At 70.2% G+C, this 57,671-nt stretch carries 37 protein-coding genes (2 of these 37 running past the window's edge); 11 read left to right on the top strand and 26 right to left on the bottom strand.

The features are described 5' to 3' along the window. Window positions 1–234, bottom strand: partial view of a uroporphyrinogen decarboxylase gene (hemE, locus tag ACH4SP_RS06045; RefSeq protein WP_398410007.1) — the start only. It extends 834 nt beyond the left edge of the window; the window shows 234 of its 1,068 coding nt (coding positions 1–234); the start codon lies at window positions 232–234; its stop codon lies off the left edge, out of view. Between the two features lie 91 nt (window positions 235–325). On the opposite strand from hemE, the gene ACH4SP_RS06040 reads away from it, so the two are divergent. The 3 genes from ACH4SP_RS06040 (at window position 326) to ACH4SP_RS06030 (ending at window position 3,512) form a co-directional block, all read left to right on the top strand. Next, window positions 326–1,021: a DUF3000 domain-containing protein gene (locus tag ACH4SP_RS06040; RefSeq protein ID WP_398410003.1), complete on the top strand. Its 696-nt coding sequence runs from the start codon at window positions 326–328 to the stop codon at window positions 1,019–1,021. Window positions 1,022–1,320: 299 nt separating this feature from the next. Then, window positions 1,321–1,986: a response regulator transcription factor gene (locus tag ACH4SP_RS06035; RefSeq protein ID WP_362413655.1), complete on the top strand. Its 666-nt coding sequence runs from the start codon at window positions 1,321–1,323 to the stop codon at window positions 1,984–1,986. Between the two features lie 242 nt (window positions 1,987–2,228). Next, window positions 2,229–3,512: an HRDC domain-containing protein gene (locus tag ACH4SP_RS06030; protein WP_398409997.1), complete on the top strand. Its 1,284-nt coding sequence runs from the start codon at window positions 2,229–2,231 to the stop codon at window positions 3,510–3,512. Between the two features lie 94 nt (window positions 3,513–3,606). On the opposite strand, the gene ACH4SP_RS06025 is transcribed toward ACH4SP_RS06030, so the two are convergent. From ACH4SP_RS06025 to ACH4SP_RS06000, 6 genes are all read right to left on the bottom strand, one after another. Further along, window positions 3,607–4,515, bottom strand: coding sequence for an ABC transporter permease (locus tag ACH4SP_RS06025; protein WP_398409988.1), 909 nt, complete (start codon window positions 4,513–4,515; stop codon window positions 3,607–3,609). Continuing rightward, on the bottom strand, window positions 4,512–5,333 hold the full coding sequence (locus ACH4SP_RS06020; protein WP_398409984.1) for an ABC transporter ATP-binding protein: 822 nt from the start codon (window positions 5,331–5,333) through the stop codon (window positions 4,512–4,514). The genes ACH4SP_RS06025 and ACH4SP_RS06020 overlap by 4 nt, the downstream gene beginning before the upstream one ends. After that, window positions 5,327–6,082: a PIG-L deacetylase family protein gene (locus ACH4SP_RS06015; RefSeq protein WP_398409979.1), complete on the bottom strand. Its 756-nt coding sequence runs from the start codon at window positions 6,080–6,082 to the stop codon at window positions 5,327–5,329. The genes ACH4SP_RS06020 and ACH4SP_RS06015 overlap by 7 nt, the downstream gene beginning before the upstream one ends. Before the next feature lie 110 nt (window positions 6,083–6,192). Then, on the bottom strand, window positions 6,193–6,861 hold the full coding sequence (locus ACH4SP_RS06010; protein ID WP_398409975.1) for a papain-like cysteine peptidase: 669 nt from the start codon (window positions 6,859–6,861) through the stop codon (window positions 6,193–6,195). An 80-nt stretch (window positions 6,862–6,941) separates the two neighbouring features. Further along, complete coding sequence (locus tag ACH4SP_RS06005) at window positions 6,942–8,450, bottom strand: glycoside hydrolase family 3 protein (protein WP_398409972.1); 1,509 nt, start codon at window positions 8,448–8,450, stop codon at window positions 6,942–6,944. 1,343 nt (window positions 8,451–9,793) lie between these two features. After that, on the bottom strand, window positions 9,794–10,957 hold the full coding sequence (locus ACH4SP_RS06000; RefSeq protein WP_398409968.1) for a hypothetical protein: 1,164 nt from the start codon (window positions 10,955–10,957) through the stop codon (window positions 9,794–9,796). 449 nt (window positions 10,958–11,406) lie between these two features. Between ACH4SP_RS06000 and ACH4SP_RS05995 the strand changes: the two genes are divergently transcribed. Next, window positions 11,407–12,630, top strand: a complete 1,224-nt coding sequence (locus ACH4SP_RS05995; RefSeq protein ID WP_398409965.1) for a thiolase family protein — start codon at window positions 11,407–11,409, stop codon at window positions 12,628–12,630. Then, on the top strand, window positions 12,627–14,759 hold the full coding sequence (locus ACH4SP_RS05990) for a 3-hydroxyacyl-CoA dehydrogenase NAD-binding domain-containing protein (protein ID WP_398409961.1): 2,133 nt from the start codon (window positions 12,627–12,629) through the stop codon (window positions 14,757–14,759). Before ACH4SP_RS05995 ends, ACH4SP_RS05990 begins: the two co-directional genes overlap by 4 nt. 267 nt (window positions 14,760–15,026) lie before the next feature. Here the strand turns inward: ACH4SP_RS05990 and ACH4SP_RS05985 are convergent, their stop codons facing one another. After that, window positions 15,027–16,229 carry a hypothetical protein gene (locus tag ACH4SP_RS05985; protein ID WP_398409957.1) on the bottom strand — a complete coding sequence of 401 codons (1,203 nt, stop codon included), beginning with the start codon at window positions 16,227–16,229 and terminating at the stop codon, window positions 15,027–15,029. 93 nt (window positions 16,230–16,322) lie between these two features. Between ACH4SP_RS05985 and ACH4SP_RS05980 the strand changes: the two genes are divergently transcribed. Continuing rightward, complete coding sequence (locus ACH4SP_RS05980) at window positions 16,323–16,718, top strand: NTP pyrophosphohydrolase (RefSeq protein WP_398409952.1); 396 nt, start codon at window positions 16,323–16,325, stop codon at window positions 16,716–16,718. A 29-nt stretch (window positions 16,719–16,747) separates the two neighbouring features. Here the strand turns inward: ACH4SP_RS05980 and ACH4SP_RS05975 are convergent, their stop codons facing one another. The 13 genes from ACH4SP_RS05975 to ngcE form a co-directional block, all read right to left on the bottom strand. Then, a complete protein-coding gene (locus ACH4SP_RS05975; protein ID WP_398409948.1) occupies window positions 16,748–18,202 on the bottom strand; it encodes an ArnT family glycosyltransferase in 1,455 nt (484 codons plus the stop codon). A 1,347-nt stretch (window positions 18,203–19,549) separates the two neighbouring features. Continuing rightward, on the bottom strand, window positions 19,550–20,983 hold the full coding sequence (locus ACH4SP_RS05970; RefSeq protein WP_398411749.1) for an amino acid permease: 1,434 nt from the start codon (window positions 20,981–20,983) through the stop codon (window positions 19,550–19,552). Window positions 20,984–21,312: 329 nt separating this feature from the next. Further along, window positions 21,313–23,232 carry a 1-deoxy-D-xylulose-5-phosphate synthase gene (dxs, locus tag ACH4SP_RS05965; RefSeq protein WP_398409945.1) on the bottom strand — a complete coding sequence of 640 codons (1,920 nt, stop codon included), beginning with the start codon at window positions 23,230–23,232 and terminating at the stop codon, window positions 21,313–21,315. A gap of 291 nt (window positions 23,233–23,523) precedes the next feature. Beyond that, window positions 23,524–24,873: a sugar ABC transporter permease gene (locus tag ACH4SP_RS05960; protein ID WP_398409940.1), complete on the bottom strand. Its 1,350-nt coding sequence runs from the start codon at window positions 24,871–24,873 to the stop codon at window positions 23,524–23,526. Next, the gene (locus ACH4SP_RS05955; protein WP_398409935.1) at window positions 24,870–25,670 is read right to left on the bottom strand and encodes an ATP-binding cassette domain-containing protein; all 801 of its coding nucleotides are present in this window, start codon (window positions 25,668–25,670) and stop codon (window positions 24,870–24,872) included. Before ACH4SP_RS05955 ends, ACH4SP_RS05960 begins: the two co-directional genes overlap by 4 nt. A gap of 238 nt (window positions 25,671–25,908) precedes the next feature. Continuing rightward, a complete protein-coding gene (locus ACH4SP_RS05950; protein ID WP_398409928.1) occupies window positions 25,909–27,024 on the bottom strand; it encodes a substrate-binding domain-containing protein in 1,116 nt (371 codons plus the stop codon). A 121-nt stretch (window positions 27,025–27,145) separates the two neighbouring features. After that, window positions 27,146–28,369, bottom strand: a complete 1,224-nt coding sequence (locus tag ACH4SP_RS05945) for an ROK family protein (RefSeq protein ID WP_398409923.1) — start codon at window positions 28,367–28,369, stop codon at window positions 27,146–27,148. 223 nt (window positions 28,370–28,592) lie between these two features. Next, the gene (locus tag ACH4SP_RS05940; protein WP_398409918.1) at window positions 28,593–29,471 is read right to left on the bottom strand and encodes a carbohydrate ABC transporter permease; all 879 of its coding nucleotides are present in this window, start codon (window positions 29,469–29,471) and stop codon (window positions 28,593–28,595) included. Beyond that, a complete protein-coding gene (locus tag ACH4SP_RS05935) occupies window positions 29,471–30,418 on the bottom strand; it encodes a carbohydrate ABC transporter permease (protein ID WP_398409912.1) in 948 nt (315 codons plus the stop codon). The genes ACH4SP_RS05940 and ACH4SP_RS05935 overlap by 1 nt, the downstream gene beginning before the upstream one ends. A 54-nt stretch (window positions 30,419–30,472) precedes the next feature. Further along, window positions 30,473–31,750: an extracellular solute-binding protein gene (locus ACH4SP_RS05930; protein ID WP_398409906.1), complete on the bottom strand. Its 1,278-nt coding sequence runs from the start codon at window positions 31,748–31,750 to the stop codon at window positions 30,473–30,475. Between the two features lie 237 nt (window positions 31,751–31,987). Beyond that, window positions 31,988–32,890: a carbohydrate ABC transporter permease gene (locus tag ACH4SP_RS05925; RefSeq protein WP_398409903.1), complete on the bottom strand. Its 903-nt coding sequence runs from the start codon at window positions 32,888–32,890 to the stop codon at window positions 31,988–31,990. Window positions 32,891–32,911: 21 nt separating this feature from the next. Then, window positions 32,912–33,853, bottom strand: coding sequence for a carbohydrate ABC transporter permease (locus ACH4SP_RS05920; protein ID WP_398411747.1), 942 nt, complete (start codon window positions 33,851–33,853; stop codon window positions 32,912–32,914). Between the two features lie 200 nt (window positions 33,854–34,053). Continuing rightward, window positions 34,054–35,484 carry an N-acetylglucosamine/diacetylchitobiose ABC transporter substrate-binding protein gene (gene ngcE / locus ACH4SP_RS05915; RefSeq protein WP_398409896.1) on the bottom strand — a complete coding sequence of 477 codons (1,431 nt, stop codon included), beginning with the start codon at window positions 35,482–35,484 and terminating at the stop codon, window positions 34,054–34,056. Between the two features lie 432 nt (window positions 35,485–35,916). Between ngcE and ACH4SP_RS05910 the strand changes: the two genes are divergently transcribed. After that, on the top strand, window positions 35,917–39,795 hold the full coding sequence (locus ACH4SP_RS05910) for a GH92 family glycosyl hydrolase (RefSeq protein WP_398409886.1): 3,879 nt from the start codon (window positions 35,917–35,919) through the stop codon (window positions 39,793–39,795). Window positions 39,796–39,850: 55 nt separating this feature from the next. Here ACH4SP_RS05910 and ACH4SP_RS05905 read toward each other — a convergent pair whose 3' ends face one another. Both ACH4SP_RS05905 and ACH4SP_RS05900 read right to left on the bottom strand, forming a co-directional pair. Further along, window positions 39,851–41,737: an ABC transporter ATP-binding protein gene (locus ACH4SP_RS05905; protein ID WP_398409880.1), complete on the bottom strand. Its 1,887-nt coding sequence runs from the start codon at window positions 41,735–41,737 to the stop codon at window positions 39,851–39,853. Then, window positions 41,734–43,485 carry an ABC transporter ATP-binding protein gene (locus ACH4SP_RS05900; protein ID WP_398409844.1) on the bottom strand — a complete coding sequence of 584 codons (1,752 nt, stop codon included), beginning with the start codon at window positions 43,483–43,485 and terminating at the stop codon, window positions 41,734–41,736. The genes ACH4SP_RS05905 and ACH4SP_RS05900 overlap by 4 nt, the downstream gene beginning before the upstream one ends. A 222-nt stretch (window positions 43,486–43,707) precedes the next feature. Here ACH4SP_RS05900 and ACH4SP_RS05895 point away from each other — a divergent pair, with 222 nt between their 5' ends. Continuing rightward, window positions 43,708–44,661, top strand: coding sequence for an FG-GAP repeat domain-containing protein (locus ACH4SP_RS05895; protein WP_398409837.1), 954 nt, complete (start codon window positions 43,708–43,710; stop codon window positions 44,659–44,661). Between the two features lie 91 nt (window positions 44,662–44,752). Here the strand turns inward: ACH4SP_RS05895 and acnA are convergent, their stop codons facing one another. After that, window positions 44,753–47,464 (bottom strand): aconitate hydratase AcnA, encoded by a 2,712-nt coding sequence (gene acnA / locus ACH4SP_RS05890; RefSeq protein ID WP_398411744.1) that lies wholly within the window; start codon window positions 47,462–47,464, stop codon window positions 44,753–44,755. A gap of 283 nt (window positions 47,465–47,747) precedes the next feature. Between acnA and ACH4SP_RS05885 the strand changes: the two genes are divergently transcribed. The 3 genes from ACH4SP_RS05885 to ACH4SP_RS05875 all read left to right on the top strand — a co-directional run bounded on the left by ACH4SP_RS05885 (window position 47,748) and on the right by ACH4SP_RS05875 (window position 51,759). Continuing rightward, the gene (locus ACH4SP_RS05885; RefSeq protein ID WP_398411741.1) at window positions 47,748–48,644 is read left to right on the top strand and encodes a virginiamycin B lyase; all 897 of its coding nucleotides are present in this window, start codon (window positions 47,748–47,750) and stop codon (window positions 48,642–48,644) included. A 119-nt stretch (window positions 48,645–48,763) separates the two neighbouring features. Beyond that, window positions 48,764–50,134 (top strand): FAD-binding oxidoreductase, encoded by a 1,371-nt coding sequence (locus ACH4SP_RS05880; protein WP_398409834.1) that lies wholly within the window; start codon window positions 48,764–48,766, stop codon window positions 50,132–50,134. A gap of 95 nt (window positions 50,135–50,229) precedes the next feature. Continuing rightward, complete coding sequence (locus tag ACH4SP_RS05875) at window positions 50,230–51,759, top strand: helix-turn-helix domain-containing protein (RefSeq protein WP_398409830.1); 1,530 nt, start codon at window positions 50,230–50,232, stop codon at window positions 51,757–51,759. Between the two features lie 396 nt (window positions 51,760–52,155). Here ACH4SP_RS05875 and ACH4SP_RS05870 read toward each other — a convergent pair whose 3' ends face one another. Continuing rightward, window positions 52,156–54,918 carry a pPIWI_RE module domain-containing protein gene (locus tag ACH4SP_RS05870; protein WP_398409828.1) on the bottom strand — a complete coding sequence of 921 codons (2,763 nt, stop codon included), beginning with the start codon at window positions 54,916–54,918 and terminating at the stop codon, window positions 52,156–52,158. Window positions 54,919–54,949: 31 nt separating this feature from the next. Beyond that, window positions 54,950–57,671, bottom strand: partial view of a hypothetical protein gene (locus ACH4SP_RS05865; RefSeq protein ID WP_398409825.1) — the 3' portion only. The gene runs 791 nt beyond the window's last position; the window shows 2,722 of its 3,513 coding nt (coding positions 792–3,513); its start codon lies beyond the right edge, outside the window; the stop codon is at window positions 54,950–54,952.

The raw sequence follows: 57,671 nt of genomic DNA, 5'->3' as shown, positions 1-57,671 counted from the left end.
CTTGTGGCGGCGCACCGGCTGGAGGGTGATCTCCTTGACCAGCTCGGGCCGCATGCACGACTCCAGCATCGGAATGCCTTCGCGGACCTTCAGGTACTCCGGCAGCGAGCGCCCCGCCTGCCGCATGAACCACACCGGAGTGTGCGGCACCGCCTCACGCCTGCACGCCTTCATGAAGGCCGAGTCGTACGTCTTGCTCTGGGGGCGGCCCGTGGGGCTTTCGTTGGCACTCACGCCCAGAATCTTCGCACGCGTGGGGAAGCACTCGCCCCGGGCCGGGTGTCTCTCCCGCCGTGCGGGCCCCCTTCCGCCTACCCTTCCCCGCATGGCTCCGGCTCAGGGACGATTTTCAGATGACGCGCACGGTCACCCGCATGGCAGGGACGGCAGGGACGGTACGGAGGAGAACACTGCCCCGCTCCCCTTCCGGCAGGCGGTGGACGCGCTGCGGGCCGCCCGGCTGCGCCCCGAGGTGGAGGTCGACCCGACGAAGGCCCCCAAGCGGCTCGCGCCGTTCGCCTACGCGCTGGAGGCGGCGGCCGTCGACGGCGACGAGGACCTGGCCGACGGCCGGCTCGTGCTCCTCCACGACCCGGCGGGCCACGACGCCTGGCAGGGCACCTTCCGCCTGGTGACACTCGTACGGGCGGAGCTGGAGCCGGAGATGGCCGCCGACCCGCTCCTGCCGGAGGTCTGCTGGTCGTGGTTGACGGGTGCGATGGAGGCGCGCGGGCTGTCGTACGGGGAGGCGAGCGGCACCGTCACCCGGGCCGGTTCGCACTACTTCGGCGGGCTGGCGAACCGGCGGCCCGCCACCCAGATCGAGATCCGGGCCTCCTGGACCCCGCGCGAGGGACTGGGCGGGGTGCCCGACACGGCGTCCTACCTGGCGGCCTGGTGCGATCTGCTGTGCCAGGTCGCGGGGCTGCCGCCGGCTCCGGCGAGCGGTCCCGAGGCGGGGCTCCAGGCGCTGCCGGGCGTGGTGTCGCTGCCGCAGCGACGCGGCCCGCAGTCTCTCTGACGGACCCTCAGAGGCCCGCCGAAAGCCGGCCGGAAGTCCACCGGAGGTCCACCGCGAGCCCTCGGGAAGCCCGTCAGGGGCCCTGCGAACACTCCCTGACGGGCAATCGAGCGGGTGCCCTGATCAGGGACTTCATCGATCGTCTATCCGAATTGCCCGAATTGTTACTCATCAATTCGTGATCTTTCTCTAAAGGCGGGCGGGGTAGCTGCCGAAGAGGACATTGACCCTTCCAGCACGGTTCGCCCCGGCTTGACCCCCATGAGTCGGAGCCTTCCCGTCACTCCCTCGGAGGCCTGGTGTCCGTTCTCCTCGAGCAGCCCGCAAGCCTGGGCGCCTACCGGCCGAACAAGCCGACCGCCATGGTCGTCGTGGCCGATCCGCGCGTCCGCTCCACCGTCACTCGCCACCTGTGGGCCCTCGGAGTACGTGATGTCATCGAGGCGTCCTCCATCGCCGAGGCCCGCCCCCGGGTCGGCAGCCCCCGCGACATCTGCGTCGCCGACGTCCACCTGCCCGACGGTTCCGGGCTGACCCTCCTCTCCGAGACCCGTGCGGCGGGCTGGCCCAACGGTCTGGCCCTGTCCGCCGCCGACGACATCGGTGCCGTGCGCAACGCCCTCGCGGGCGGTGTGAAGGGTTACGTCGTCACCGGCACCCGCAACAACATCGGCCAGCACCCCGGCCGTCCCGGCATGGCCCCCATCGGTGCGGCGGCCGCCCGCATGCACCGCCGTCCCCCGGGCTCCCCGAGCCACCCGGGCGGCTACCGCGAGCTCTCCGGCCGTGAGGTCGAGGTGCTCAGGCTCGTCGCGGAGGGCCAGTCCAACAAGGCGATCGGCGTCTCGATGGGGCTGTCCGCCCTGACCGTCAAGAGCCACCTGGCGCGCATCGCCCGCAAGCTCGGCACGGGCGACCGCGCCGGCATGGTGGCGGTCGCGCTGCGCACCGGCATCATCCACTGAACACCCCAGGCAGGCTCCGGGCCGGGTGAACCTCCAGGCACCCGGCCGGCCACCCGCCAGGTGTTCCTCCAGGCACCGGCGCGGAACTGCGGTCCGGGGCGGCATCCTCCGCCCCGGACCGCAGTTCTGTGCCCGCCCCCGGCCCGGTCCCGGCCCTCCCCCGGGCCCTTCCCCCGCCCCGTCCTGGACCCGGTCCTGTGCTCCGTCGTCGGGCCACTGTCATACACAGATACCCTTGACAGGTGACCGACGCCCAAGAGACCGCAGCAGAGCCAGACCTGCGAACCACCGGGGGCGGCCCCCCGGACGACGTCGAACCGGCGCCGATCCCGCTGTTGGAGCCACGCGAGGGCATTCCGCCCGTCGTGGCGACGCAGGAGGCCCTCGACGAAGTGATCGCGGCATTCGCCGCCGGAACCGGTCCCGTGGCCGTCGACGCCGAGCGCGCGTCCGGCTACCGGTACGGGCAGAAGGCCTATCTCGTACAGCTGCGCCGCGAGGGCGCCGGCAGTGCGCTGATCGACCCCGTCGGCTGCCCCGACCTCTCCGGCCTGGGCGAGGCGATCGCGGACGCGGAGTGGGTGCTGCACGCGGCGACCCAGGACCTCCCCTGTCTGCGTGAAATAGGCATGATCCCCACCCAGATCTTCGACACGGAGCTGGCCGGACGCCTCGCGGGCATCCCGCGCGTCGGCCTCGGCGCCATCGTCGAGAACCTTCTCGGGTACGCCCTGGAGAAGGGGCACTCCGCCGTCGACTGGTCGACCCGCCCGCTCCCCGAGCCCTGGCTGCGGTACGCGGCGCTCGACGTCGAGCTGCTCGTGGACCTGCGGGACGCCCTGGAGAAGGAGCTGGACCGGCAGGGCAAGCTCGACTGGGCGCTGCAGGAGTTCCGCGCCATCGCCGAGGCCCCGCCCGCACCTCCGCGCAAGGACCCGTGGCGGCGCACGTCCGGGATGCACAAGGTGCGCGGCCGGCGCAGGCTCGCGGTCGTACGGGAGCTGTGGACCGCCCGGGACGCCATCGCGCAGCGCCGTGACGTGTCCCCCGGCAAGGTCCTGAGCGACGCGGCCATCGTCGAGGCGTCCCTCGCGGTGCCGCTGAACGCGACCGTGCTGGCCGCGCTGCCCGGCTTCGGGCACCGGATGGGGCGCCGTCAGCTGGAGCAGTGGCAGGCGGCGATCGACCGGGCCAAGGCGCTGCCGGACATCGAGCTTCCGCAGCCCGGGCAGGCGGTGGCGGGCCCTCCGCCGCCCCGGTCCTGGGCCGACAAGGACCCGGTGGCGGCGGCCAGGCTGTCCGCCGCGCGGGCGGCGGTCTCGGCGCAGGCCGAGGAGATCAACATGCCGCAGGAGAACCTGATCACCCCGGACACGGTGCGCCGGGTGTGCTGGGAGCCGCCGAAGCCCGCGACCGCGGAGAAGGTGGCCGAGGCGCTGGCCGCGCACGGGGCGCGGCAGTGGCAGATCGAGCTGGTGACCCCGCTGCTGGTGACGGCCCTGGCGGCGCAGGTCCCGGAGGCGTGACCCGGCGCAGGCCGCGCCGCCGGCGCTCCGCCTCGTAACGTCATGGGGACGGTCCCCTGCCACCGCGGTGGCAGGGGACCGTTCTGCGTTCCGGTCAGGAGTAGCGGGTCACCAGGCCCTTGCGGCGGAAGGTGCGGAGCATGCGGCGCAGGGCCAGCAGGCTCAGCAGCGTCAGCACGGCGGTGCCCCCTGCGGCGAGGGCCAGCTCGCCCCAGGGCATCGGCTCGCCGGAGGCCAGGGTGCGGCCGACCGCGAAGACGTGGGTGGTGGGCAGGGCCTGAGCCACGGGCTGCAGCACGGCGGGCAGCGTGGTGATCGGGTAGAAGACGCCGGACAGCGGCATCACCACCGAGAGCGCGCCCCACACCAGGGCCTCGGCCCCGCTGCCGTAGCGCAGCACCAGGCCGACGACCAGGAGCGCCACCGCCCAGCCGGAGGCAAGGAGCAGGGCGGCCACCGGGATCAGGCCGAGGCCGAGGCGGGTGACGTCGAAGGCGTACGCGGCGAGGGCGAGCGCGGCGACCGCGACGGTGCTCGCCGCCGTACGCACCAGGGCGAAGAGGCCGACGCCCGCGAGGTACTCCCAGTCGCGCATCGGGGTGGCCAGCAGGCTCAGGACGTTGCGCGACCAGGTCTCCTCCAGGAAGCCGGTGGCCAGCGAGATCTGGGTCTGGTGGACGAGGTGCCACAGGACGGTGCCGCTGAGCAGGTAGACGGCCACCGCGGTGGTGGCGGTGGGGTTCTCGCCGGCGGCCTCGGCGGCGAACAGGCCGATGGAGCCGTACAGGAGGGTGTCCACGAGCGGCCAGACCAGTACGTCGAAGAACCGGTGCGGGCTGCGTTTGAGCACCAGCCAGTGGCGCCGGGCCACGGCCCGCACGCGGTGGGCGGAGGCGGCGGCCGGGGTACGGAGGGCGGGGCCTTCGGTGTCGGGGGACAGGGGCACGGACACGGTCGGGCCGGGACTGGGGGTGGGGCTGCCCTTGCTGCTCGTACTGCTCATGCGGTGGCCGCCCTTTCGCGGTCGCGGTCGCGGCCCTTGTCGCGGTCCTTTGCGCGGTCCTTGTCGCGCTCGGCCGCGAGGTGGAGGAAGACGCCCTCCAGGTCGCTGCGGCCGAAGGTGCGGGCCACTTCGGCGGGGGTGCCGTCGGCGGCGATGCGTCCGGCGTGCAGGAAGACCACGCGCTCGCAAAGGCGCTCCACCTCGGTCATGTCGTGGCTGGTGACCAGGAGGGCGGTGCCGCGTTCGGCGGACAGGGCGAGCAGGGCGGTACGGACCCGCAGCGCGATGTCCGGGTCCAGGGATGCGGTGGGTTCGTCCAGGATCATCAGGCGGGGGCGGTGCAGGGCGGCCTTGGCGATGCCGACCAGGGTGCGCTGACCGCTGGAGAGCTGGGTGCCGATGGCGGCGGCGAGGTGACCGATGCCGAACCTTCCCAGGGCTTCGGAGACCGCCGCGTGCGGGTCGCGCAGCCCGTACAGATCGGCGTACAGGTGCAGGTACTCCACCACTCTGACCCGGTCGGGCAGCGGCAGGTAGCCCGCGACGAAGCCGACGCCCTGCATGGCGCGGGCCCGGTCGGCGGGCAGCCGGTGGCCGAGGATCTCGACGCTGCCCGCATCGGGTTCGACCGCTCCGAGGGCCATCAGGAGGGTGGTGGTCTTGCCCGCGCCGTTGGGGCCGAGCAGCCCGAGGCGCTCCCCCGCACGGACGGTGAGCGTGACGCCGTCGACGGCGCGGCCGCGCGCGTACTCCTTGACGAGGTCGCGGGCCACGAGCACCGGGGGGCGGGGGTCCGGTTCGGCGGCGGGGGTCAGCATGCGGGCTCCAGGGCTTCCAGGGACCAGACGAGTTCGGCGCGCAGCGGGCCGGTGCGGGCGAGGAAGTTGCCGTGGTCGGCGGCGACCGGGGCCAGCTGGGAGCCGTAGCACTGGGCGGCCTCGCGCTTGGCGGCCCACTGGGCGTCGTCCAGTACGAGGTGGTGGTGGACGGTGGTGCGATGGGTACGCAGCAGCTCCTGGTAGGCGAGGCCGCACATGGGGCTCTGCGCGAGGGCCTTGCTCGCGGTGTCCGTGCCCCACTCGGGGAGGTGCCCGGTGTAGGGGAGGTCCGCGTAGACCAGGGGCAGGGGTGCGCCGAGCCGCGCGAGGGTGCGGGTGGCGCGCAGCCGGACGTTCTCGTGGTCGGACTGGTTGCTGCCGAGTGGCGCCCAGACGTCGGTTCCGGCGGGCAGCTCGGCCAGGAAGGCGTCCAGGCCGGGGAGTTCGGGGCCGTCGGCGTAGGGGCCGTCGGGGTGGTCGAGCACGACCTGCTCGACGCCGAGGCGGGCGCAGGCGACGGCGTCCTCGGCCGACCGGGCGCGGTGCGCCTCGTGCGCGGAGGAGAAGCCGCAGGTGGTGTCCCACCAGGAGACGGGGGCCTCGGGCGCCGGGGCGCCGCCGTACACGGTGACCACGGCGGTCGGTCCCGGCAGACCGGCCAGGGTCGCGGCGAGGGAGAAGACGGCGTCGTCGAAGTGCGGGGAGAGGACGACGGTGCGCCACGGGCGGGGCGGGGAGTCGTCGGGCATGGGTGTTCCTCCGTGGGCGGTGGGGTGCGTGAGGTGGTGAGGTGCCTGGGACTGTGAGGTGCCTGGGGCGGTGGGGTGATGGGTGCGTGGGGTGGCCCAAGTGGCTGGGGTCAGGCCGTCGTGGCGGGCCAGAGCGTGTGCGGGTCCAGTGCGGCGAAGACGCGGTCCCAGGCCTCGTCCGACCCCTCCCAGCGCCCCGGCACCTCGGGGACGGTGTCCCAGGCGACGCCCGGCGGCAGAGCGGTCACGCTCGCGGGCGGGGTGCGGCGCAGCCAGAGCACCGCGAACCGGTGGTCCGGGTGGCGGTGGGCCAGCTGTTTCCGCAGCCGCCCGAGATCGGCGTCCGTGAGCTCGTCGAAGGCGTCGTGGTGGACGTACAGGACCCGCGACGACGACCGGTTCAGCGCGCGCCAGCGCTCGGCGAGGTGCAGAAACTTGGCGCGTACGGACGGGAGTTGATGCTCGATGTCGGCCAGGGTGAGCGGCTCCCCCGCGGCCGGACGGAACTCGTGGAAGAAGCGGATGCCGGTGCCGCGGTCGTGCGCGCACTGCCCGTCGCTGAAGGGTTCGGAGAGTCCGGGCAGCAGGACGTTCCGGAAGTCGGTGTCCAGGAGGTCGAGCACCGACTCGAAGTCGAGATCGAGCCAGTCGAAGAAGTGGGCGCGTTCGTCGCCGGTGATGCGGCGGATCTGGTGGGTGGATTCGCAGTGGTATCCGAGGCCGACGCAGACGTCGTAGAGCGACGGCTGCGGGCGGGGCGCGGGGTTCTCCGGGGTCACACGGCTCTCCTGGCTCCGGCGGGAAGGGGGTTGCGGGGGTCCGGCGGGGTACGTCCGGCGAGGTACGTCCGGCGGTGCGCTCAGGTGCGCAGCGGCCCGCTCCACCGGACGCCGGTGAGCAGTTCCGCCGCGGCCATGGCGTTGGCGAGTCCTGCGCCGCGGGTCAGGAGGGTCGGGGCGTCCGGCGGGGGTACGGGCGTGAGGCCCATCTCGACCGCGACCAGGCCGGGCCGCAGCGTGCGCAGCGCGGCCAGCGTCTCCTGCTGCCAGGGATCGCGTACGGCGTCCCGGACGACCACGACGAGCGGCGCGTCCCCGTGCTCCCCCGCCTCGGGCAGCGGTATGCGGCCGGGGTCGGTCCCCGGCTCGACCTCGGCGGCCGAGGCGAGCCGGCCGAGCCGGTCCAGGCACTCCGAGATCCCCCAAGGGGCCTCCCCCACGGCCATGTTGGTACCGGCGGCCAGCCGCAGGGTGTGCACGGGCCCTGCCAGCGGCAGCGCGGGCAGTGCCACACCGGCCAGGGCCCGCCGGGCGGCGGCGAGACCGGTGCCGGTCGAGGTGGCGTCGGCGGCCCGGACGGGTGTGCCCGCAGCCGGGGCGGGGGCCGCCCAGGCGCGCAGCGCCGCGATCCGGGCGGCGGCCTCCTCCAGCCGTTCGAGGCTCAACTCACCGCCCCTGAGGGCACGTTCGACGGCCTCGTACACCTCGGGGAGGATCTTCTCCCCGTCGGTCGCGCCGAGCAGGACCAGGTCGACGCCCGCCGACCAGGCGAGTACGGCGGCCCCGCCGAAGCCCCAGCGGTCGAGGATCGGTGCCATCTCCAGCGCGTCGCTGATGACGACGCCGTCGTAGCCGAGTTCCTCGCGCAGCAGTCCGGTGACCACCCGGCGGCTCAGGGTGGCGGGCAGGTCGTCGACCTGCGGCAGCCGGATGTGACCGGTCATCACAGCCTTGGCGCCCGCCGCGAACCCCTCGGCGAACGGCGGCAGTTCGAGGACGCGCAGGGCGTCGAGGGAGCGGGGGATGTCCGGCAGCCAGGAGTGCGAGTCGGTGCCGGTGTCGCCGTGGCCGGGGAAGTGCTTGAGGGTGGCGGCCACGCCGCGCCCCTGGAGACCGGCCACGAAGGCACGGGTGTGCCGGGCGACCAGGTCGGGGGTCGCGCCGAAGGAACGTACGCCGATGATCGGGTTGGCGGGCCGGGAGTTGACGTCGGCGCACGGGCCGAGGCAGAGGTTGATGCCGGTGTCCCGCAGGTCGTCGGCGATGGCCTCGGCCACTTCCCGGGTCAGTGCGGTGTCGTCGACGGCACCGAGGGCGTGGTTGCCCGGGTAGACGCTGCCCCGGTGATAGTCGAGCCGGGTGACGTCACCGCCCTCCTCGTCCAGCGCGATCAACGCGTCGGGCCGCACCGCACGCAGCGGATCGACGATGTCCTCCCGGAGCGGACCGCCGGGCGGCAGCAGGTTGGTACCGAAGAGCCCGACTCCGGCGAGGCCCTGGTCAAGGGCCCGTTTGACCCAGTCGGGCGGCGTCCGCCCGTCGTACGCGGGCAGCAGGCAGGAATTCACCAAGGACACGAGAGAACTCATCGCAGGTCACCTTCGGAAGTGGGGTGGTCTGGCGGCACGGGGGACGAGGTGGTGGGCCGTACGGGACGGACAGGGCGCGGGCCGTAGGGGAACAGGTACGGGTACGGGTACGGGTACGGGTACGGGTACGGGTACGGGTACGGGTACGGGCATGAGTACGGATCCGGATCCGGGTACGCGTGGGCGGGCAGGCCCGCGAGACGCACGCGAAACCAGAACGACGGGGTTGCCGGGGGCACGGGGCGCGTGTACGGGAACGGTGCTTGCGGAGCGGGCGGGGGCTTGGGGGAAAGGTCTGGGGCCGGGAGGCCAGGAACTGGGAGGCCAGGGGCCGGAAGGTCAGAGGCCGGTTGGCCAGAGACCGGAGGGGTCAGAGAGTCGGGGACCAGGAGCCGGAAGGTCGGAGGCCCGAAGACCAGAGGCCCGGAGCCGGAGGGTCAGAGGTCGGAAGCCGGAAGCCGGAAGCCGGAAATCCAGGGGGCGGGAGGCCAGGGGGCGGGAGGCCAGGGGCGGGAGGCCAGGGGGCCGAAGTCCCGAAGGCCGAAGTCTCGAAGGCCAGAGGCCGGGAGCCGGAAGGCCAGGAGCCGGAGGGTCAGAGGTCGGAGGCCCGGAGGCCCGAAGACCAGAGGCCGGGAGAGCAGAGGCAAGAGGGTCAGGAGCGGGGAGGCCCGAGGCCGGGAGGCCAAGAGCCGGGAAACCAAGAGCCGGGAGGCCAAGAGCCGGGAAACCAAGAGCCGGGAGGCCAAGAGCCGGGAAACCAAGAGCCGGGAGGCCAAGAGCCGGGAGACCAGGAGCCGGGAGACCCAAAGTCAGAGGCCGAAGCCCTGCGCCGGGTGGTCGGAGTGGGGCCGGGTGGTCGGAGTGGGGCCGGGTGGTCGGAGTGGGGCCGGGTGGTCGGAGTGGGGCCGGGTGGTCGGGGTGGGGCCGGGTCCACGGCTCGCGGACGGATGGGTTCCGGTCCTCGTGGCTGCCGGGCGGCGGCGGCCGTTCCGCAGGTCCCGCCGGCTCGACCCGTCCGGCATGCTCCGCCCCGGTTGCCCCACCGACAGGCACCCGCAGGGTTCCGGCCCACAGGTCCCGGCCCACAGGGTTCCGGCCCACAGGTTCCAGCCCGCAGGTCCCGGCCGGCAGGTCCCGGCCCGCGGATTCCAGCCCGCCCGCTCGCTCCGCCCTCGTGCATCACCCCGCAGAGTGCGGCAACGGGCCTGTTCTGGAACGGGTGACGAGCCGGGTCATCGGCCGGATCACCGGCCCCGGCAAGCCTGGCGGCTCGGGCCCCCGGCCCACCGGGTCGGTACCGAGAAGGCGCGCGGTCCTTGCCCCCTCACCCCCCCCGCAGGCCCTCACGCGGTGGATCTGCGCAGCGCGATCCCCGTACTGCCTCGTTTGCTCAGGTAGGCGCGGCCGCCGCACACCGATTCCAGGGCGGGGGCGACCAGTACGGTCTCGTCCACCTGGGTCCACCGGTCCGTCCCGGCCAGCCACGGGCGGACCCGTTCGGCCAGCGCTGCGGGTTCCAGGGCGAGGAGCACGAGGTCGGTGGGGAGGTCGTCGAGGAGGTCCAGGTCCTGGCCGTAGTAGAGCATTTCGACGAGGAGGTACGCCGATCCCGGCAGCCGGCGCGACCGCGCGAGCGTTTCGAGGGCGTCCGCGTGGACGCGTACGCCCTCGAAGCCCGTCCCGACGTTCCCGGCGAGCCGGTCCCGGAAGAGTGTGTTGGGTTCGGTCGCGTCGACCTCGTACCCCTTGTCGGCGAGCCGCACGGTGAGCGCTCCCTCGCAGGCGCCCGCTTCGACCAGTGGCCCGTCCTCGGGTGCCCGGTGCCGGGCGACCCAGGTGGTGGTGGCGTCCAAGCGGGCCCGCTCGTAGGCGGACGTCTCGAACTCCCACGGGTCGGCGACCGTGGCCGCCTCCTCGTCGAGGCTCGCCAACAGGGCGTACAGGCCCTCGCGTTCGCGCGGCCCTTCGGTGGTGAAGAAGCGTTCGGCGGCCGGGACGCGGGCGGTGTAGATCATGGATTCGGGCGACTCGGTGCTCAGGAGCGGCCCGCAGTACCGGTTGACGAAGTCGAGCTTGACGCCGACCCGGGCCCGGTCCAGCGGGCGGTCCTCGTCGCTGACGAACTGGAGGAACGGGGAGTATCCGACGGCATGACGCACCGCCAGCCCGTGGTCGCCCGCCGCGACGTCGCGGCCGACCCGCCCGCGGCCGCGGCGGTTGTCCGCGGGCGAGTGGGTCCAGACCCGGGCGGGGCGTCCGCCGGCAGCCTCGCGGAGGAGAGCGGACAGTTTCCCGGCCCCGAGCGGGGTGGCCGGGTCCTCCGGCGCCCGTATGTGAGGGGCGAGGGCGGTGAGCCGGTCCGACAGGGAGCCTTCGGACGGCAGGTCCACCCACTGCGCGGTGTCGCAGCACAGCACGCGGACCTCGGGGGAAGTGGAATCGCTGAGTACGGAGAGGAAGTCGAGGGCCGCGTCCTCGGCCCGCAGCACTACCACCAAGTCGAGCACGTCATGCACGGTCTTTCCCATCGGCAGGCACAGCACAGCAGAAATGGGTAGGCGAGAGTAGAGAAGGGCAGGTGAGAGCCGTTTCGCGCGCCGAAAGCGCACGATCTTGAGGCGAGCCTAAGGGCTACCGAGCGGTATGGTCCAGACCAATTTTCCAGCCGGAAACGGGAACCAAAAAGCCCCAAATCCCGTACGGGGCAGCAGAGTCGGAATCCGTTCAGGGCCACGTCACGGCCGACCGCGGCAGCCCTTCACGCCGTACGCACCGGCGACTTTCCGCCACCCGGAACACCCTCGGGGCCGCCCGCTGCGAATGTGACCTTCGCCGCTCCGGGCGTGAGGGGTGGGCAGCTTGGTTACTCGTAAGTAGCATGGGCCTGTGCGGTGCGCCCACCTCGGCGTACCCGTACGGCAGCAGCGCCACCCCGCACCCTGGAGGAGAGCCAATCGTGCCTCGTACCGTCAGGGACGTCGTCTTCGTCGACGGCGTCCGCACCCCGTTCGGCAAGGCGGGCCCGAAGGGCATCTACCACGAGACCCGGGCCGACGATCTCGTCGTGAAGGCGATCCGGGAGCTGCTGCGCCGCAACCCGGACCTCGACCCCGCGAAGATCGACGAGGTCGCCATCGCCGCGACCACCCAGATCGGCGACCAGGGCCTGACCCTGGGCCGCACCGCCGGAATCCTGGCCGGTCTGCCGACGACCGTCCCCGGCTTCTCGATCGACCGCATGTGCGCCGGCGCGATGACCGCCGTGACGTCCGTCGCGGGCGGCGTGGCCTTCGGTGCGTACGACATCGCCCTCGCGGGCGGCGTCGAGCACATGGGCCGCCACCCCATGGGAGAGGGCGTGGACCCCAACCCGCGCTTCGTCTCCGACAAGCTGGTCGACGAGTCCGCCCTCTTCATGGGCATGACCGCCGAGAACCTGCACGACCGCTACCCCGGCATCTCCAAGCAGCGCGCGGACGAGTACGCGGTGCGCTCGCAGGAGAAGGCCGCGAAGGCGTACGCGGACGGCAAGATCCAGGCCGACCTGGTGCCGGTGTCCGTGCGCCGCACCAACGCCGAAGCGGGCGAGACCGGTTGGGGCCTGGCCACGACCGACGAGCCGATGCGTCCGGGCACCACCCTTGAGTCCCTCGCGGGCCTCAAGACGCCGTTCCGCCCGCACGGCCGCGTCACGGCCGGCAACGCCGCCGGTCTGAACGACGGCGCCACCGCCTCCCTGATCGCCGCCGAGGACGTCGCGCGCGAGCTCGGCCTCCCGGTCAAGATGCGCCTGGTCTCCTACGCCTTCGCGGGCGTCGAGCCCGAGGTCATGGGCATCGGCCCGGTCCCGGCGACCGAGAAGGCCCTCGCCAAGGCGGGCCTGTCGATCGACGACATCGGCCTGTTCGAGATCAACGAGGCCTTCGCCGTGCAGGTGCTGGCCATGCTCGACCACTTCGGCATCGCCGAGGACGACGCGCGCGTGAACCAGTACGGCGGCGCCATCGCCTTCGGTCACCCGCTGGCCTCCTCCGGTGTGCGTCTGATGACGCAGCTGGCCCGGCAGTTCGAGGAGCAGCCGCACGTCCGCTACGGCCTGACGAGCATGTGCGTCGGCTTCGGCATGGGCGGCACGGTCATCTGGGAGAACCCGCACTTCAACGGAGGCGACGACAAGTGAGCACCACCACCACTGAGCTCCTGAAGGGTGCGGCCGAGCTGTTCCCGGACGAGGTCGTCACGCAGGCGCACGTACGCCACCTGCAGCTCCCGGGCGGCGCCGGCAACTTCGCGCTCATCACCCTGGACAACGGCCTGGACCACACCAAGCCGACCACCTTCGGCCCGCAGTCCCTGGCCAACCTGAACGCCGCCGTGGACCAGGTCGAGAAGGAGGCCTCCGAGGGCTCCATCGTCGGCATCGGCATCACCGGCAAGCCGTTCATCTTCGCGGTCGGCGCCGACCTCAAGGGCGTGGAGCTGCTGAAGCGCCACGAGGACGCGCTCGCCATCGGCAAGGGCGGCCACGACGTCTTCCGCCGTCTGTCGGGCCTCGCGGTCCCGACCTTCGCGTACTACAACGGTGCGGCGATGGGCGGCGGCGTCGAGGTCGGCCTGCACTGCTCGTACCGCACGGTCTCGACCTCCATCGCGGCCTTCTCGCTCCCCGAGGTCTTCCTCGGTCTGGTCCCCGGCTGGGGCGGCTGTGCGCTCCTCCCGAACCTGATCGGCGCCGACAAGGCCGTCTCGGTCATCATCGAGAACTCGCTCAACCAGAACCGCCAGCTCAAGGGCAAGCAGGTCTTCGAGCTCGGCATCGCCGACGCGATCTTCGAGGGCGCGGACTTCCTGGAGCAGTCGCTGATCTGGACCTCGTCGGTCCTGCGCGGCGAGCTCCAGGTCGAGCGCCCGGAGATCGACCGGGGCGAGGGCTGGGACGCCGCCGTCGCACGCGGCCGTTTCGTCGCCGACTCGAAGGTGCACGGCGCGGCCCCGGCCGCCTACCGCGCGCTGGACATCATCGAGGCCGCCAAGTCCGGCGACCTGTCCGCCGGTTTCGACGCCGAGGACCAGGCGCTCGCCGACCTGATCATGGGCGGCGAACTGCGCAGCGGCATCTACGCGTTCAACCTGGTCCAGAAGCGCGCCAAGCGCCCGGCCGGTGCCCCGGACAAGAACCTGGCCCGTCCGGTCACCAAGGTCGGTGTGGTGGGTGCCGGTCTGATGGCCTCGCAGCTCGCGCTGCTCTTCCTGCGCCGCCTCGAAGTGCCGGTCGTCCTGACCGACATCGACCAGGAGCGGATCGACAAGGGCGTGGGCTACGTCCACGGCGAGATCGAGAAGCTGCTCGGCAAGGGCCGCATCAACCAGGACAAGGCCAACCGCCTCAAGGCCCTGGTCTCCGGCGTCCTGGACAAGGCCGACGGCTTCGCCGACGCCGACTTCATCATCGAAGCGGTCTTCGAGGAGATGTCGGTCAAGCAGCAGGTGTTCGCGGAGGTCGAGGCGGTCGCCCCCGCCCACGCCATCCTCGCCACCAACACCTCGTCCCTCTCCATCACGGAGATGGCGTCGAAGCTCCAGAACCCCGAGCGGGTCGTGGGCTTCCACTTCTTCAACCCGGTCGCGATCCTCCCGCTCCTGGAGATCGTCCGCGGCGAGAAGACGGACGACGCGTCGCTGGCCACGGCCTTCGGCGTGGCCCGCAAGCTCAAGAAGACCGCGGTCCTGGTGAAGGACGCCCCGGCGTTCGTCGTCAACCGCATCCTGACCCGCTTCATGGGCGAGATCCAGAACGTCATCGACGAGGGCACCCCGGTCGCCGTCGCCGAGAAGGGCGTCGAGCCGCTGGGTCTGCCGATGTCGCCGCTGGTTCTTCTGGAGCTGGTCGGCCCGGCCATCGGCCTGCACGTCTCGGAGACCCTGAACCGGGCCTTCCCGGACCGCTTCACGGTCTCGCCGAACCTGGCCGCCGTGGTCAAGGCCGGCAAGCGCGGCTTCTACGTCTACGACTCCGGCAAGCCGGAGCTGGACCCGGAGGTCGCGGCGCTCCTCAAGCAGGGCGACACCGTCCTGACCGAGGAGCAGGTCCGTACCCGCGTCATGGACGCGGTCGCGCAGGAGATCGGGCTGATGCTCGACGAGGGCGTCGTGGCCGAGGCCCAGGACATCGACCTGTGCCTGATCACCGGTGCGGGCTGGCCGTTCCACCTGGGCGGCATCACGCCGTACCTGGACCGCGAGGGCTTCTCGGAGCGCGCGACCGGCAAGAAGTTCCTGGCGCAGGGCGTGGCGAGCGTTCCGGCGTAACGCTTCTGCCGCTCGGCTGAGCGAGGGCCGCACCCGGGACACCCGGTGTGCGGCCCTCGTGCTTTGTACGGCGCGTACGGGCGGACTGGGCGGGCGCGACGGATACGACGGATACGACGGCGAGGGGCCGTCACGGAGATCTCCGTGACGGCCCCTCGCCGTCGTGTGCAGGCGGGCCCGCCGGGCTTGCTCGGGCAGGTGTCCGCCGTCCGCCGGGCTTGCGCGGGCAGGTGTCCGCCGTCCGCGGGGCTTGCGCGGGCAGATCGCTCAGACGGCCTGCCAGGCCGCCAGCGCCAGACCCTTCTCGTCCGTCCGCTGCCGCGCCACGTGCAGGGCGCCGTCCGTGCCGATCACCGCCATGACCACCCGGTCCGCCGCGTCCCGTGCGAGCGCCGGTGCGCCCACGCACTCCGGGCCCGTCTCCGTCCACCACACGCCCTCCTGCTCGGCCAGCGTCCGGCAGGCGGCCAGGACGGGGCGGCCGCCCACGGCGCGGTGGGCCAGGATCGTGCAGTCGTGGCCGTCCATCGTCGCGCGCAGGACCGCCGAGCGGGCGGGGGGTGCGGCGGCGGGGGTACCGCCGAGGGGGGTGGACACCAGGGACGTGACCACCGCCGGGTCGGTCTCCGGGTCCGGACGGTCCTGGACGGGGGCCGGACGGAACGCGGTGACTTCACCCGCACCCGCTCCGTCGGCCTCGCCCCCGCCCTCGCCCTCGCCCTCGCCCTCGCCCTCGCCCTCGCCCTCGCCCGCTACGGTCCCGTAGTACGTGAGGCCGTCCTCCGAGGTCTCCAGCGCGGTGACCGTGCCCGCGGTGACCGTGAACGGGATGACGGTCACCGGCGAGAAGGCCGCTCCCGGCTTGTCCTGCGTCCAGCGCAGCACCGTGCCGTCCTTCTTCACCGCCAGCAGCTCGATCAGGCCCGATGCCTTGGCCGTCGGGACCAGGGCCTCCTCGGCCCGCGAGCCGATCAGGTCCTGCCAGCCGCCCCACTTCCCGCTCGCCGCCTGGCAGCGCATGAGCACGCCGCCGTGGGCGTTCCGCAGGAAGACGTGGACGGCGCCCTGCGTGCCGACCGCGACCGCCGGGACGCCGAGCTTGGCGTTCTTCTCCGGCTCGGGGTAGCGGTAGCTGCCCAGCGAGTGCCAGGAGCCGAACGGGCGGCCGGACTGGTACTGCGTCGCGTGCACGTACTCCGGCCCGCCGTCCTTGGCCGTGCCGCGCCCCACCACGTGCACGAAGCCGTCCGGGCCCTGCGCCACCGCCAGCCCCTCGGCCGAGGCCGCGTCGAAGAACTCGGGGCCCTGCCAGTCGGGTCCGCCGGGGCGCGTCTCGGTCCAGCGCAGCAGTCCGCCCTCGGCCGCCGCGTACGCACTGAGCCTGCCGTCCTTGCCACGCAGCAGCCAGCTCTCGCCCGACAACGGGGCAATGGCCCTTTTCCTGGTCACACCCGCGGTACCGAGCCCCATGACGCGACAGCCGCCTTTCCGTTGTACTCGCTCACTGGTTCGACTCAAGAATAGGCGGCTGGCCGGACAACCGGGACGTGGGACGCTGACCCCATGACCTCCACTCCACCCCTGCCGACCCTCGTGGTCGTCGACGCCGCCAATGTCGTCGGTTCCGTGCCCGACGGCTGGTGGAAGGACCGGCGCGGGGCCGCCGAGCGGCTGCGCGACCGGCTGCCCGCGTACGCGGCCGCGGGCGTCGCCGGGCGGCCGGGGCCCGTCGAGATCGTGCTCGTCGTGGAGGGCGCGGCCCGGGGCGTGGAGTCCGTACCGGGGGTGCGGGTGGTGGCCGCGTCCGGGAGCGGCGACGACCGCATCGTGGAGGTCGTCGCGGAGCGGGAGCGGGGTGCGGACAGGGACTGTCTGGTCGTCACCGCGGACCGCGAGCTGCGGCGGCGGGTGGAGGCGCTCGGGGCACAGTGCGTGGGGCCGCGCTCCGTACGGGACTAGGTTCCTGAGCCGTCTGTTCCTCTTGTTTCCTACGGCTTGTCCGGCGAGCGTACGTAGATGACGGTGCCGTCGATCGTCGCCGCCCGTACGTAGTCCGCCGCCAGCACTGTCCGGAGCGTCGGCATCCGGTCGGGGGCGTACGGCTTGCCGCGTGAGTCGTCGACGATCACGGCCGGGCGGTGCTGGGCGAGCTCGGCACGGAAGAGCGGCCAGCTGCCCTCGACTCCGTACTCCTCGCCCACCTGGGAGCCGGTGCGCCCGCCGCTGAAGTTCGTCAGCAGGCCCGCGGTGAGGTAGCGGCTCGCCGGGGTGCGGTCGGCCAGCCAGTACGTCTCGGGGTGCATGCCCCAGATCAGCACGCGGTCGGTGGGTGCGGTACGCGTACGGATCGCTTCCGCGATGCGTTGCGCGTGCGCGAGTTCTCCACGGGGGGCGACGAAGCCCCAGGTCAGGAAGGCCGCACAGGTGCAAGCGGTGACGGCGATGGCGGCCGGCGTCCAGCGCCGCGGCAGGGCCTGGAGGGCGGCCGTGCCGAGCAGGGCGAGCGGTGGCATGAGCTGCAGGTAGTAGTGGCCGAAGAAGTGGAATCCGGTCATGACGGCGACGGCGGAGGCCGCCAGCCAGAGCCACAGGTCAGCGCCGGGCACCCTGAGGCGTCGTCCGAGCGGAATCAGCAGGCCGAGGCAGGCGCCCGCCAGGATCAGCGCATTGCCGAGTCCCCGGCCGAGCGCGTGCAGTCCCGAGCCGGTGAGGTCCGCGTACGAACCGGAACCCGTGACCACCCAGAAGAGGAAGCCGGACGGGCCGGTGAGCAGTGCCACGGCCGCCACGGGTACGGCAAAGCCCGCCCCGATACGGAGCAGGGCCCGGCCCCGTGCACCGGCAGCGGTGGCCCAGGCGAGCCACACCACGGGGACCAGCACCGCACCGCCGGTCTGCTTCGTCAGGAACGCGCCCGCGACCGCGGCCCCCGCCCAGGTCCAGGCCCTGCGGTCGGCGCACCACACCGCGAGCGCCGTGAACGGCAGCATGAAGAGCCCGAACCCGGCCGCCTGGGTGTCCTCCGGGTGCAGCCCCACGGAGATCAGCAGAAAGGCAACGCCCGCCACCGCTCCCGACCGGTCGCCCCACCTGCGGCGGGCGAGCGAGGCGAGGAGGGCGGCCGTCGCGAAGAGCGCGAGGATCGCGAGGATCTTGACGGGGACGAGGGAATCGTCCCCGAAGACGGCGAAGACCCCCTCGTACAGCCACGGAACAAGCGGTGGCTTCCGGTCCACGACCGTGTCGTAGAGCACTCCCCCGGCGGCCAGCTGCCGCGCCTGCACGGCGAGAAAGCCTTCGTCGGGGTTCCAGAGGGGGTGGACGAAGGAGGGCAGCCGGGTGGCCGCGGCCAGGAGAAGCAGACCGGGGAGCAGCCGCCCCCAGTGGGCCCCGGGACCGGAGGAGGACACGGGACGCACGGAAACGGGCTGCTCGGCGGACATGCGGCCAAAGTTATCGGGCGGGGTACGGAAGCAGGGTCCCGGCCCCGGAACACGAAGACGGACTGCGGGTCCGCGCCCCGCCCCGCACGACAGGACTGCCGCCGGGGGGCAACGGCCGCACGACGCCCGTCACCACCTGCGGACCGAACACCGAGCCGGGGGCACACGACCGACCCACGGGGGCCGGACACCGAGCCCGGAACCAACCACCGACAAGCCGAACCGAGGCTCGGGCACCGGCCCCGCGAGGCCGAACCGAGGCTCGGACCGCCTCCCCCGAACGCCGAACCGAGGGACGTACCACCAGACCGACACCACACCGGCACCCGACCGAACCGAGAGAACGGGACACCGGACCGAGGGACGGGCGGCACCCCGGGAACCAGCCCGGGGGGACGGGCCAGACCGGGACCGGGCCGGGACCGGGCCGGGGCTGGGCTGGGCTGGGCCGGGGCTGGGCCGGGCCGGGGCTGGGCTGGGCCGGGGCTGGGCTGGGCCGGGTCGACAGGCGCTACCGAGGCACCAGACCGGCACACGGAGCCGGTGTCCCGGACCTGCGGGCCGAACCGGACCGACAGCCGGCCCGACGCCAACCCCCGGCACCGGGCCCGCACGCAGAGGCCAGACACCAAACCTGGAGGGCCGACCCCGACCGACACACCGGGCGAAGCCCCGGACCCGAGGTCCGGCCCAGGGGGCGACAGGACGGGACCAGATCCCAAGCCGAGGCACCGGGCCCGCACACGGAGGCCAGGCACCAGACACGGGGCCCGCCCCGAGGCCTGACCCGGGCCGACACACGGGGTCACAGCGCCAAGCCCGGACACTAGGCCCGCGCACAGAAGCCAGGCACCAGACCTGGAGGGCCGCCCCCGACCGACACACGGGGCGAGGCCCCGGCCCCCCGGGCCAGCGCCCGGGGGCGAGATCCCGAGCCGAGCACCGGGCCCGTACTCGGAGGCCCGGGGTACGGGCCCACACTCCCCCGGCTCCGCCCGTCCCTCCCACACGGCCGCGCCCCCGGGGCCCGGCCCCTCCAGGCCGCTTCACGGGAACCGAGGCACCGGACCAAGGCACCAGGCCGATACGCCGAGCCCGGAGTTACGAGGCCCGGGTACCAGGCCCACGCTCGGAATCGGGGTGCCAGGCCCGTACACCCCAGGCTCGCCCTGTCCCTCCCGCACGCCGGCCCCCAGCCGACGCACGGAACCGAAACGCCGGGCCCCGGGCGCCAGGCCCCGGGTACCAGACCGCACTCGGGGCCGGGGTACCAGGCCCGCACACTCCCCGGCTCCGCCCGTCCCACCCGCGCCCCGGGATCCGAGGCCCGGCCCGGGGCCGATGCGCCTACCCCTCAAGCTTCCCCAGCTTGCTGTTCTTCTTGCCGTACACGAAGTACACGGCCACGCCAACGACCATCCACGCCCCGAACCGCAGCCACGTCTCCGCCGGCAGGTTCAGCATCAGCCAGAGGGAGGCCAGTACCGACAGCGCCGGGACCAGCGGGACCAGGGGGGTTCTGAACGAGCGCGGCAGGTCCGGGCGCTTGCGGCGCAGGATGACGACGCCGACGGCGACCACGACGAAGGCGAAGAGGGTGCCGATGTTGACCAGTTCGGCCAGCTCGTCGATCGAGGTGAACCCCGCGACGACCGCGACGATCACGCCGAGCAGGATCGTCGAGCGGTACGGGGTTCCGAAGCGCGGGTGGACCTGCGAGAACGTCCTCGGGAGCAGGCCGTCGCGGCTCATCGCGAAGAAGACCCGGGACTGGCCGAGGAGCAGGATCATGCAGACCGACGTCAGGCCGACGGCCGCGCCGAAACTGATCAGGCCCGCCCAGAAGGGGTGGCCGACCGATTTGAAGGCGTCGGCGAGCGGCGCGTTCGTCGAGAGGTCGCTGTACTTCTGCATTCCGGTGACGACGACCGACACGGCCACGTAGAGCAGGGTGCAGACGATCAGTGAGCCGAGGATTCCGCGCGGCACGTCACGCTGCGGGTTGCGGGTCTCCTCGGCGGCGGTCGCGACGATGTCGAAGCCGATGAACGCGAAGAAGACGACCGCCGCGGCCGTGAAGATGCCCATCACGCCGAAGCTGGTCGGGGTGAAACCGAAGATCAGTTGGACGAGGGGCGCGGTGAGGCCCGCGCCGCCCTCCGTCTCCTGGGTCGGCGGGACGAAGGGCTTGTAGTTCGAGCCGGTGATGAAGAAGGCGCCGACGATGATGACGAGCAGCACGACGGTCACCTTGATGCCGACGATGATGCTGGTCACGCGGGAGGAGAGCTTCATTCCCGCGACCAGGATCACGGTGATGACCAGCACCAGGACGCAGGCCAGCAGATCGAAGCCGAACTTCCCGTCGTGGGTGCCGGAGAGGACGTCCGGGAGGTGGACGCCCGCCGTGTCGAGCAGCGAGCGCATGTAGCCGGACCAGCCGACGGCCACCACCGCACAGCCGAGCGCCAGCTCCAGGACGAGGTCCCAGCCGATGATCCAGGCGGGCAGCTCGCCGAGCGAGGCGTACGAGAAGGTGTACGCGGATCCGGCGACGGGGACCGTCGACGCGAACTCGGCGTAGCAGAGGGCCGCGAGGCCGCAGACGACGCCCGCGACGACGAAGGCCAGGGCCACGGACGGCCCCGCCGTCTCCTTGGCGATCTTGCCGGTCAGGACGAAGATGCCGGTCCCGATGATGACGCCGACGCCGAAGACCGTCAGGTCGAGCGCGGAGAGGGACTTCCGGAGCGCGTGCTCCGGCTCTTCGGTGTCGCGGATCGACTGCTCGACCGTCTTGGTACGGAGAACCCCCGCCCGGGTCCTGCTCGCGCCGCTGTCCGGATCTCTGCCCGTGCCACTGCCCGTGGATCCCTGGGGTCCTGTACTCACCGAAGCACCTCCGCCTGTCGGCCGTCGCCCACGTTCCGGGTGTGTGTGAGTGGACGGGTCTCCGCAATCATCGTGATCATTCGTCCCGGTTCGCGAGTGCGGGGAGGGGGTTTCACTCGATGGGACGAATGTACGAAAAGGTCCGGGCCGGAGGTTTCCCTCCGGCCCGGACCTTAATGCTGCGGTGCCGCTGGGCACCGCCTTAAGAACGCGGTGCGTCAGTCGCGGGCGACCTCTGCCGCCGTGTGCTCCAGCCGTCCGTCGATCTTCGCGACCAGGCCGGTGACCTGACGGGCGATGTCCGGGGCGGTCAGCCCGATCTCGGCCATGACCTCCTTGCGGGAGGCGTGGTCCAGGAACCGCGGCGGAATGCCGAAGTCGCGCAGCGGTACGTCGACGTCCGCGTCCCGCAGCGCCTGGGCGACGGCGGAACCGACGCCGCCGGCGCGAGAGTTGTCCTCGACGGTGACGACGACCCGGTGCTGCTCGGCGAGCGGGGCCATCGCCTCGTCGACCGGCTTGACCCAGCGGGGGTCGACGACGGTGGAGGAGATGCCCTGCGCGTCGAGGAGTTCGGCGATCTCCAGGCACATGGGGGCGAGGGCACCCACGGAGACCAGGAGGACGTCCGGGCGGGCCACGTCGGTGGCGGGCCTGCGCAGGATGTCCATGCCGCCCGCCTTGCCGACGGCCTTGACCGCCGGGCCGACCGCGCCCTTGGAGAAGCGGACGACGGTCGGTGCGTCCTTGACCTGGACGGCCTCGCGCAGCTGGGCGCGGACCTGGTCGGCGTCGCGCGGGGCGGCGATCCGCAGGGTCGGCACGCACTGGAGGATCGACATGTCCCACATGCCGTTGTGCGAGGCGCCGTCGGTGCCGGTGACACCCGCCCGGTCCAGTACGAAGGTCACACCGCACTTGTGGAGGGCGACATCCATCAGGACCTGGTCGAAGGCACGGTTGAGGAAGGTGGCGTACACGGCGAAGACGGGGTGCAGGCCGCCCGTGGCGAGACCCGCCGCGGAGACGGCGCCGTGCTGCTCGGCGATGCCGACGTCGTAGACCCGCTCGGGGAACGCCTTGGCGAACTTGTCCAGGCCGACCGGCTGGAGCATGGCCGCGGTGATCGCGACGATGTCCTTGCGCTCCTTGCCGAGCTTGACCATCTCCTCGCCGAAGACCGAGGTCCAGTCGACGCCGGAGGAGGCGATCGGCAGTCCGGTGTCCGGGTGGATCTTGCCGACGGCGTGGAAGCGGTCGGCCTCGTCGGCGAGGGCGGGCTGGTAGCCGCGGCCCTTCTCGGTGAGGCAGTGCACGATGACCGGCCCGCCGAAGCGCTTGGCGCGCTGCAGAGCGGATTCGAGCGCCTCGATGTCGTGGCCGTCGATCGGGCCGACGTACTTGATGCCGAGGTCCTCGAACATGCCCTGCGGGGCGATGAAGTCCTTGAGGCCCTTCTTCGCGCCGTGCAGCGTCTCGTACAGCGGGCGGCCGACGACCGGGGTGCGCTCCAGCAGGTCCTTGCCCTTGGCGAGGAAACGCTCGTAGCCGTCCGTGGTGCGCAGGGTGGCCAGGTGGTTGGCGAGGCCGCCGATGGTGGGTGCGTAGGAGCGCTCGTTGTCGTTGACGACGATGACCAGCGGGCGGTCCTTGGCGACGGCGATGTTGTTCAGCGCCTCCCAGGCCATGCCGCCGGTCAGGGCGCCGTCACCGATGACGGCGACGACCGCGTCGCCCTTGCCGAGCACCTCGTTGGCCTTGGCGAGGCCGTCGGCCCAGCCGAGGACGGTGGAGGCGTGGCTGTTCTCGATGATGTCGTGCTCGGACTCGGCACGCGCCGGGTAGCCGGACAGGCCGCCCTTCATCTTCAGCCGGGAGAAGTCCTGCCGGCCGGTGAGCAGCTTGTGGACGTAGCTCTGGTGTCCGGTGTCCCAGAGGACCTTGTCCTTCGGCGACTCGAAGACCCGGTGCAGGGCGATGGTCAGCTCGACCACACCCAGGTTGGGGCCCAGGTGGCCGCCGGTCTTGGACACCTCGTCGACGAGGAAGGTCCGGATCTCCGCCGCGAGCCGGTCGAGCTGCTCCGGGGACAGCCGGTCCAGATCGCGCGGTCCCTTGATGCGGGTCAGCAGAGCCACCCGTGCCTCCTTGCGGTTGAACTGGCTTACTTGCACATCAAGTGCTTGGACGTTCGTGCCGATCTGCCGAGTCTAATGTTCCGCGCGCGGCGGCGATCGGCGGGTTGTGCGACCTGTATCACTCGAACGGGTCACGTGGGCACAGATGTGCCCGGCACCGGGTGTGTCGGTGCCGGGCACGTGAAGGTGGGACTGTTAGGGCCTGTCCGGCGGATCAGGCTGCATGGGGTGACCTTCGGGCCCTAGGCAGCCTGTCCGGCGGATCAGGCTGCATGGGGTGACCTTCGGGCCCTAGGCGCGACCCGCGCTCTTCTGGGTGCGGCGGGACAGCGAGTCGATGACGACGGCGGCGAGGAGCACCGCGCCGGTGATCATGTACTGGATCTCGCTGGCCATGCCGAGCATGTTCAGGCCCTGCTGGATGGCCTGGATCACGATCATGCCGAGCAGCGCGGACCAGACCTTGCCCCGGCCGCCGAAGAGGCTGGTGCCGCCGATGACGGCGGCGGCGATGACGAGCATCAGGGTGTTGTTCGCGCCGAGGCTCTTGGTGGCGCCGCCCGAGAGGCTGGCCAGGAAGAGCCCGCCGAAGGCGGCCAGCAGGCCGGAGATGCCGAAGACGGTGATCCGGATCCGGTCGACGCTGATGCCCGCGCGGCGTGCCGCCTCGGCGTTGCCGCCGACCGCGAAGACCTGGCGGCCGAAGGTGGTGCGGCGGGCCACGAAGTCCGCGATCAGCAGGACGGCCAGGAAGAGGACCAGGGCGAGCGGCAGGCCGCGGGCGCCGACCGGCTCGTTCAGGAAGTACGCGACGACCAGGCACAGCACCGCGACGACGACCGTACGGAGCGCGATCTCGCTGGTCGGCCGGGCGGGCAGGGCGGCGGCCCGGCGGCGCTTGCTGTCCAGGAACATCGAGAGCGCGTAGAGCACGATCGCGACGACCGCCAGGCCGTACGCCGCGAACTTGTCCTCGAAGTAGAAGTTCGTCAGGTTCTCGACGACGCTGCCGGTCGGGGTGTTGATCGAGCCTTCCTTGCCCATCAGCCAGATCTGGAGGCCGCTCCAGCCGAGGAATCCGGCCAGGGTGACGACGAAGGCCGGGACGCCGATCTTGGCGAAGAAGAAGCCGTGCAGGAGGCCGAGGGCGAGGCCGGAGAGCAGCGCCACGCCGATGGCGAGCCAGCCGTTCCAGCCGTTGGAGACCTGGAGCACCGCCCATATCGCCGCGCCGACGCCCGCGACCGAGCCGACCGAGAGGTCGATCTCGCCCAGCAGCAGGACGAAGACGATACCGACCGCCATGATGCCCATGCCGGAGCTGTAGACGGCGATGTTGGCGAGGGAGCTGGCGGAGAGGAAGTTGCTGTTCTGCAGCTGGAAGACGATCGCGATGACGATCAGGCCCACGACGACGGGCAGCGAGCCGAGCTCACCGCCGCGCACCTTGCGGCCGAACTCGGTCAGGTAGCCCTTGAAGCCCTCTTCGCGGACGAGGAGGCGGGGGTCGACGGCGGGGGCCGCCGGACCTGCCGCGGCGTCCGCTCCGGGAGCCGTGGACTCTCCGGAGGGCTTCCCGGCGGGGTTCTGGGAGGACTTCCCGGAGGGCTTCTTCTCGGGGGTCTTGGCGAGGTCGCTCACTTCGCGTCCTCCTTCGTGGCCGCGGCCGTACGCGCCTTGCGACGGGTCACGGCGTTGTCCGTGGCGCCGGTGATGGCGGAGATGATCACTTCGTGGGAGGTCGTCTGCACGTCGAAGACGCCGTTGTTGCGGCCCAGGCGCAGTACCGCCACCTTGTCCGCGACGGCACGCACGTCCTCCATGTTGTGGCTGATGAGGATGACGCCGTGGCCGCGCTCGCGCAGCCGCTCGACCAGGTCGAGGACCTGCGCGGTCTGCTCGACGCCGAGGGCGGCGGTCGGCTCGTCGAGGATGACCACCTTCGGGTCGCCGACCAGGGCGCGCGCGATGGCGACGACCTGGCGCTGACCGCCGGAGAGCGAGGCGACCGGGATACGGACGCTCGGGATCCGGATGGACAGGGTGTCCAGGAGTTCCTTGGCGCGCTTCTCCATCGCGATCTCGTCGAGCACCGAGCCGCGGCGGATCTCACTGCCGAGGAAGAGGTTGGCGACGACGTCGAGGTTGTCGCAGAGCGCCAGGTCCTGGTAGACGGTGGCGACCCCGAGGTGCTGGGCGTCCTGCGGCCGGTTGACGTGCACCGGCCTGCCCTCCCACTCGATGACGCCCTCGTCGATCGGGTGGACGCCCGAAATCGTCTTGACAAGGGTGGACTTGCCGGCGCCGTTGTCGCCGACGAGGGCGACCACCTCGCCGGGCTGGATCTCCAGGTCTACGTCGGTGAGCGCCTGGACGGCGCCGAACCGCTTGGAGACTCCGCGCAACGCCAGCACGGGCGTAGCGGACACGTGAATCATCTCCTTCGCCGCCTGACCGGCGGGGATGGTGGTGCGTGGTGCACAAGGACTTGCGGGGGCGGGGGCTTGCGGGGGGGCGGGGCCGGCGCCCGGCCCGTGGGAGGGGTGCGGCGCCGGCCCGACTGCGTACGGATCACTTCGGTACGGATCTTCGGCACGGGTCACTTCGGCACGGGTCGCTCCGGGCCGGGGCACTCCGGGCCGGGTCGCCCGTCAACTTCCGTACCAGGAAACCGAGTTACTTGATACCCGCCGCGTCGCAGGCCTTCTTGAAGTCGGCCGTGCAGAGCTCGGAGGCCTTGTAGACCTTGTCCTTGATGACCGTGCTCGCGATGTTGTCCTTGGTCACGACCTGCGCGTCGTACAGCTTGGACGGGGTGCCCTTGAACTCCCCGGAGATGCTGTCGACCTTGGTCGGAGCCAGGTCGTCGAACTTCTCGCCCTTGAGGATCCGCACGGCGATCTCGGCGGTGGTCTCGGCCTCCGGCTTGATCTGCTTGTAGATCGAGAAGGCCTGGTCACCCGTCAGGATGCGCTGGAGGCCCGCGAGCTCGGAGTCCTGGCCGCCGACCGGGACCTCGACGCCCTGCTTCTTCAGGGCGGTGATGATGCCGCCCGCCATGCCGTCGTTGGCCGAGTAGACGCCCTGGAAGCCGTCCTTGCCGAGCGAGTCGATGGCGGCACCCATCTTCTTGTTCGCCTCGTCCGGGGACCAGTCCGGGATGTCCTGGGAGTAGACGATCTTCTTCGTCTCCTTCTTCAGGACGGTCTCCGCGCCCTTCTTGAAGAAGCCGGCGTTCGGGTCGGTCGGAGACCCGTTGATCATGACGACGTTGGAGTCCTTGGCCTTGGCGCCCAGGGCCTTGACCAGGGCCTCGCCCTGGAGGGTGCCGATCTTCTCGTTGTCGTACGAGACGTAGGCGGAGATCGGGCCCTCGGTGAGGCGGTCGTACGCGACGACCTTGACGCCCTGCTTCGCGGCCTGGGTGATCCAGGCCTTGGGGGCCTTGAAGTCGACCGCGTCGAAGATGATCACCTTGACGCCCTGCGTGACGAGCGCGTCGAACTGCTTCTTCTGCTGCTCGATGTCCTGCGCGGCGTTGTTGTACTTGACCTCGCAGTCCGCGCACAGGGCCTTGATCTTCGCCTCCATGATCGGACGGTCGAAGGTCTCGTAACGCGTGGTCTTGTTCTCCGGCAGCAGCAGACCGATGGTCTTGCCGAGGTCGCCGCTGCCCTTCGAGGAACCGCCGCCGGCCTTGTCGCCCCCGCCCGCCTTGCCGCAGGCGGAGAGCGAGACGGCCATGGAGACCGCGGCCGTGGCTATGACGACGCGGCGCGTCATTGCGTTCATGTGGAATGCCTCCCTGACGAGGCCGCGTCGTTGCGGCCGAGGTGTCTGGAAGTCAACTCGCGCACCGCCATAGCGTCAAGGAGTAAACCCTTAACGAGATGACAACGGTGCCATTCGTTATCTAAGTGAAGACGGGGGTAGAACTCTGGTCCGTACCAAGGGAATTGGTCGCCCGCGTGGTGTCCAACAGGGTCGAATCCCCCATTTCACTCAGTACGAGCGCGAGCGCGCCCAGCACCTCCGCCCGGCTGCCCAGCGCCCCCGGCTCCACGCTCAGCTGCCGCGCCGCGCTGGGGATCGCGTACCGCGCAACCGAGTCGCGGATCGGGCCGAGCACCAGCTCGCCGGAGTCCGCGAGATCGCCGCCGAGGACGACCCTGCTGGGGTTGAGGAGGTTGCACAGGTTCGCGACGCCGCTGCCGATGTGGCGGCCCACGTCGGCGATCACCCGGCGGCAGCCGGGGTCGCCCTCCCGGGCGAGCCGGACGACCCGCTCCATGGTCAGGTCGGGGCCGTGGCCCGGCATCAGCAGCGGCAGTACGTACCGTGCGGCGGTGAAGGTCTCCAGGCAGCCGCGGTTGCCGCAGCGGCAGACCGGGCCCGACTCGTCGAGCGTGATGTGGCCGATCTCGCCGGCCGTGCCGCCGGGGCCCCGGTAGACGCGGCCGTCTATCACCAGGCCCGCGCCGACGCCGCTGGCGACCTTGATGTACGCGAGGTCGCGCACGCCGCGTCCGGCGCCCCAGACCAGTTCGCCGAGCGCCCCGAGGTTCGCGTCGTTGTCGACGTACACCGGAACACCGAGGCGGGCGGAGAGCTCCTCGCTCGGGTTGATCCCCTGCCAGCCCGGCAGGATCGCGGTGGAGCCGAGGAGGCCCGACTCCACGTCGATCGGTCCCGGCACGCCGAGACCGACGCCGATGACCTTGTCCTGACTGATGCCGGTGACTTCGATCAGGCGCTTGACCAGCTGCTCGGCACGGTCGAAGCCCTGGGCGGCCGAGGCGTCGACGTCGAGCGGTTCGGACTCCTCGGCGAGGACCTGGTGGGCCAGGTTGCCGACCGCGACGCGCAGGTGCGTATGGCCGAAGTCGACGCCGATGACGACGCCCGCGTCACCGCTGAGCGAGACGCTGCGGGCCCTGCGGCCGCCCGCCGACGTGGGGGTGACCTCGACGGTCCCGCCGTCCTTCAGCTCGCGCACGATGTTGGAGACCGTGGCGGCGGAGAGCCCGGTGCTTCTCGCGATCTCGGCCTGGGTCAGCGAGCCCGCCATGCGTACCGCGCGCACGACCCGCTCCAGGTTGGCCCGGTGCAGAGACGTCTGCGACCCCGGAGTCTCCATCGACTCATCCACTCCCGTTACCGGCGGACGGCACGACGGCCGCCCGCTCGGGGGCCACGTCTGCGGGGCCCCGCCGTTCTTCCAACATATGAACCCTAAGCAGAGTCTTTACTGCCTACTCCCGTCAAGACCTTGAGCGAAGCGGAGCCGGAACGCAACGCAGCGCCTGTCGACCCGGGTCGACAGGCGCTGCGTACCGCTCAGAATCGGGCTACTTCAAGGACTACTTCACCGATCCCGCCGTGAGGCCGGACACCACATGCCGCTCGATGAAGGCGAACAGGACGACGACCGGCACGATCGCCACCACGGACGCAGCGAAGAGGTAGTTCCACTGCACCGTGTACGCGCCGATGAAGTTGTTGATGCCGACCGTCAGCGGCTGGCTCGACGGGTCGGTGGTGAGGGTCAGCCCCATCGCGAACTCGTTCCACGTCGTGATGAACGTGAAGATCAGCGCGGTCACCACGCCGGGCAGCGCCAGCGGCAGCGTCACCTTGATCATCGCGCCGAACCTGCTGGTCCCGTCCACCATCGCCGCTTCCTCCAGCTCCGCGGGGATGGAGCCGATGTAGGCGGTCAGGATCCACACCGCGAAGGCGAGGTTGAAGGCCGCGTTGGTGATGATCAGCGTCCAGACCGAGTTGAGCATGTCCAGCTGGTAGAACTCGCGGTACAGACCGATCAGCAGGGCGGTCGGCTGGAACATCTGGGTGACCAGTACCAGGAGCAGGAAGATCTTCCGCCCCCGGAACTTCATCCGCGCCGTGTAGTACGCGGCGGGCAGCGCCACCAGCAGCACCAGCACCGTCGCCCCGCCCGCGACCAGCAGCGACACCTGGAGGTTCTGCCCGAGCGTGGACTCCTTCCAGACGTCGATGAAGTTCGACCACTCGAAACTGCTCGGCAGATAGGTGCGGTCGCGCAGCTCCGACTTGGGGCGCAGCGCGGTAATGATCATTTCCAGGTACGGGGCGAGGAAGAGCGCGGCGAGCCCCCAGGCCACCACCGCAATCACCAGGGTGCGCGGCCGGAAGGTGCGCTTCGGACGCCTGGCGGAGGGGCCCGTCGTCTTCGGCCGGGCGGCCGCAGCGGTGGCCATCAGTCCTCCTCGTTCCAGCGGCTGACCTTCAGGAAGATCAGCACGAGCACCACGACCAGCAGGAAGTTGACGACCGACATCGCGGCCGACTCCCCGATGTCGGTCTCCTTCAGCTTGTACATGAACACCATCGACGTGGAGGTGTCGTAGCCCGGACCGCCCTGGGTCATGGCCCAGATGATCGGGAAGGAGTTGAAGACGTTGATCAGGTTGATCACGACGCCGATCAGGAACGCCGGGCGCAGCATCGGCAGGGTGATGTGCCGGTACGTCTGCCAGGTCCCCGCGCCGTCGATGCGCGAGGCCTCGTACACCTCGCCCGGAATGGTCTGGAGTCCGGCGAGCAGCGTGTAGGTGGTGAAGGGCAGCGACACGAAGACGGCGACGGCCATCATCCACGGCCAGGCGGTGGACGCGGTGCCCAGCCAGTCCTCGGGCTTGTCGATGAGACCGAGGTCCATCATCACCGTGTTGAGCACGCCTGCGGTCTGGTTGAGCATCCACTTGAAGCCGATGGCGGTCATCAGCACGGAGGCGGCCCAGGGGGCGATCAGCGCCCAGCGGGTCACGGTGCGGCCCGGGAACTTCTGGTTGAAGAGCTGCGCCAGGGCCAGTGAGATCAGCATCGTGCAGGCCACGACGACGATCGTCCAGATCACCGTCCAGACGAGCACGGCGCCGAGGTCGGTCTCTTCGAAGAGCTTCTTGTACTTGTCGGTTCCGGCGCTGCCGCGCACCTTGCCGGAGATGGAGATGTTGAGGAACGAGGTGCGGATCAGCTCGACGACGGGCCAGACGACCACGAAGAGGATCAGCAGGATGACGGGCGCAATCCAGGGCAGCGGGCCGAGCCTGGCCAGTCCGCTGCGGCGGCTCACCGGCCTGGGGGTGCGCCCGCCCCGTCCCCGGCCTGCGTCGGCCGGGGACGGAGGGGCCTTGAGTGACACGGTTTCTCCTGGGAGAGGGTGCGAGGAACGAGGTGAACGGGCTGACTCAGCGCGTTACTTGGCGGCGGCGGCCGCCGCGTCCTCTGCCTTCTTCTGGAGGTCGTCCAGGACGGCCTTCGGGTCCTCGCCGGCCGCCTTGCCGCCGGTCTTCTTGATCTCGGCGGAGATGACGTCCCACGCGGTGTCGTTGACCGGGTAGAACTTCGCGCTCGGCAGTGCCTCGAAGAAGGGCTTCAGTGCCGCGTGCTTGGGGTTGGCCTGCATCTCGGCGACCGCGTCCGTGGTGACCGGCATGAAGTTGTACATCTCGGCGAAGCTCACCAGGTTCTTCTTGGTGTAGGTGAAGTCGAGGAACTTCTTCACCGCGTCCTTCTCCGCCTTGCCGTCCTTGAAGGCCATGGCCCAGTCGGCCACGCCGAGGGTGTTGGCCAGCGGTCCGTCCTTGCCGGGGATGGCGGTGACGCCGTAGTCGACCTTGCCGTCCAACGCCATCTGGACGACGCTCGGGTGACCGTTCATCAGGCCGACCTTGCCCGCGGCGAAGTCGGCGAAGGCCGTCTTGCGGTCCGTGGTGGCGGGGTTGGGGTAGGTCAGTCCTGGCTTGACCAGGTTGTCCTGGAGCCATTTGAACGTCTCGATGTTCTTGGGACTGTTGATGGTGTACTTGCCGGCGGCGTCGGTGTAGCCGCCGCCGTTGCCCATCTCCCACATCATGGTCTCGCCCTGGGCCTCCTCGGCGCCGAGCGGGAGGGCGTACGGGGTGTCGGCGGCCTTCTTGTCCTTGATCTTCTTCGCGGCGTCGGCGACCTCGGCCCAGGTGGTGGGCGGCTTGGCGACGCCGGCCGCGGCCAGCACCTTCTTGTTGTAGAAGAGCACTCGACTGGAGGAAACCCAGGGGATGCCGTACGCGGCGCCCTTGACCTCGCCCGCCTTGGCGAACGCGGGAACGATCTTGGCCTTGGTGGCGGGCGACAGCACGTCGTCGACCTTGTAGAGCAGGTCGTCGGCGACCTTGTCGGCGTAGCCGCCGGTCTGCAGGACGTCCGGCTCGTTGCCGGTCGCGATCATGTTCTTGACGGTCTTGTCGATGTCGTTCCAGTTGATGACCTGGACGTCGACCTTGTAGCCGGAGTTGGCGGCCTCGAAGTCCTTGGCGACCTTGTCCCAGAAGATCTTCGAGGCGTTGGAGGCCTTGTCGCCGTAGTCGGCAGCGACCACCTTGATGGTCTTGCCCTTGCCCTCGCTGCCGCCGTCGTCGCCGCCACCGCAGGCGCTCAGTCCCAGTGCCATCACGAGCGTTGCCGCACCGGTGGCGATTACCCGATTCCTCATGCTGTCCAACCCTTCGACCCTCAGTCGACTTGCTGCATTTTCCGGGGCAGGCCCCCGGACCCACCGGGCCGGGCGAAGATCTCCCGCAGCGCCGTGGCGCAGACACTACTCACGCCGCGGGAGAGCGCAACAGGCCTAGACCACTTTCGTGTCCAAGCCGAAATCAGCCTTCAACAGGGTCCCTTCACAAGTCACTTGAGCCGCTTCCCGGGGCCTCGCGGAGCCGTCCCCCGGGCCTCATTTGAGCGCTCCGGCGGTGAGCCCCGCCTGCACCTGCCGCTGGAAAACGGCGTACACGACGAGCACCGGGACCATCGCGATGGTCAGGCCCGCGAACAGCGCGCCCCAGTCGCCCCGGTAGCCCTGCGCGATGGCCAGCGAGGCGAGGCCCTGCGGCAGGACGTAGCTGGACTCGTCCTCGTTGTTGAGCAGCAGCGGCAGCAGGTACTGGTTCCACTGGCCGAGGAAGTTGAAGATGCCGATGCTCACCAGGCCCGGCTTGGCCATCGGCAGCATGATCTGGAAGAACGTACGGGTGTGGGACGCGCCGTCCATCATCGCCGCCTCCTGCACGCCGGTGGGCAGCGTGCGGAAGAAGGAGGTCAGGAAGAAGATGGTGAACGGCAGCGAATAGGCGATGTACGAGATGATCAGGCCGAGCCTGGTGTCGAGGAGCTGGAAGTTCTCCATCACCGCGAACAGCGGGATCAGGGCCAGGATGACCGGGAACATCATGCCGCCGGCGAACAGCATGAAGACGAGCTTGTTGCCGGGGAAGGTGAACCGGGCGATGACGTAGGCCGCCATCGAGCCGAGCAGCATGGTCCCGGTCAGCGAACCGGCCAGGATGATCAGCGAGTTGATCGCGTACTGGCCGATGTGCGCGGTGGTCCACGCGTTCACGAAGTTCTGCCAGTGCAGGGAGGCCGGCAGCCCCATCGGGTCGTTGAGGATGTCCACCGAGGTGCGGAACGCGGTGATCGCGACCCAGATCAGGGGGCCTGCCGCCATCACCGTCCAGAGCACCAGGAAGGCGTGCGAGAAGACGTTGAGGGCGGCGCCCTCCTTGGCCTTGCGGGATTTGCCGGCCGCGGCCGGTGCGGATCCCTCGGCGCGGGCCTGTGTGTCGAGTGTGGTCATGGTGCTGCGGCTCCCGCGCTCTCAGTATTCGATCCGGTCACGGTTCCCGACCCGCATGATGATCAGGGAGAACACCACGCTGAGGACGAGAAGTACGACGCCGATGGCGGTGGCGTAGCCGAACTGGCCCTCCCGGAAGCGTTCGTAGAGGAAGACCGGGGTCACCTTCAGGGCGTGCTTGGGCATCATCACGAGGACGATCGCGAAGGAGTCCAGGGCCTGGATTCCCATGTAGATCCAGCCGGTCCGCACGGTGTCCCAGATCAGCGGGAGGGTGACCTTGAAGAAGGTCGTGCCGCGGCCCGCGCCGTCCAGCAGCGCCGCCTCGTAGATGTCCTTGGGGATGGCGCCCATCGCCGCCGAGAACAGCACCACGTAGAAGCCGACGAAGCTCCAGCAGATGACGGTGAGCACGGCGATCAGGGCGAGCATGTGCTCGCCGCCCAGCCAGGCGGGCCCGGTGATGCCGAACGCGGACAGCGAGCCGTTGAGCAGACCGCTGTTGGTGTTGAAGACCCGCCCCCAGACCACCGCGATGATCGCGACGGAGAGGACCTGCGGGAAGAAGTAGACGACCTTGTAGAACGACGAGCCCGCGACACCCGCGATGGCCTGGCCCTTACGGTGCCGGCCGCCCGCGGTGATCATGTACGCGAAGAACATGCCGAGGACGAGGGTGACCAGCGGGGCCACCACCAGCAGGGTGAGGCTGGTGGTCGCGGAGTCCCAGAACCGCTCGTCGTTCCACATCTTGACGTAGTTGCCGAAGCCGTTGAAATTGGCGATCGGCCCGCCGGCCCAGTCGGTGAACGAGTAGTAGATCGCCTGAATGAAGGGCGAGATCACGAAGATCCCGTAGAACACCAGCGGAATCACCAGGAATCCCGCGATGAACCGGTATTTGTCGAGGGTGCGGTATCTCCGGTCGTAGCGGACCCGCTCGGGTGTGAATCGGGGCGGCAGCAGAATTGCCGCGAGGAACAACAGCTGGTTGGGGGGCTTTTCTGCCCTTTTCTCGATACTCACGCCGCTCCGATTCCACCCGCTCCGTGCACGCGCCGCGCGCGTGCACACGTACTCGGCCCGGTAGTTGTCGGGCCGTTGATCCCCAGGCCGGTCGTCAGATGATTTCCCGACGGCTCACCGTGCGCCCCGGCCGGCCGTCAGACCTTCTTGATCTTCGTGATGTCGGGATCCTTGGCGACCCGGTCGGAGGCCTTCTGCATGGCGTCCATGGCCTCCTTCGTCGACATCTCGCCCATCATGAACTTGCCCATCGTCTTGTCGAAGTCCTCGGTGAAGAGCTCTCCGTACCACTCCTTGAAGAAGGGGATGACGATGTTGTCGCCGGCCGCGGTGATGGCCTTCTGCGCGCTGTCGGTGCCGGGCGGCAGCTGCATTCCGTCGATGGCGCCCTTGAGGGCCGGGATTCCGCCGGTCTCCTTGAAGAGGTTGACGGAGGCCTCCTTGCTGTACATCATCCGCATCCACTCCAGGCCGCCCTGTACGTTCGCGGCCTTGGCCGGGACGATGAAGGGCTCGCCGGGCGGCGAGTACAGCGTGCCGAACGGCAGGGCGTCGCCCTTGTCGAGCGAGGGCGTGGCGCCGACCGTCATCCCGAAGCCCTTCGGGGTGGTGTCCTTGGCCTCGTTCTCCACCCAGGTCCCGTTGGGCACGAAGACGCACTTGCCCTTGGTCCAGGCGGTCTGCATCTCGGTGTGGCCCTCGGTGCTGTCGAAGCCGGTGAGGACGTACTTCTTGGCGACGATCTCCTCGAAGGCCTCGAAGACGGACTTCACGGCGTCGTGCTTCCAGGCGTTCGGCTCCAGGTAGTCCATCGCCTCGATGACCTTGCGGCCGCCGGCCTGCGCGAACATCGCGTACATGGAGAAGAGCATGTAGCGGGGGTGACCGCCCGGGTAGCTCCAGCCGTGGATGCCCTTGGCCTTGGCCTTCTTGCAGACCTCGATCATCGCGTCCCAGGTCTTCGGGTACGCGACCTCCAGGGTCTCCTCCAGCATCCGCTTGGAGTACCAGTTGCCGTACACCGTCATGGCGATGTTGAGCTGGTAGCAGCCCTTGGTGCCGAAGGCGCCCATCGGCTGCATCGCCGGGTAGAGGCTGTCGCGGACGGTGACCTTGGGGTCGTCCCAGGAGGGCGCGTTGAGCATCTCGGTGAAGTCGGCGACCTGCTGGTTGGTCACCAGCTTGCCGATGTTCATCTGGTCGGCGCCGGAGTTGTTGATGACGTCGGCCGAGGGGTTGCCGCGGACGATCTTCGGCTGGAGCTGGGTGGCGATCTTCTCCGTGGCCTTCTGCGCGGCCTGGGACTTCGGGTACGCCTTCTTGTACATGTCGGTGACGAACTGGGCGTACTTGTCCTTGTAGCCGCCGTTGAAGATGTAGACCGACAGCGCGGCGTCCTCCTTCACCCCCAGCGGGTTCTTGGTGGACTTCGTGCCCTTCTCGGCCTTCTCGCCGCTGCCGCCACCACTGGCGCAGGAACTGAGGGCACCGACTCCGGGCACTGCGAGAAGGCCTGCGGCGGCCGTCCTCTTCAGCACATCACGACGGTTGACGTTGGTGGGTCCCATGCTCAAGTCCTCGCCCTCTCCAGGACTCAGGCGGTGTACCGGTGCGCCCGCACAAGAATTCACTCGGGCGAAGGGCCCCGCCACCGCGGTCAGACGACTCGATCGATTCTGGATTCAGCTGATTCTGCGGGATTTCCGGGTGCGCGAAGGGGGCACTCGATGCCACCCCCGTGATCCCCGTACCCCCTGGTCCGCGCCGGTTTCCCGAGCGGTACGGACGCCGATAGGTATAGTCCACTTCCCGTCAACTGGGCAAGATCGAAAGCAAGGTTGGACGGCGTTCTTTCCCGAGTTGAGACCTCTTGGATATCTGGGCGCACATTTGTCCAACTGGCGCGCCCATGAACACCCTTGACACCACTGGCCCCTTGGATCCCTACTGGTGTTACGTACGCTCTTGACAACGTTGTCTGAGTAAAGGAAGCACTCGGGATGCAGCCCAGACCCAGACCTGTCGGATCCAGACGGGGCAGGGGCACCGCAGCGGCCCTCGCGAGCCTCGTCGCGGCCGCCCTGACGATGACCGCACTGGCCCCCTCGGCGGCGGTCGCCCTGCCGAAGCAACCGGCACAGCCCGCCCAACCAGGGCCCGCGACACGGGGGTTCAGCTCCTCCTTCGAGGCGGACGACCCCGCCCCCACCTGGCGCAACACCGTCGAAACCGACGCACAGGGACGCAAGAGGTCCTCCGGCGTCGACGGCGGTGACAGCGCCGGAATCCCCGGCAGCGTCACCGACCGGGTCACCGAGCTCCGCGCCAGCGCCGAGAACGCGGCGGGCGGCGAGGTGAAGGAGAACCTGATCGACGTCACGCCGGGCAGCAAGTGGCTGTCGTTCCTGCCGGCCGGCTGGGTCGAGTTCGACCTCGACGAGCCCACCAAGGTCGTGACGTACGCGCTGACGTCGGCCAACGACCACGCCGAGCGCGACCCCAAGGACTGGACCCTCCAGGGCTCCACCGACGGGAAGACCTGGAAGACGCTGGACACCCGGAAGGGCGAGTCCTTCACCTCGCGCTTCCAGACCAGGACGTACGACTTCGCCAACGACACCGCGTACAAGCACTACCGGCTCGACATCACCGCCAACGGCGGCGCCCCGATCCTCCAGCTCGCGGACGTTCAGTTCTCGAACGGGGACACCTCGACGCCGACCCCGGAGGACATGCGCAGCCAGGTCGACCGCGGCCCGTCGGGCTCCCCCACCGCGAAGTCGGGTGCGGGCTTCACGGGCAAGCGGGCGCTGCGCTACGCGGGCACCCACAAGCCGGCCGGCCGGGCGTACTCGTACAACAAGGTCTTCGACGTCAACACGCGCATCGGCCGGAACACCGAGCTGTCCTACCGCGTCTTCCCCTCGCTCCCCGCCGACGAGAAGGGCGCGGACCTCAACTACCCCGCCACGAACGTGTCGGTGGACCTGGCCTTCACCGACGGCACCTATCTGAGTGAGCTGCGCGCCCTCGACCAGCACGGCGCCGTCCTGTCGCCGCAGGGCCAGGGCGCCTCCAAGACGCTGTACGCGAACCAGTGGAACCACAAGGCGTCCCGGATCGGCGCGGTCGCGGCCGGCAAGACGGTCGACCGGATCCTGGTCGCGTACGACAACCCGAAGGGCCCGGCGAAGTTCCGCGGCTGGATCGACGACGTGACGATCGCCGAGAAGGCGCCGGAGAAGCCCCTCGCCCGGCTGTCGGACTACGCGAGCACCACCCGGGGCACGAACTCCAGCGGTTCGTACTCGCGCGGCAACAACATCCCGGCGACCGCGGTGCCGCACGGCTTCAACTTCTGGACGCCGGTGACCAACGCGGGCTCCACCAGCTGGCTGTACGACTACGCGCGCGGCAACAACGCCGACAACCTGCCCACCCTCCAGGCCTTCAGCGCGAGCCACGAGCCGAGCCCCTGGATGGGCGACCGGCAGACCTTCCAGCTGATGCCGTCGGCGGTCCCGGGCACCCCGGACGCCTCCCGCACGGCCCGCGCGCTGCCCTTCCGCCACGAGAAGGAGACGGCGAAGCCGCACTACTACGGCGTGACCTTCGAGAACGGTCTGCGGACCGAGATGACGCCGACCGATCACGCGGCGATGATGCGGTTCACCTATCCGGGAGCGGACGCCAGCGTCATCTTCGACAACGTGTCGAACGACGGCGGCCTCACCCTCGACCCGAAGACCAGCTCCTTCACCGGCTTCTCCGACGTGAAGAGCGGTCTGTCGACCGGCGCGACCAGGCTCTTCGTGTACGGCGTCTTCGACGCACCGGTGACCGCGAGCGGAAAGCTGAGCGGCGGCGGGGGCGCGGACGTGACGGGCTATCTGCGCTTCGAGCCGTCCGCGCGGAAGCAGGTGACACTCCGGCTCGCGACGTCCCTCATCAGCGTGGACCAGGCGAAGCAGAACCTCACGGCGGAGATCCCGGCGGGCTCCCGCTTCGAGCGGATCCAGGACCGCGCGCAGGACGCCTGGGACTCCGTCCTCGGCCGCGTCGAGGTCGAGGGCGCCGGCCGCGACCAGCTGACCACCCTGTACTCCAGCCTCTACCGGCTCTACCTCTACCCCAACTCCGGGCACGAGAAGGTGGGTTCGAGGACGAAGTACGCCAGCCCCTTCTCTCCGCAGACCGGCCCCGACACCCCCACCCACACCGGCGCGAAGATCGTCGACGGTGAGGTGTACGTCAACAACGGCTTCTGGGACACCTACCGCACCACCTGGCCCGCGTACTCCTTCCTCACTCCGAAGAAGGCGGGGAAGCTCGTCGACGGGTTCGTCCAGCAGTACAAGGACGGCGGCTGGATCTCCCGCTGGTCGTCGCCGGGCTACGCGGACCTGATGACCGGCACCTCGTCCGACGTGGCGTTCGCCGACGCGTACGTCAAGGGCGTCGACTTCGACGCGGGCGCCGCGTACGAGGCGGCACTGAAGAACGCCACCGTCCTGCCGCCCTTCTCCGGCGTCGGCCGCAAGGGCATGGACACCTCACCCTTCCTCGGTTACGCCTCCACCCAGACCCACGAGGGCCTGTCCTGGTCCCTGGAGGGCTACCTCAACGACTACGGCCTCGCGAAGATGGGCGAGGCGCTCTACAAGAAGACGAAGAAGGCCCGCTACCGGGAGGAGTCGGCGTACTTCCTCAACAGGGCCCAGAACTACGTGAAGTTGTTCGACCAGAAGGCCGGCTTCTTCCAGGGCCGCGACCTCAAGGGCGACTGGCGGGTGCCTTCGGAGAAGTACGACCCGCGCATCTGGGGCCACGACTACACCGAGACGAACGGCTGGGGCTACGCCTTCACCGCCCCGCAGGACAGCCGCGGCCTCGCCAACCTGTACGGCGGCCGCTCCGGCCTCGGCCAGAAGCTCGACACCTACTTCTCGACGCCGGAAACCGCGTCGCCCGAGTTCGCCGGTTCGTACGGCAGCGTCATCCACGAGATGACCGAGGCGCGTGACGTACGGATGGGCATGTACGGCCACTCCAACCAGGTCGCGCACCACGCCACGTACATGTACAACGCGGCCGCGCAGCCCTGGAAGACACAGGCCAAGGTCCGCGAGGTACTCTCCCGCCTCTACACCGGCAGCGAGATCGGCCAGGGCTACCACGGCGACGAGGACAACGGCGAGCAGTCCGCCTGGTTCCTCTTCTCCTCGCTGGGCTTCTACCCGCTGGTGATGGGCAGCGGCGAGTACGCGATCGGCTCCCCGCTCTTCACCAAGGCGACGGTCCGTATGGAGAACGGCCGCGAGCTGGTGGTGAAGGCCCCGAAGAACAGCGCGCAGAACATCTACGTGCAGGGCGTCAAGGTCAACGGCAAGCGGTGGACGTCGACCGCGCTGCCGCACGCCACGCTCGCCAGGGGCGGCACCGTCGAGTTCGAGATGGGGCCGAGGCCGTCCGCCTGGGGCACCGGGAAGAACGACGCTCCGGTCTCGATCACGCAGAACGACACGGTGCCGGCGCCGCGCACCGACGCGGTCGAGGGAGCAGGTCCGCTCTTCGACAACTCCTCTGCGACCGAGGGGCAGTTGACCTCGCTCGAACTGCCGGTGAAGTCACCGGTGAAGGCCGTGCAGTACACGCTGACGTCGGCCGAGGCGGCCAGGGCGCCGACCGGCTGGGTGCTCCAGGGCTCGGCGGACGGCACGGTCTGGCGGGACCTGGACAAGCGGTCGGGCGAGTCGTTCGCGTGGTCGCGTCAGACACGGGTGTTCACCGTCGCGGCTCCGGGAACGTACGCCAAGTACCGCTTGGTGGCGGCCGGTTCGGGCGGCGGGACACTCGCGGAAGTGGAGCTGCTGAGGTAACTCGGCGCGCGGGGGCGGGTGTTGAGCCCGCCCCCGACGGCTCGGCTGCCGTATCTCAGCGCACGCTCCCGCGCGTACCGGCCCAGGCCTCCCAGAGCGACGCGTACCGCCCGCCCGCCGCCCGGAGTTCGTCGTGCGTGCCGGTCTCGACGATCCGCCCGGCGTCGAGGACGACCACGCGGTCCGCGGTCGCCGCCTGGGTGAGCCGGTGCGCCACGATCAGCGCGGTCCTGCCGTCCACCGCGTGGGCGGCGGCCTTCTCCAGGGCACGGGCGCCGGTGCTGCCCGCCTCCGCGGTGGCCTCGTCGAGGATCGCGACCGGCGGGTCGGCGAGGACCAGCCGGGCCAGGGCGAGCGACTGGGTCTGGGAGCTGGTGAGCCGGTGACCACCGTCGCCGACGACCGTGTCCAGCCCGTCGGGGAGCGCCTCCGCCCAGGTCAGGGCGTCCACCCGGGCGAGCGCCTCGCGCAGTTCGGCGACGGAGGCGCCCGGTCTGGCCAGGCGCAGGTCCTCGGCGAGGGGGCCCGCGAAGACATGGGTCTCCTGGGTGACCAGGGCGACGGCGCGGCGCACTGCCGCCGGGCCGAGGTCGGCGAGGTCCGCGCCGCCGATCCGTACCGTGCCCGTGCCGGGCCGGTGGATGCCCGCGACCAGCTTGGCGAGGGTGGTCTTGCCCGCGCCACTCGCCCCGACCAGGGCAACCCGCTCCCCCGGGCGGAGGGTCAGGTCGATGTCCCGCAGGACGGGGTGGCCCTCCTGGTAGGAGTGGCCGAGGCCGGTCACGGTGACGGAGGCGTCGCGCGGCACGGCGGGCCGCTCCGGCTCCTCGGGCAGCGGCAGATCGGCGACGCCGACGAGCCGGGCGAGTCCCGCGGTGGCCTTCTGCGCGTCGTCGAGGAGTACGAGCGCGGCGTTGACCGGCCCGAAGAGGCTGTGGAAGTAGAGGGCGGCGGCGGTCGCCGTGCCGAGCGAGGCGGAGCCGTCGCGGACCAGCCAGTACCCGGCGCCGATGACGGCGGCGAGGCCGATGAACTCCGCGACGTGCAGTCGGCAGTAGAAGCTCAGGACCAGTCGTACGCCCCGCATCGTCACGTCCACGGCGGCTCCCGAGCGCGCGGTGACGCGCTCGCTGTGGGCCCGCTCCAGGCGCAGCGCCCGTACGGTCGTGGCCCCGCCGATGGTGGCGAGGAGCTGCTGCTGGAGCGACCCGGTGACGACGCGCTGCTCCGCGTAGAGGGGGACGGCCCCGCGCAGGTACCAGCGCGCGGTGTACGCCTGCACGGGTACGGCGAGCAGCGCGGCCAGCAGGAACCGCCAGTCGAGGAGGGCGAGCGCGCCCAGGGTGAGGGCGATGGCGACCACCGAGCGGGCCAGCTCGGGCAGCGCGCTGCGTACGGCGTTGGCGACGAGGGAGACGTCACCGGTGACGCGCACGGTGAGGTCTCCCGAGCCCGCCCGTTCGACGCGCTCCAGCGGAAGTCCGAGCGCCCGCTCGACGACCCGCTCGCGCAGCCCGGCGAGTACGGTCTCGCCGAGCCGGGCGATCCGGGACAGGCCGACGCCGGTCAGTACGCCCTGGACGACGGCGACGGCGACGAGCAGCGCCACGACGACCGTGATCGCGTCGGCGCCGCCGCGGCCGGTGGCCAGGTCGACGATGCGGCCGAGCAGCGGCTGCAGGAGCAGTCCGACGGCGGTCGCGACGATGAGGGTGCCGAAGCCGCCGAGCGCCAACAGCCGGTGCGGGCGGGCGAGTTCACGGACGGCGGCGCGGGTCCTGGCGGGCGTGGCGATGGGCAGCAGCCCGGTGTCCCGGCGCTTGCCGGGCGCGCCCTTCGCGGTGGGGGCTCCCTCGGTTCCCTTGGTTCCCTTGGCCCTCTTGGATCCGTTGGATCCGTTGGATCCGTTGGTCTCGCTGGTTTCGTTGGTGAGCGTCGTCATGAGAGCACCGCCGTGCGGTAGGTGTCGTACCGGTCGAGGAGTTCGGCGTGCGCGGCCGTGTCGGTGACGCGCCCGCCTTCGAGGAAGAGCACCCGGTCGGTGACGGCCAGGAGGGCCGGGCTGGTGGCGACGACGAGGGTGGTACGGCCCCGGCGGACGCCCCGCAGGCCGTCGGCGATCCTGGCCTCGGTGACCGCGTCGACGGCGGTGGTCGGATCGTGGAGCACGAGCACGGGCGGGTCGGCGGCGAGCGCGCGGGCCAGGGCGACGCGCTGGCGCTGGCCGCCGGAGAGGGAGCGGCCGCGCTCGGTGACCGGGGTCTCGGTGCCGTACGGCAGGGAGTCGGCGACCTCGTCGGCGCCGGAGGCGGCGAGGGCCGGGCCGAGGTCGTGTCCCTCGGGTGCGGCGGCGGCGATGTTCTCGGCGAGGGTGCCCTCGAAGAGGTCGGCGTCGTGGTCGGCGACGAGGACCGCGGTACGTATTCGGGCCGGGTCGAGGGCGGTGAACCCGACGCCGTCCAGGGCGACGGAACCGCTCTCGGGGTCGCTGCGGCGCCCGAGGCAGCCGAGCAGGGCGGCGGCGTCGGCGGGGTCGGGCGCGACGACACCGAGCAGTTCGCCGGGTTCGGCGGCGAGGTCGACGGCGTCGAGGGTGCCGTGGGTGACGCGGCTCATCCGTATGCGACCGGCGTCGGGGCCGGTGGCGGCGGGGTCCGACGGCGCCTCGCCCGCGGGGCCTGTGGCGGCGACGTCCGACGGCGCCTCACCCGCGGGGCCTGTGACGGCGGGTGCGGCCCCCAGTACCTCCGCGATCCTCGCCGCCGAGGCCCGGCCCTGGGCGAACCCCGCCGCGAGCCGGGACAGTCCGGAGAGCGGGCCGAGGAGGAAGAGGGCGAGGCCGACCGCCGAGACGAGTTCGCCGATGCTGATGTCGCCGCGTGCGGCGAGCCGTCCGCCGACCAGGGCGACGAGGGCGATGAAAACGCCGGTCAGCATGAGGACCACCCCGCCCTGCCACGCCTGCGCCCGAGCCGCCCGCAGGGTCGCGGCGAGCGCGTCGCGGCTGGTGCCCCGGTAGCGGGCGAGGGCCGCCGACTCGGCGCCGATGCCCTTGAGCACCCGCAGCCCGGCGACCAGGTCGGCGGCGATGCCCGAGGAGTGCGCGGCGCGCTCCTGCTCGCCGTGACTGCGCCGCTCCAGCGGCTTGCTGAGGAGCTGACCGAGCCAGAGCAGCAGGGGCGTGCCGAGCAGGACCACCAGGCCGAGCAACAGCGAGATCCGGACCAGCACCACGGCGCTGACGAGGATCGCGCTCAGTACGGCGACGGCCAGGACGAAGGCCATGCAGACGGCGCCGACGCGCCGGGCGTCCTCGGTGGCGATGCTGGTCAGGGCGCCGGGCAGGCGCCCTTCGTCCGCGCCGCCCGCCGGTTCGACGATCCGTCCCACGAGTGCGGTGCGCAGGTGGTGGGCGGCGGTCTCGGCTGCGCGTTCGCCGGCGCGGGCGCCGAAGCGGAAGCTGAAGGAGAGGGCGACGTACAGCACCGCGAGTCCGGCGAGCCACCACAGCAGCTGGCTGCCGTCGCTGCGGCCCACGGCCCGGTCGATGACGAGGCCGATGAAGACGGGAACCAGCGCCTCGGCCGCCTGGTGCCCTGCGCCGAACACGGCACCGAGCGCGAGATGCCGCCGCTGCCCGACGAGCGAACGCCTCAGAACGTCCCGCCCCGAAAGGGCTGTTGCCCCCACCGCATACCTCCGATGACCACCCTGACCCAATGAAACTTAGGTAAGGCTAGCCTAAAATCTCTGCAGGAATCACTGGCATCCACCGCCTCTTCCCTCCCGCCCCAAATACCCCTGGCGTCACCCCAGTTGACATGTGAAGATGTCGTGCACTTATCAAGACGACTGCGTGACGCGACTCTTCACACCAGTCGCGCCGCGGCTCCTTCACCGCTGGAGACATGCATGGCAGCACTCCCCTCCCGTCGGCGCGGACGCTTCCTGTCCCGCCTCACCGTCGCCGCGCTCGCCGCCTCGCTCGTCGCCGCCACGGCCGGCACGGCGCAGGCCGGGGACGCCCCGGCGCCTTCGCACGGGTCCGCCGCAGGCCTGCAGGACGGGGTCCGCGGCAAGGCCGCGGCCTCGCAGAACACGTTGCGCGCCGCCGCGCCCCGTGCCGCCGGTGCTACCGCCGTGCTCCAGCCCCTGCTGGGCGTCACCGCCGACAGCATCTACGTCTACGACCCGGACTGGAAGGGCGGCTACCTGCCCGCCCAGTACGGGAACGACACGTGGGACTTCATGAAGGGCGCCACCCAGACCGACCACGACGGCGACGGCATCGCCAACGCCATGTGGGGCTTCACCAAGGACGGCCACCTCTACTACAACGACGGTGTCGCCGAGCAGCGCCACATCGGCGGCGGCTGGAACACCTACAACCGCGTCTTCTCGCCCGGCGACCTGGGCGGCGCCCAGGGCTACGACCTCGTGGCCCGGGACGGCGCGGGCGTGCTGTGGATCTACCTCGGGTACGAGAACGGCACCGTCACCTCCCGCACCAAGGTCGGCGCGGGCTGGGGCCAGTACACCCAGATCGCCGGCACCGGCGACATCAGCGGCGACGGCAGGGCCGACATCGTCGCCCGGGACTCCGCCGGCACGCTCTGGCTCTACCAGGGCACGGGCAACTACGCCGCGCCGTTCAAGCCCCGCACCAGGATCGGCGCGGGCTGGAACACGTACAACACCCTCCTGGGTGCGGGCGACATCGACACCGACGGCATCACCGACCTGGTCGCCCGCGGCAACGACGGCACGCTGTGGCGCTACTCGGGCACCGGCAACCCGGCGGCTCCGTACAAGGCGCGCGTGCAGATCGGCACCGGCGGCTGGAACAAGTACCGCTTCCTCTTCTAGTCCTGTTCCTCTTCCAGTCCTGGCCGTACGGCGAAGGGCCGCACCCCCTCCTCAGGAGGGGGTGCGGCCCTTCGCCGTCAGATGCCCGGTACTAGCTGCGGATCAGGCTGCGCAGCACGTACTGCAGGATGCCGCCGTTGCGGTAGTAGTCCGCCTCGCCGGGGGTGTCGATGCGCAGCTTGGCGTCGAACTCGACGTCGCCTGCCTTCACCTTCAGCGTCTCCGGGATGCCGCCCTCGTTGAGGCCGGTGACACCGGTGATCGAGAAGGTCTCCTCGCCGGTCAGCCCCAGGGAGGCGGCCGAGGCGCCCTCCGGGTACTGGAGCGGGAGGACGCCCATGCCGATCAGGTTCGAGCGGTGGATGCGCTCGTACGACTCGGCGATGACGGCCTTGACGCCCAGGAGCGCGGTGCCCTTGGCCGCCCAGTCGCGGGACGAGCCCGAGCCGTACTCCTTGCCCGCCAGGATGACCAGCGGGGTGCCGGCGGCCTGGTAGTTCTGCGAGGCGTCGTAGATGTACGAGACCGGGGCGTCGGCCTGCGTGAAGTCACGCGTGAAGCCGCCCTCGGTGCCCGGCGCGATCTGGTTGCGCAGGCGGATGTTGGCGAACGTGCCGCGGATCATGACCTCGTGGTTGCCTCGGCGCGAGCCGTACGAGTTGAACTCGCGGCGCTCGACACCGTGCTCGGTGAGGTACTTGCCGGCCGGGGTGTCGGCCTTGATCGCACCGGCCGGGGAGATGTGGTCGGTGGTGACCGAGTCACCCAGCTTGGCCAGCACACGGGCGCCCGCGATGTCCTCGACCGGGGTCGTCTCCATCGTCATGCCCTCGAAGTACGGGGGCTTGCGCACGTAGGTGGACTCGTTGTCCCACTCGAAGGTGTTGCCGGTCGGGATCGACAGCGCCTGCCACTGGGCGTCGCCCGCGAAGACGTCCTGGTAGGACTTGTTGAACATGTCCTCGCCGATGGAGTTGGCGACGACGTCGTTGACCTCGGCCTCGGTCGGCCAGATGTCGGCCAGGTAGACCGGCTTGCCGTCCTGGTCGGTGCCGAGCGCGTCCTTGGTGATGTCCACCTTCATGGAGCCCGCGATGGCGTACGCGACGACCAGCGGCGGCGACGCCAGGTAGTTCATCTTGACGTCGGGGTTGATCCGGCCCTCGAAGTTGCGGTTGCCGGAGAGGACCGAGGTGACCGCGAGGTCGGCGTCGTTGATCGCCTTGGAGATCTCCTCCTCCAGCGGACCCGAGTTGCCGATGCAGGTGGTGCAGCCGTAGCCGACCAGGTTGAAGCCGACCTTGTCGAGGTACGGGGTGAGCCCGGCCTTGTCGAAGTAGTCGGTGACGACCTTGGAGCCCGGGGCGAGGGTGGTCTTGACCCACGGCTTGCGGGTCAGGCCCTTCTCGGTGGCCTTCTTCGCGACGAGCGCGGCGGCGACCATCACGTACGGGTTCGAGGTGTTGGTGCAGGAGGTGATGGCCGCGACCGTCACCGCGCCGTGGTCGATCTCGAAGGACGAGCCGTCCGCCATGGTGACCAGGGTCGGCTTCGTGGGAACGCCGTTGGAGACCGCCGGGGAGTCGGACGCCGGGAAGGACTCCTTGCCGGCCTCCTCGTCGTCGGAGACGTAGTTGCGGACGTCCACGGCGAACTGCTGCGAGGCGTTGGCCAGGACGATGCGGTCCTGCGGGCGCTTCGGACCGGCGATCGACGGGACGACCGTCGCGAGGTCCAGCTCCAGCTTCTCGGAGAAGTCGGGCTCGGCGGCCGGGTCCAGCCACAGACCCTGCTCCTTGGCGTACGCCTCGACGAGCGCGACCTGCTGGGCGTCGCGGCCGGTCAGACGGAGGTACTTCAGCGTCTCGTCGTCGATCGGGAAGATCGCGGCGGTGGAGCCGAACTCCGGCGACATGTTGCCGATGGTGGCGCGGTTGGCCAGCGAGGTGGCGGCGACGCCCTCACCGTAGAACTCGACGAACTTGCCGACGACGCCGTGCTTGCGCAGCATCTCGGTGATCGTCAGCACCAGGTCGGTGGCGGTCGTGCCGGCCGGGAGCTCGCCGGTCAGCTTGAAGCCGACGACGCGCGGGATCAGCATGGAGACCGGCTGGCCGAGCATCGCGGCCTCGGCCTCGATGCCGCCGACGCCCCAGCCCAGCACGCCCAGGCCGTTGACCATGGTGGTGTGCGAGTCGGTGCCGACGAGGGTGTCGGGGTAGGCCTGGCCACCCCGGACCATGACCGTGCGCGCCAGGTGCTCGATGTTGACCTGGTGGACGATGCCGGTGCCCGGGGGGACGACCTTGAACTCGTCGAAGGCGGTCTGGCCCCAGCGCAGGAACTGGTAGCGCTCCTTGTTGCGGCCGTACTCCAGCTCCACGTTCTGCTGGAAGGCGTTCGCCGTGCCGAACTTGTCGGCGATGACGGAGTGGTCGATGACCAGCTCGGCCGGGGCGAGCGGGTTGATCTTCGCCGGGTCGCCGCCCAGCTCCTTCACGGCCTCACGCATGGTGGCGAGGTCCACGACGCAGGGCACGCCGGTGAAGTCCTGCATGATCACGCGGGCCGGCGTGAACTGGATCTCCTGGCTGGGCTGTGCCTGGGAGTCCCAGCTGCCGATCGCCCGGATGTGGTCGGCGGTGATGTTCGCGCCGTCCTCCGTGCGGAGCAGGTTCTCCAGCAGGACCTTCAGGCTGTAAGGGAGGCGCGCGGAGCCCTCGACCTTGTCCAGCTTGAAGATCTCGTACGACTCGTCACCCACGCGCAGCGTGCTGCGGGCGTCGAAGCTGTTCGCCGACACGACAGTCTCCTTCATTCAAAAAATGTGCGCGTTCTACCGCAATACAGCAATCCTGCCGCCACGACTCCGGGCCGACCCGCTAAGGTAAGGCTTAGTTAGGTAACCCTTACCGAGAAGTGGTGACTGCGGCGCGCTGGGCAGATATCTCGATGTCGAGATAACTCTAGTACATGGCCGCAGTACGGTCATGCCCGGTAGCCTCCTCGACCCGCCACGGCGCGGGCGGGGCGCTCCCGCATGCCCTCGTACCCGGTCAAGGAGAATGCCCGTGCCACGCCCCCGCATGTCCATTACCGACGTTCCCGTGCCGGACGGCAAGGCGGGACCGTACGGGGTCACGGCCGGCCCGGACGGTGCGATGTGGTTCACCGGGGTGCACGGGGGAAGCATCGGGCGGCTCGGCCCCGACGGGTCCTTCGCCTCGTACCCGCTCGCACACGCGGACGGCGGGCCGACGGTGATCACCGCGGGCCCCGACGACGGGGCGCTGTGGTTCACCGAGTACCAGGGCCACCGGATCGGCCGGATCACGACCGACGGCGAGCTCCGCACACATCCGCTGCCCGAGGCTGGTCCGTACGGGATCACAGCGGGGCCCGACGGTGCGATGTGGTTCACCGAGATGAACACCGACCGGATCGGCCGGATCGCCGCCGACGGCTCGATCACCCACTTCGCGCTGCCGGTCGCCCCCGGGGCCTTCCCGTCCGCCATCGCCGCAGGTCCCGGCGGTGACCGGCTGTGGTTCACGCTGAACCAGGCCAACGCGATCGGCTCGATCACCCCCGACGGCCACGCCGAGATCCATCCGCTGCCCACCCCGGCCGCCGGTCCGGTCGGCCTCGCGGCCGGCCCCGACGGGGCGATGTGGTTCGTCGAGATCATGGCCGGGCAGATCGGGCGGATCGACGCCACCGGGCGGATCGACGAGTTTGAGCTGCCGGACCGCGCCGCGCGACCGCACGCACTGACCGTGGGGGCCGACGGGGCGATGTGGTTCACCGAGTGGGGCGCGAACCGGGTCGGCCGGATCGCTCTCGACGGCTCCCGCATCGACTCGTACGACCTCCCCTCCCCCGCCTCGGAACCGCACGGCATCGCGCTCGGTCCCGACGGGACGCTCTGGGTGGCGATGGAGACCGGCTCACTGGTCGGGGTCCGCGCCGAAGCGGATCTGTGACCGCTTCGGATCTGTGACCGCTTCGGATACATGACGGAAGCTGTCATGTATCCACACCACAGTGCTCTCCACAGGGCCAACGCCGCTCGTGCGGCAACGACTTGAGGAGCAGCACAGTGGTGAGCAAGGACTTCCCGGCCGTCGAGGGTTCCGTGTTCCGTCCCGGTGACGAGGGGTACGACACGGAACTCGCCGGTTTCCAGACCGCCTACGGGCACCGGCCGGCCGTGGTCGTCGCGGCGCGCGGCGCCGAGGACGTACGGGCCGCCGTGAGGTACGCACGCGAGCACGGCCTCCCGGTCGCCGTGCAGGCCACCGGGCACGGGCTGTCCGTGGCGAACGAGGGCGGGGTCGTCGTCAGCACGCGGGCCATGACCGGGGTGCGCATCGACGCACGGGCCCGCACCGCGCGGATCGAGGCGGGGGTGCGGTGGCAGCAGGTCGTCGAGGCGGCGGCGCGGTTCGGACTGGCGCCGTTGAGCGGATCCTTTCCGGGGGTCGGCGCGGTGTCGTACACCCTCGGTGGCGGCATCGGGATCCTCGCCCGGGAGTTCGGCTTCGCGTCCGACCGACTGTGGGCGGCCGAACTGGTCACCGCCGACGGGGAGTTGAGGCGGGTGGATGGAGCGAGCGATCCCGACCTCTTCTGGGCGCTGCGCGGCGCCGGGCACAACTTCGGGGTGGTGACCGCGATCGAGGTGGGCCTGGTGCCGGTCGAGCGGGTCTACGGCGGCGGGCTGCTCTTCGACGGGGAGCACGCGGAAGCGCTGATGCGGACGTGGGCCGCGTGGACGAGGACCGTGCCGGAGACACTGAGTTCGTCGATCGGTTTCATCGCGTACCCGGACCTGCCGATGCTCCCCGACGAACTGCGCGGACGGTACGTCGCCCAGGTCACGGTCGCCTTCAACGGCCCGGCCGAGGAGGGCGAGCGGCTGGTCGCACCCCTGCGCGCGGTCGCGGCCCCGCTCAAGGACGGTCTCCGCGAGCTGCCGTACACCGACAGCGGTGAGATCTACAACGACCCGCCCTTCCCGCACGCGTACAGCGCGACGAACGTGCTGGTCGACAGCCTCGACGAGGACGCGCTGGCCGCCGTGGTCAAGGCGAGCGGGCCCGAAGCGGACATCATGTGCGTCCTCGGCGTGCGGCACCTCGGGGGCGCGCTGGCTCGGACACCGGCGGACGGCGGGGGTGCGGTCGGCCACCGGGACGCCTCGTACCTTGTGCACCTCATCACACCGGTCGACGGGAACGCGGCACTGGCGAAGGCCCGTTCCGTGCAGGAGGACCTGCGGGCGGCGCTCGCCGCGCAAACGCTGGGCAGGGCGCTGCCCCTCGAGTTCGGGGACGGCGAGCGGGCATCGGAAGCGCAGACCAGGAGCGGTTACGAGGCCGCGGACTACGAGCGGCTGGCACGGCTGAAGGGCCGACTGGACCCCGGCAACCTCTTCCGGCACAACCGCAACATCGCACCGGCGACGGACTGAAGGCCGGTGGGCCGACCTGACGGTTCGGCAGGTCCGTCACCCCTCTGGACCAGTCGAGTGAGTTCTCATCTCATATCTGAGATAACCTTCCGCCCATGGCAGACGACTACCTCGTACGCATCGGCAAGCTCATCCGTGACGCCCGTCAGCACCGGGGCTGGACCCAGACGCAGCTCGCGGACGCGCTCGGCACCAGCCAGAGCGCGGTGAACCGGATCGAGCGCGGCAATCAAAACATCAGCCTTGAGATGATCGCCCGAATCGGTGAAGCCCTCGACAGTGAGATCGTGTCGCTGGGGTACTCGGGTCCGATGCATCTGCGAGTGGTCGGCGGCCGTCGCCTGTCCGGCGCCATCGACGTGAAGACCAGCAAGAACGCGTGCGTGGCGCTGCTCTGCGCCACCCTCCTCAACAAGGGCCGCACGGTCCTGCGGAAGGTGGCGCGGATCGAGGAGGTGTACCGCCTCCTGGAGGTACTGAGCTCGATCGGCGTCCGTACGCGCTGGATCAACGGCGGCAAGGACCTGGAGATCGTCCCGCCGGCCGAGCTGGACATGGCGTCGATGGACGCGGACGCGGCCCGCCGCACCCGCTCCATCATCATGTTCCTGGGCCCGCTGCTGCACCGCATGGACCGCTTCAGGCTGCCGTACGCGGGCGGCTGCGACCTCGGTACGCGCACGATCGAGCCGCACATGATCGCGCTGCGCCGGTTCGGTCTGGACATCACGGCCACCGAGGGCATCTACCACGCCGAGGTCGAGAAGTCGGCGGGCCCGGACCGCCCGATCGTACTGACCGAACGCGGCGACACGGTGACCGAGAACGCGCTGCTGGCCGCCGCCAGGTACGACGGCACGACCGTCATCCGCAACGCGTCCTCCAACTACATGGTCCAGGACCTGTGCTTCTTCCTCGAAGCCCTGGGCGTCAAGGTCGAGGGCGTCGGCACCACCACCCTCACCGTGCACGGCGTGCCGGAGATCGACGTCGATGTCGACTACTCCCCCTCCGAGGACCCGGTCGAGGCGATGAGCCTGCTGGCCGCGGCCGTCGTCACCGAGTCCGAGCTGACGATCCGTCGCGTCCCGATCGAGTTCCTGGAGATCGAGCTGGCGGTACTGGAGGAGATGGGTCTCGACCACGACCGCTCCGCCGAGTACAGCGCGGACAACGGCCGTACCCGGCTGGTGGACCTGACCGTGCGCCCCTCCAAGCTGGAAGCGCCGATCGACAAGATCCACCCGATGCCCTTCCCGGGCCTCAACATCGACAACGTCCCCTTCTTCGCGGCGATCGCGGCCACGGCCCAGGGCCAGACCCTCATCCACGACTGGGTCTACGACAACCGCGCGATCTACCTCACCGACCTCAACAGGCTCGGCGGGCGCCTCCAACTCCTCGACCCGCACCGGGTGTTGGTCGAGGGCCCGACCCGCTGGCGCGCCGCCGAGATGATGTGCCCGCCCGCGCTGCGGCCGGCCGTGGTCGTCCTGCTCGCCATGATGGCAGCCGAGGGCACGTCCGTACTGCGCAACGTGTATGTGATCAACCGAGGTTACGAGGACCTGGCGGAGCGGCTGAACTCGGTGGGCGCGCAGATCGAGATCTTCCGGGACATCTGAGATCCTGCTTGAATGGCATCACCACACCCCTCCTGACCTGCGCAAATACGAGGTGAGGTGGGGTGTGACGGAGCCCCTGGGACTTTTCTGGGACTTTGAACCACGAGCGACGGCTCACGAACCACGCTCTCCACATGATGAGTCATCGGGAGCATGTCACCCAGATAACCTCAGAGGCAACCACAGTTCCGGTGCGGTCCTCGTCTGCTTCTGGCGGACATCAGGCCGCTAGAGCATCAGACGGGCGTCACGGCAGAGATGGCAATGGCGCGTGGCACTCCCGTAAAAGGAGCCCCCCCCCCGCATCATGGCCACGTTCGGCCGTGCCCCTCACCGGAGGGACAGTGACTGCTGCCAGCCTCGTTCATTAAGGTGCCCCATACAGGCGGCGCTCGCTCATGAAGCGGATGACGTTTCTCCCTCCTCCGTCGTTCTAGCCACCGGAAGTACGTACTGGCCAGCGCGGCGCGCCAAGTGCAGCGGCAGGGGCCGGCTCAGTGGTGGGTAGTCGTCGTGGTAGCGCAACTGGTGCGTGAGCGTCGCCCACTCCACCGGCCGGTCAGGTTGCTCCCCTTCGCGCCCGGAGTCCGCCAGCGCCTTCTCCGACAGGCAGCCGAGCACAGTGATCTCCAGCTGCCCCGGGTTCCAGGCAGTTTTCCCTGGTGCTGCCCGGCCCTGAACCGTGGGTGCCAACTTCATGAGTCCCTTCGGTAGTTTCGCCACCGTGTGCGGCGTCGAGGCCGTACTCGCGAAGACACGGCTCTCTGACTGCGCCATCCCCCACACCCCCTCGGCGAAGCCAACCCTGCCATTGGCATCGTGGGCGTACCACTCCGCTACTTCTTCCCTCCCATTGGCATTCCGTACGAGCACCACCCGCAGGTCGTCGCCGTAGAGCGTGTGACGCTGAGCGGATTCGGCGCCGAAGCCGAGCATGTCGCGGTGCAGCTCACCATTGCGGAGGCCGGGCCAGCACTGGCGAAGATTGCCGGTGTCCGCCATCAGGAGCGTCGGACGGTCACGGATATGGAAGAGCAGTGCCCGGATCTGCCGCTCGGTCTCCCGCTGCCTCTGCTGCTCTACACCGATGCGGGCAGCGGGCCGAAGATCTTTCCGGTCGGCCTCGCCGTCGCCATGGCCTCCCGTCACCTTCTCCCTTTCCGCCGCCGGGTCCACTGCCTGGGAGAGCAGCAACAGCAACTTCGGGTACGGCACCCATTCGGCGCGCTCGGCGTCCCACCCCTCGACAATGCCTGGCCCGTCCCCGGGACGGACTCGCACCGCGACCAGTTGGCGGACGGGGCACCTCGTGGGCCCTTTCCTGGTGTGGCGTACGAACCAGAGCGCCACGTATTGGAGGTCGCCGGGAACTCCTGCTCCCACCCGGTGAGCGGGCGGGCTGATCGCACCGAGCTGCCGGAAGGTATCCAGCCAGGTCCACTTGGCCCGGTGCTCCAGGCCGCCGTCGGTGTCGTCGGGAAGGTTGACGAACTGGCTCAGCCGGCCCTGCCGCGCCCAGGCTATGCGCAGCGCGTGCTTGGGGTCGGAGTCAGGGACGGCGGCGAATCGCTCCCTGCCTGCGATCTCCGCGATCACGACTCCGACCCCGTCACGTCGCGGGACCATCTGGTCCGCCACGAGACGACAGCGCCCTTCGACGGCTTCGGCCAGCCGGACAGCCCGGGTGCTCCTACGCTCACGGGAGACCGGCAGGGCTTCGGCCAGGGGCCCCGCGGGCCGTGCTCGTACATACATCTCGACCCCCTCGCCCCACCACCGCCAGGTGTCGTCCTCGGGCGGCCCCACGCGCTCCCCAGGAGGAAAGCCGACCAGTTTCGGCAGTTCCGCGAGCAGTGCGGCGCGAGTCTCCGAGGACTGCCAGAAGACATCGATCTCCAGGGGGCAGCCGTTCAGTGCGCGCGCCAGCGCCGCCCGCCGTTGCAAAGCCAACTGCGCTTCTCGGACGCCCGGCCCCCGCTCGGTGCCTGAACGGGGAAGCAGCGAGGGGGTGTTGCTTCGGGTAACCCGCGTGAGGTCGGGGACCCAGGTCAGTACGGGGCGCAATCCTTCCTCGACCCAGGCGTCCAGATCCGCCCGCTCCCGCGGCATCAGCCCCGGCCCGACCTGGTGGGGGCCGATCGACGGGTGGTAAACGATGCCGGCGGCTACGTCCCCGGACCCGTTGATCCAGCGTTCCGGCTGGGTGAAGAGTTCGGCGGGTTGCGGGTAGTTGCGAACGATGTCCAACTCGGGCATGAGAGGCGCGGGGCTGTGGTGGCGCCAGGCCAGTTCCTTCAGCCGTCGGTCGTAGCCAAGGGTGTTCGCCATCAGTCGGTGGCCCCGGTCCGGCCCCTCCGGCCATGGCAACGGAACATCGAGCAGGACCGTAGCACCACCGAGCTGGTGGGGACGTACGTCCAGCTTGGTGGCCCAGCGGCGCACCTGGGTGGAGACGTGGACGCGGAACCGTGGGGCGAACGGCACTGTGTGGACGGTGATGTTGAGGCAGGCCGAGTAGTACCAGGTCTGCCGCCGGCTCTCGTACCGCTGGGGCGGCCAAGAGACGAGTCGCGCACCGTTGCCCGAGCTCTCTACGCGGAAGTGGAGTGTGTTGCCCCCGGTACGGAACGTCCGGGCGGCCAGCCGGAAGGCGACCCACTCGGGCAGCAGGTTGTAGAGCCGTGCGGCAGGTTCGGCGGTTCCGCCCGCCGACGTCACGGTCTCGGTGAGGTCGATCGGTTCGGTCACCCAATGTGGCAGCTGGACAGCCTCGGCCGGGTCGACGGAGCGGAGCCTCTCCTCCAGGTCGGCACCTTCGGTGTCTTCCTCCTCCTCGTATGTGCCCGCAGCCCAGGTGCCGATCACCGGGGCCAGCACCTCAGGCGGGACAACTTCCCTCGCGTAGAGCCACGGCAGGCGGCCGTCTGTTCCGGCGTTGCGGCCCGTCGCGATGACACCAGGGGCCATCGCCTGGAGCAGGGAGTTGAGCCTGCGTACGGGGAGTCGGTCGGGGCGTACGGAGCCTTTGCCGGCCTCGGCTTGCATCCTGATGAGTTCGGCGTGCAGCTCCTCTCCTAGCCGTAGCACCTTCATCTCCTCCCGCCACGGTCCTTGGAGCGGGTCGGGTTCGTAGGCCGCGAAGCGAATGGTGCGATACACGAATTGCCTCCTGAAAGCTGGAGTTAGGCGCTTAAGGGTGAGCAGGAACCGGAGCAGGGTCGAGCAGGCGCGTGAGCATGCGCCGGAGCGGGTCGTACAGGGAGCGGGCGATGAACTGCTCCTCCGCGCTCTTCGTATCGCCGTCGAAGTACGGTTCCAGTACGGCGAGCACGCTGTGCAGCAGGCTGGACTCGGGGGTGTCGGCTCGCGAGGGTACGGCGGCGCGGTTCGGGGCGAAGGCGGCGTCGACGAAGACCACACGGGCGGGTACGCCGCCGCGCACCAACCGACCGATCACCTGCCACATCAGGACCAGCATGTCCCAGGTGACTTGCTCCCTCACCTTGTCACCGAGGCGGCTCCACGCCATCGAGCGGTCAAGCACCTGGTACCAGTACGAGCGCGCGAGGCGCCGGACCTCGTTGGCGAATTCCTCGACCGAGGAATGTCCCTGAGCCCAGGCGTCGAAGTCGCCACCGGTGACAGCGCGGACGATCCAGTCGTTGACGGCGTGGACGGCCAGGGACAGATCTTCGGGGTGAGGGTTGGGCCGTGCCAGGAAGTAGACCGTGCCGATGGCGGCTTCGTCGTCTTTGTTGAGAATGTTGTGGCCCCGCTCCACGGCAAGCAACGGCGCCACGAGGATGTCCGCCCCGAGGTCCTTCAGATGTTCGACATCGCCCCGGCGCAGTGACCGGGCGCGGTAGGCGGAGGGCGCCTCGTCCTCCGGGTCGATCTCCTCGTCGTCGGAGACCAGGCACAGCACCTTGCTGCGCCAGCGGGCATTCAGGTTGTGCAGAGTGTCGGCCACGATGCGCGCCTCGGCGTAGCTGCCGACCAGTAGGAGGATCTGGTCGCGTCCTACGGGTAGGTCGAGGAACTCGCGCTGCAGTGGGCCGCCTTCGGGGGCGTCGTACTCTCCGGCGCCGAGGTAGGTGGCAATGCGACGCAGCTTCTCGGGGCGATCGTCCGGGTGGGTTCCGGACAGACGCAGCTTCTCGTCGCCATCATCGATGAACTCGAAGCGCATCGAGCTTTCGTTCGCGATGCGTTCGGTCACCTCCGGCTGTGGCTCGATGATCACTCCGACCGGGACACAGACGTGGTAGCGGCTGGACGCACCCGCCCAGCTGCTGCCGGACATGAGTAGCAGATGGGCGCCGGGCCTGTTGTCGACGGAGGCGAGGTGCGGTACGGCGCGCAACAGCTCACGTCCGACGCCGCTGCAGCGGAAAAAGGTCAGCTCGCCGCTGCGGATTCCGCCGTCGTCCTCGCCCGCGACCCGGAACTGGAAGCCGAGCACATTTCCCATGGGGGCCTCGGGCACCATCGGGCCGTAGTCGAGCGGCCGACGGTACATCGTGTTGTAGCGCAGGCTGAGAGCGGCCTCGACCCGGGGCCACATGGCATTGATCATGGCGAGCCGAGGTTCCAGAGCGCTGAGCAGCAAGGTGAATTCGAAGCGTTCGGCGAGCTTCTGCCGCCACTGCCCGGGGGTCTGGGGAGGTGGTTTGGGCTTCCGGCGGCGCCCGCGCTTCTTCTGCTGTTCTTCCTCCTCGCGCTGCCACTCGTCGTACTTCTCCTTGTACTCCCGCTGGCGGTCAGCCATGTGCTGCTGATCGATGTGGAAGACCTCGTCCATGACTTCGGCCAGGCGGCGCCGCGTGTTTTCCGGGTTGCCGGTGTGCAGCAGTTCGTTGAGGAGGGAGGTGAGTCGGCTGAAGTCCTCGTCCGTTCTGCGACGGCGGTCACCGAAGGGATTGTCGCGAAAGGCGTCGAAGAGTTTGCCGAGGTCCTGTCTCGGAGCGTGGTTCCGGTGTTCCGGCCCGCTTCCTTCGGGGATTGCATAGCGTTCGTCGAGCAGTCCGATCTGAAGCGTCCAGGCGCTGAAGTAGCCCGTCCGCACCCAGTTGCGCAGCTCATATCCGGCGACGAGCATCGCGTACAGCCGGTCGGTGGCCAATCCGGCGGTGGTGAGGGCAGCAACGAAGGTTTCGACGTCCCGTTCGGAGAGCTGGGTACGTCCGCTCGCCGCGAGTTCCCGGATCTTGTGTCGGCTCAACTGGTCGATGAGGCCTTTGTCCTCGTCACTGGCGAGGACGACGGCGGGTGCGAAGATCTGGTCGAGCTGCATCTGCACGCGGTCGGCCTCGTCGATGACCACGAGGTCACTGCGGCGGCAGGCGAGTTCGAGGTATCGGATGCGCTCGGGGTTCTGTGGACGTGGCACCGAGGCGTCGATCAGTCCGGCCGGCGTGGCCACCCAGATCAGGGCCCCGACCAGAGTGCGGGCTCCGTGGTGCCGGGGGCAGACGGACCAGTACGGGCAGCTCGTCGTTCCCTTTTGCCATTCGGAAGCCTTTCCGCCGCCCTTGTGGTGCCGTGCATCCGACGGCGGCCGAAGCCTGGAGCAGGGCGCCTCACCGAAGGCGAGCGGTTCGGTGGACGAACTGACCCCCTGCCGCCTGATGTTGAGCACGCAGGAGGTCCCCAGATAGGCGAAGGCGGGCTCGTCATGGGCGAGCAGCCGGTGCTCGCCCCGGCCTGCCAGTCGGCGGTGCAGCCGCTGCGCATGCCGTTCCCTCCCGGTGAAGCCGAGTACGGGTGCGGCGGCGCCGTCGGTGTAGAAATCGTAGAGACGTACGAGTTTCAGTACCTCCGCGACATCGGTAACCACGATGGTGGTGCGCTTGCCGAGCTTGGCGAGATGGACGGCGATGATGTCGCGCAGCGTGCTCTTGCCCGCGCCGACA

It is taken from the genome of Streptomyces sp. NPDC021093, from assembly GCF_044333135.1.
GTDB lineage: Bacteria > Actinomycetota > Actinomycetes > Streptomycetales > Streptomycetaceae > Streptomyces.
The sequence above is the reverse complement of the archived record's forward strand: the minus strand, read 5'-3'. Positions and strand labels throughout refer to the sequence as shown.

What these genes read in the sequence shown, in the direction of transcription:
- ACH4SP_RS06040 (WP_398410003.1), top strand. Translation starts at nt 326, where the DNA reads ATGGCTCCGGCTCAGGGACGATTTTCAGATGACGCGCACGGTCACCCG.
- ACH4SP_RS06025 (WP_398409988.1), bottom strand. Translation starts at nt 4,515, where the DNA reads ATGAGCAGTACGAGCAGCAAGGGCAGCCCCACCCCCAGTCCCGGCCCG.
- ACH4SP_RS06020 (WP_398409984.1), bottom strand. Translation starts at nt 5,333, where the DNA reads ATGCTGACCCCCGCCGCCGAACCGGACCCCCGCCCCCCGGTGCTCGTG.
- ACH4SP_RS06015 (WP_398409979.1), bottom strand. Translation starts at nt 6,082, where the DNA reads ATGCCCGACGACTCCCCGCCCCGCCCGTGGCGCACCGTCGTCCTCTCC.
- ACH4SP_RS06005 (WP_398409972.1), bottom strand. Translation starts at nt 8,450, where the DNA reads ATGAGTTCTCTCGTGTCCTTGGTGAATTCCTGCCTGCTGCCCGCGTAC.
- ACH4SP_RS05985 (WP_398409957.1), bottom strand. Translation starts at nt 16,229, where the DNA reads ATGGGGCTCGGTACCGCGGGTGTGACCAGGAAAAGGGCCATTGCCCCG.
- ACH4SP_RS05980 (WP_398409952.1), top strand. Translation starts at nt 16,323, where the DNA reads ATGACCTCCACTCCACCCCTGCCGACCCTCGTGGTCGTCGACGCCGCC.
- ACH4SP_RS05975 (WP_398409948.1), bottom strand. Translation starts at nt 18,202, where the DNA reads ATGTCCGCCGAGCAGCCCGTTTCCGTGCGTCCCGTGTCCTCCTCCGGT.
- ACH4SP_RS05955 (WP_398409935.1), bottom strand. Translation starts at nt 25,670, where the DNA reads ATGATTCACGTGTCCGCTACGCCCGTGCTGGCGTTGCGCGGAGTCTCC.
- ACH4SP_RS05950 (WP_398409928.1), bottom strand. Translation starts at nt 27,024, where the DNA reads ATGAACGCAATGACGCGCCGCGTCGTCATAGCCACGGCCGCGGTCTCC.
- ACH4SP_RS05945 (WP_398409923.1), bottom strand. Translation starts at nt 28,369, where the DNA reads ATGGAGACTCCGGGGTCGCAGACGTCTCTGCACCGGGCCAACCTGGAG.
- ACH4SP_RS05940 (WP_398409918.1), bottom strand. Translation starts at nt 29,471, where the DNA reads ATGGCCACCGCTGCGGCCGCCCGGCCGAAGACGACGGGCCCCTCCGCC.
- ACH4SP_RS05930 (WP_398409906.1), bottom strand. Translation starts at nt 31,750, where the DNA reads ATGAGGAATCGGGTAATCGCCACCGGTGCGGCAACGCTCGTGATGGCA.
- ACH4SP_RS05925 (WP_398409903.1), bottom strand. Translation starts at nt 32,890, where the DNA reads ATGACCACACTCGACACACAGGCCCGCGCCGAGGGATCCGCACCGGCC.
- ngcE (WP_398409896.1), bottom strand. Translation starts at nt 35,484, where the DNA reads ATGGGACCCACCAACGTCAACCGTCGTGATGTGCTGAAGAGGACGGCC.
- ACH4SP_RS05910 (WP_398409886.1), top strand. Translation starts at nt 35,917, where the DNA reads ATGCAGCCCAGACCCAGACCTGTCGGATCCAGACGGGGCAGGGGCACC.
- ACH4SP_RS05905 (WP_398409880.1), bottom strand. Translation starts at nt 41,737, where the DNA reads ATGACGACGCTCACCAACGAAACCAGCGAGACCAACGGATCCAACGGA.
- ACH4SP_RS05895 (WP_398409837.1), top strand. Translation starts at nt 43,708, where the DNA reads ATGGCAGCACTCCCCTCCCGTCGGCGCGGACGCTTCCTGTCCCGCCTC.
- ACH4SP_RS05885 (WP_398411741.1), top strand. Translation starts at nt 47,748, where the DNA reads ATGTCCATTACCGACGTTCCCGTGCCGGACGGCAAGGCGGGACCGTAC.
- ACH4SP_RS05875 (WP_398409830.1), top strand. Translation starts at nt 50,230, where the DNA reads ATGGCAGACGACTACCTCGTACGCATCGGCAAGCTCATCCGTGACGCC.